At 42.9% G+C, this 57671-nt stretch carries 47 protein-coding genes and 2 pseudogenes (2 of these 49 cut by a window edge); 6 read left to right on the top strand and 43 right to left on the bottom strand.

The features are described 5' to 3' along the window. The 4 genes from I2D69_RS05440 to I2D69_RS20815 all read right to left on the bottom strand — a co-directional run. On the bottom strand, positions 1–237 hold the beginning of the coding sequence (locus tag I2D69_RS05440) for a glycosyltransferase family 2 protein (protein ID WP_173769626.1). It extends 684 nt beyond the left edge of the window; 237 of the gene's 921 nt are visible here — the first part of the coding sequence; it begins with the start codon at positions 235–237; its stop codon lies beyond the left edge, outside the window. A 153-nt stretch (positions 238–390) separates the two neighbouring features. Then, entirely contained in the window at positions 391–1779 is a 1389-nt protein-coding gene (locus I2D69_RS05435; RefSeq protein WP_173769625.1) for an LCP family protein, read from the bottom strand. Positions 1780–1793: 14 nt separating this feature from the next. Continuing rightward, on the bottom strand, positions 1794–3197 hold the full coding sequence (locus tag I2D69_RS05430; protein WP_173769624.1) for an undecaprenyl-phosphate glucose phosphotransferase: 1404 nt from the start codon (positions 3195–3197) through the stop codon (positions 1794–1796). A gap of 94 nt (positions 3198–3291) precedes the next feature. Next, entirely contained in the window at positions 3292–3411 is a 120-nt protein-coding gene (locus tag I2D69_RS20815; RefSeq protein ID WP_308768472.1) for a DUF6783 domain-containing protein, read from the bottom strand. Between I2D69_RS20815 and I2D69_RS20810 the strand changes: the two are divergent. Beyond that, positions 3370–3534: pseudogene (locus I2D69_RS20810) on the top strand (DUF6783 domain-containing protein); the annotation flags it as partial. The gene I2D69_RS20815 and the pseudogene I2D69_RS20810 sit on opposite strands and share 42 nt — an antisense overlap. A gap of 65 nt (positions 3535–3599) precedes the next feature. Here the strand turns inward: I2D69_RS20810 and I2D69_RS05425 are convergent. Beyond that, a complete protein-coding gene (locus I2D69_RS05425) occupies positions 3600–4556 on the bottom strand; it encodes a glycosyltransferase family 2 protein (RefSeq protein ID WP_148461724.1) in 957 nt (318 codons plus the stop codon). Positions 4557–4565: 9 nt separating this feature from the next. Then, positions 4566–6434 carry a glycosyltransferase family 2 protein gene (locus I2D69_RS05420; protein ID WP_173734902.1) on the bottom strand — a complete coding sequence of 623 codons (1869 nt, stop codon included), beginning with the start codon at positions 6432–6434 and terminating at the stop codon, positions 4566–4568. Between the two features lie 262 nt (positions 6435–6696). Between I2D69_RS05420 and I2D69_RS05415 the strand changes: the two genes are divergently transcribed. After that, positions 6697–7950 (top strand): D-alanyl-D-alanine carboxypeptidase family protein, encoded by a 1254-nt coding sequence (locus I2D69_RS05415; RefSeq protein WP_148461726.1) that lies wholly within the window; start codon positions 6697–6699, stop codon positions 7948–7950. Positions 7951–8013: 63 nt separating this feature from the next. Here the strand turns inward: I2D69_RS05415 and I2D69_RS05410 are convergent, their stop codons facing one another. The 23 genes and pseudogenes from I2D69_RS05410 to gpr form a co-directional block, all read right to left on the bottom strand. Continuing rightward, positions 8014–10488, bottom strand: coding sequence for a glycosyltransferase family 2 protein (locus I2D69_RS05410; protein ID WP_243243764.1), 2475 nt, complete (start codon positions 10486–10488; stop codon positions 8014–8016). Between the two features lies 1 nt (position 10489). Then, positions 10490–11725, bottom strand: coding sequence for a hypothetical protein (locus tag I2D69_RS05405; protein WP_173734903.1), 1236 nt, complete (start codon positions 11723–11725; stop codon positions 10490–10492). Then, positions 11722–12651, bottom strand: coding sequence for a class I SAM-dependent methyltransferase (locus I2D69_RS05400; RefSeq protein WP_148461728.1), 930 nt, complete (start codon positions 12649–12651; stop codon positions 11722–11724). Before I2D69_RS05400 ends, I2D69_RS05405 begins: the two co-directional genes overlap by 4 nt. Before the next feature lie 6 nt (positions 12652–12657). Next, on the bottom strand, positions 12658–13911 hold the full coding sequence (locus tag I2D69_RS05395; RefSeq protein WP_347708380.1) for an ABC transporter ATP-binding protein: 1254 nt from the start codon (positions 13909–13911) through the stop codon (positions 12658–12660). 137 nt (positions 13912–14048) lie between these two features. Beyond that, positions 14049–14864 (bottom strand): ABC transporter permease, encoded by an 816-nt coding sequence (locus tag I2D69_RS05390; protein ID WP_148461729.1) that lies wholly within the window; start codon positions 14862–14864, stop codon positions 14049–14051. A 10-nt stretch (positions 14865–14874) separates the two neighbouring features. Next, positions 14875–15429 carry a dTDP-4-dehydrorhamnose 3,5-epimerase gene (gene rfbC, locus I2D69_RS05385; RefSeq protein ID WP_118579668.1) on the bottom strand — a complete coding sequence of 185 codons (555 nt, stop codon included), beginning with the start codon at positions 15427–15429 and terminating at the stop codon, positions 14875–14877. 191 nt (positions 15430–15620) lie between these two features. Next, positions 15621–17186 (bottom strand): GH25 family lysozyme, encoded by a 1566-nt coding sequence (locus I2D69_RS05380; protein WP_173734904.1) that lies wholly within the window; start codon positions 17184–17186, stop codon positions 15621–15623. Positions 17187–17446: 260 nt separating this feature from the next. Next, the gene (locus I2D69_RS05375; RefSeq protein ID WP_227198880.1) at positions 17447–20032 is read right to left on the bottom strand and encodes a L,D-transpeptidase family protein; all 2586 of its coding nucleotides are present in this window, start codon (positions 20030–20032) and stop codon (positions 17447–17449) included. Positions 20033–20064: 32 nt separating this feature from the next. Beyond that, on the bottom strand, positions 20065–20328 hold the full coding sequence (locus tag I2D69_RS05370) for an HPr family phosphocarrier protein (protein ID WP_118579680.1): 264 nt from the start codon (positions 20326–20328) through the stop codon (positions 20065–20067). Between the two features lie 77 nt (positions 20329–20405). Beyond that, positions 20406–21701: a CdaR family protein gene (locus I2D69_RS05365; RefSeq protein WP_148461731.1), complete on the bottom strand. Its 1296-nt coding sequence runs from the start codon at positions 21699–21701 to the stop codon at positions 20406–20408. Next, complete coding sequence (gene cdaA, locus I2D69_RS05360) at positions 21679–22566, bottom strand: diadenylate cyclase CdaA (protein ID WP_118579686.1); 888 nt, start codon at positions 22564–22566, stop codon at positions 21679–21681. The genes I2D69_RS05365 and cdaA overlap by 23 nt, the downstream gene beginning before the upstream one ends. 44 nt (positions 22567–22610) lie before the next feature. Continuing rightward, positions 22611–23729, bottom strand: coding sequence for a hypothetical protein (locus I2D69_RS05355; protein WP_118579689.1), 1119 nt, complete (start codon positions 23727–23729; stop codon positions 22611–22613). Continuing rightward, on the bottom strand, positions 23726–24160 hold the full coding sequence (locus I2D69_RS05350) for a hypothetical protein (RefSeq protein ID WP_118579692.1): 435 nt from the start codon (positions 24158–24160) through the stop codon (positions 23726–23728). Before I2D69_RS05350 ends, I2D69_RS05355 begins: the two co-directional genes overlap by 4 nt. Positions 24161–24252: 92 nt before the next feature. Further along, positions 24253–24993, bottom strand: a complete 741-nt coding sequence (locus I2D69_RS05345; RefSeq protein ID WP_118579695.1) for a ComF family protein — start codon at positions 24991–24993, stop codon at positions 24253–24255. After that, positions 24890–27166 carry an ATP-dependent RecD-like DNA helicase gene (locus tag I2D69_RS05340; protein ID WP_173769623.1) on the bottom strand — a complete coding sequence of 759 codons (2277 nt, stop codon included), beginning with the start codon at positions 27164–27166 and terminating at the stop codon, positions 24890–24892. The genes I2D69_RS05345 and I2D69_RS05340 overlap by 104 nt, the downstream gene beginning before the upstream one ends. Positions 27167–27385: 219 nt before the next feature. Then, entirely contained in the window at positions 27386–28375 is a 990-nt protein-coding gene (locus I2D69_RS05335) for a rod shape-determining protein (protein ID WP_148461733.1), read from the bottom strand. Between the two features lie 210 nt (positions 28376–28585). Then, positions 28586–31423, bottom strand: coding sequence for an excinuclease ABC subunit UvrA (gene uvrA / locus I2D69_RS05330; RefSeq protein ID WP_118579701.1), 2838 nt, complete (start codon positions 31421–31423; stop codon positions 28586–28588). Between the two features lie 159 nt (positions 31424–31582). After that, positions 31583–32719 (bottom strand): radical SAM family heme chaperone HemW, encoded by a 1137-nt coding sequence (gene hemW / locus I2D69_RS05325; protein ID WP_195379519.1) that lies wholly within the window; start codon positions 32717–32719, stop codon positions 31583–31585. Between the two features lie 56 nt (positions 32720–32775). Then, positions 32776–33207 carry a hypothetical protein gene (locus tag I2D69_RS05320; RefSeq protein ID WP_173718896.1) on the bottom strand — a complete coding sequence of 144 codons (432 nt, stop codon included), beginning with the start codon at positions 33205–33207 and terminating at the stop codon, positions 32776–32778. A 101-nt stretch (positions 33208–33308) separates the two neighbouring features. Then, positions 33309–35117 carry a translation elongation factor 4 gene (gene lepA, locus I2D69_RS05315; protein ID WP_330382770.1) on the bottom strand — a complete coding sequence of 603 codons (1809 nt, stop codon included), beginning with the start codon at positions 35115–35117 and terminating at the stop codon, positions 33309–33311. Positions 35118–35264: 147 nt separating this feature from the next. Next, positions 35265–36512 (bottom strand): stage II sporulation protein P, encoded by a 1248-nt coding sequence (locus I2D69_RS05310; protein ID WP_226815251.1) that lies wholly within the window; start codon positions 36510–36512, stop codon positions 35265–35267. Positions 36513–36628: 116 nt separating this feature from the next. Continuing rightward, a pseudogene (locus I2D69_RS20805) lies at positions 36629–36789 on the bottom strand (DUF6783 domain-containing protein). A gap of 7 nt (positions 36790–36796) precedes the next feature. Next, the gene (gpr, locus tag I2D69_RS05305; protein ID WP_118579888.1) at positions 36797–37708 is read right to left on the bottom strand and encodes a GPR endopeptidase; all 912 of its coding nucleotides are present in this window, start codon (positions 37706–37708) and stop codon (positions 36797–36799) included. A 296-nt stretch (positions 37709–38004) separates the two neighbouring features. Between gpr and rpsT the strand changes: the two genes are divergently transcribed. Beyond that, the gene (gene rpsT / locus I2D69_RS05300) at positions 38005–38268 is read left to right on the top strand and encodes a 30S ribosomal protein S20 (protein WP_330382769.1); all 264 of its coding nucleotides are present in this window, start codon (positions 38005–38007) and stop codon (positions 38266–38268) included. 144 nt (positions 38269–38412) lie between these two features. Here the strand turns inward: rpsT and holA are convergent, their stop codons facing one another. From holA to I2D69_RS05255, 9 genes are all read right to left on the bottom strand, one after another. Beyond that, positions 38413–39399, bottom strand: a complete 987-nt coding sequence (holA, locus tag I2D69_RS05295) for a DNA polymerase III subunit delta (protein WP_148461738.1) — start codon at positions 39397–39399, stop codon at positions 38413–38415. Between the two features lie 169 nt (positions 39400–39568). Continuing rightward, positions 39569–41947: a ComEC/Rec2 family competence protein gene (locus tag I2D69_RS05290; protein WP_173769621.1), complete on the bottom strand. Its 2379-nt coding sequence runs from the start codon at positions 41945–41947 to the stop codon at positions 39569–39571. A 61-nt stretch (positions 41948–42008) separates the two neighbouring features. Then, positions 42009–42947, bottom strand: a complete 939-nt coding sequence (locus I2D69_RS05285; protein WP_173716154.1) for a GerMN domain-containing protein — start codon at positions 42945–42947, stop codon at positions 42009–42011. Positions 42948–42957: 10 nt separating this feature from the next. After that, positions 42958–44385, bottom strand: a complete 1428-nt coding sequence (locus I2D69_RS05280) for a HAMP domain-containing sensor histidine kinase (RefSeq protein WP_148461740.1) — start codon at positions 44383–44385, stop codon at positions 42958–42960. Positions 44386–44388: 3 nt separating this feature from the next. Beyond that, positions 44389–45078: a response regulator transcription factor gene (locus I2D69_RS05275; RefSeq protein ID WP_173734913.1), complete on the bottom strand. Its 690-nt coding sequence runs from the start codon at positions 45076–45078 to the stop codon at positions 44389–44391. Between the two features lie 13 nt (positions 45079–45091). Further along, a complete protein-coding gene (locus tag I2D69_RS05270; protein ID WP_226837378.1) occupies positions 45092–45928 on the bottom strand; it encodes a helix-hairpin-helix domain-containing protein in 837 nt (278 codons plus the stop codon). A 126-nt stretch (positions 45929–46054) separates the two neighbouring features. Continuing rightward, the gene (locus tag I2D69_RS05265; protein ID WP_173769620.1) at positions 46055–46489 is read right to left on the bottom strand and encodes a DMT family transporter; all 435 of its coding nucleotides are present in this window, start codon (positions 46487–46489) and stop codon (positions 46055–46057) included. Positions 46490–46651: 162 nt separating this feature from the next. Beyond that, entirely contained in the window at positions 46652–47455 is an 804-nt protein-coding gene (locus I2D69_RS05260; RefSeq protein WP_173718893.1) for a DUF3169 family protein, read from the bottom strand. After that, positions 47448–47663, bottom strand: coding sequence for a helix-turn-helix transcriptional regulator (locus I2D69_RS05255; RefSeq protein WP_118579737.1), 216 nt, complete (start codon positions 47661–47663; stop codon positions 47448–47450). The genes I2D69_RS05260 and I2D69_RS05255 overlap by 8 nt, the downstream gene beginning before the upstream one ends. Positions 47664–48003: 340 nt before the next feature. Here I2D69_RS05255 and I2D69_RS05250 point away from each other — a divergent pair, with 340 nt between their 5' ends. Further along, the gene (locus I2D69_RS05250) at positions 48004–48333 is read left to right on the top strand and encodes a DUF1292 domain-containing protein (protein ID WP_173718892.1); all 330 of its coding nucleotides are present in this window, start codon (positions 48004–48006) and stop codon (positions 48331–48333) included. Positions 48334–48612: 279 nt separating this feature from the next. Here the strand turns inward: I2D69_RS05250 and I2D69_RS05245 are convergent, their stop codons facing one another. The 4 genes from I2D69_RS05245 to argC all read right to left on the bottom strand — a co-directional run bounded on the left by I2D69_RS05245 (position 48613) and on the right by argC (position 53160). Continuing rightward, the gene (locus tag I2D69_RS05245) at positions 48613–49803 is read right to left on the bottom strand and encodes an aspartate aminotransferase family protein (RefSeq protein ID WP_173769619.1); all 1191 of its coding nucleotides are present in this window, start codon (positions 49801–49803) and stop codon (positions 48613–48615) included. After that, positions 49790–50686 carry an acetylglutamate kinase gene (argB, locus tag I2D69_RS05240; RefSeq protein ID WP_173769618.1) on the bottom strand — a complete coding sequence of 299 codons (897 nt, stop codon included), beginning with the start codon at positions 50684–50686 and terminating at the stop codon, positions 49790–49792. Before argB ends, I2D69_RS05245 begins: the two co-directional genes overlap by 14 nt. Positions 50687–50795: 109 nt before the next feature. Beyond that, positions 50796–52019 (bottom strand): bifunctional glutamate N-acetyltransferase/amino-acid acetyltransferase ArgJ, encoded by a 1224-nt coding sequence (gene argJ, locus I2D69_RS05235; RefSeq protein WP_173769617.1) that lies wholly within the window; start codon positions 52017–52019, stop codon positions 50796–50798. A 100-nt stretch (positions 52020–52119) separates the two neighbouring features. After that, entirely contained in the window at positions 52120–53160 is a 1041-nt protein-coding gene (gene argC, locus I2D69_RS05230; RefSeq protein ID WP_148461744.1) for an N-acetyl-gamma-glutamyl-phosphate reductase, read from the bottom strand. Between the two features lie 446 nt (positions 53161–53606). Here argC and I2D69_RS05225 point away from each other — a divergent pair, with 446 nt between their 5' ends. Then, positions 53607–54842 carry an argininosuccinate synthase gene (locus I2D69_RS05225; RefSeq protein ID WP_118579752.1) on the top strand — a complete coding sequence of 412 codons (1236 nt, stop codon included), beginning with the start codon at positions 53607–53609 and terminating at the stop codon, positions 54840–54842. A gap of 148 nt (positions 54843–54990) precedes the next feature. On the opposite strand, the gene I2D69_RS05220 is transcribed toward I2D69_RS05225, so the two are convergent. Continuing rightward, positions 54991–56130, bottom strand: coding sequence for an AI-2E family transporter (locus tag I2D69_RS05220; protein WP_180006276.1), 1140 nt, complete (start codon positions 56128–56130; stop codon positions 54991–54993). 400 nt (positions 56131–56530) lie between these two features. Here I2D69_RS05220 and ilvB point away from each other — a divergent pair, with 400 nt between their 5' ends. Then, on the top strand, positions 56531–57671 hold the 5' portion of the coding sequence (ilvB, locus tag I2D69_RS05215; protein WP_195379518.1) for a biosynthetic-type acetolactate synthase large subunit. 578 nt of this gene lie beyond the right edge of the window; only the first 1141 of its 1719 coding nucleotides appear in the window; the start codon lies at positions 56531–56533; its stop codon lies beyond the right edge, outside the window.

The raw sequence follows: 57671 nt of genomic DNA, 5'->3' as shown, positions 1-57671 counted from the left end.
ATCAGACAGTCTTGCTCCCTGGCATCTGGTTCCACCGTGGTCAAAATCTGCCTTTTTCAAATGTACCACGTTCACTTTTGGAAATTTTTTCTCCCAGGCCGTGTTCCAGAATTTTTCTTCTGTATTCATAACAAGAATTTTTTCCACTGGATAATTCTGTGTGGAAAGAGAATCCAACAACTTCTCAAATTCATTTCCCGGACGGTATGCGGGAATAATTATGTCAACTGTTTCCATAGTATCTCTCCTCTTTCAGGCTCAGCACGAATAAATATACTTTCGTAATATAGTAACAATGCTGGCAGAGCGCACGTCTTTTTCGCGAAAAAGGGACCACTTCCTTTCGGATGGTCCCTTTAAATTTTCAATCAAGGAATATTTATCTACTGATCAATATCCGCTTCCATCTTCGAAGCCTCCATCGCCGGAGCTGTCTCCACTATAATCTCCGCCGCTGTAGTCTCCTCCATTATCGTAACTGCTGCCAGAATCACTTCCACTGTCATAACTGCCATCACTATAATCGCCGCTATAGTCTCCACTATAGTCGTTTCCGCTGTCATAACTATTGTCGTAGCTGTTATCATAGCTATTGTCGTAATCGCTTCCACCATAATCGTTGTAATCATAGTTTCCGCTTCCGTCACCTTGCCATACAATATCAGAAGAATTTCCAGCTTCATTACTTGCAATCGGAGACTGGTCAACCAAGGTATCTGCACCGCCTACAAGCTCAATGATCCGGGCATTCGCCTCCACAATGTTCTGTGACGGCTGGTAATTCTCATCAGCACCATACAGAAACTTATGAAGTTCCTTTACATTATCCTCCAGCGTGTCTGCAACAACCATGCTGGCCTTCTTCACATCCGCAAATTTGTACTTGGCTGGGAAGCCGGTAGTATCTGCAATGTTATATCCCATCAGAGTCGGAATCAGATTCAGAATCTCAGTTTTCGTGATGGATGTGGAAATCATAGGAAATACCTCGTCCATAATATTGAAAATAGTGGTAATTCCTGCTGACTTTGCTTTGTCAACCATCATTCCGATCACACGGCGCTGACGCTCAGTACGTCCCATATCCATGCTTGCAGTGTAACGGATACGGCAGTAAGAAACTGACTGCACACCATTCAGATGGTATGTTCCAAGGATTTCTTCCTCATTCTCCGGCTTGGGATCTGGCAGTTCTACTGGTGTGTAGCTTTTGCCGGTCTCCTGGGAAGTTTCTACACAATAGTCATTCATAAACACCATTTCCGCATAAGAAAGAGGAATATCAAGACCGCCAAGTGCATCTATTGCAGCTACCATTGCATTAAAATTAACAGTTACGTAATCCGTAATTTTCAAGTCAAGCATGGTATTCAGCATGGAAATGGCCTGTTCCGGACCGCCATATGCGTAAGCTGCATTTGCCTTGGTATAAGTATCATTTCCAATATCCAGAAGAGTATCACGATATACGGAAGCAAGCTTCACCTCTTTGGTATCATTATTGATACTTGCAATGATAATGGTATCACTGTTCTGTGCATCAAGCGCAGCATTCTTGGAACGCTGGTCGATTCCGAAAAGTGCATAAGTTGTATAGCCAGACATCTGTGGTGCTGTCACATTCGTAACAATCTTGCTCTCATCCAGCTGAGGTGTCTCAATCTTGTTCAATCTGGAATCAATCTGTCCATATACATACAATCCGCCAATAAACAGCAAAAGACAGATAATTTCCACAATAAACAAAGCAGTCCTCTTTTTTCTACCAGGTCTTGCCATTTTTCTTTCCTTTCTCAATACGCATTCTTATTAATGAATCCTTTAAAGATCGTCATAAACATTATCTTGATATCAAGCCCTACAGTCCAGTTCTCGATATAGTAAAGATCACACTCAATCCTCTTGCGGATGGAAGTGTCACCTCTGTATCCGTTTACCTGTGCCCATCCGGTCAGCCCGGGTCTTACCTGGTGCTTCACCATATATCTCGGAATCTCTTCACGGAACTTTTCCACAAAAAATGGTCTCTCAGGTCTTGGCCCTACCAGACTCATATCTCCCTTTAAAATATTAAAAAGCTGGGGAAGTTCATCCAGGCTGGTTCTTCGCATAAATCTGCCAATTGCCGTAACCCTGGGATCGTTTTTTACTGTCCAGGCTTTCTTCTCCTCTGCCTCCGGCTGAATCTCCATAGAACGGAATTTATACATCCAGAACGTCTGATTATGGAGGCCCACACGTTCCTGACGATAGATCAATGGTCCAGGAGAAGTGAGTTTTATCAGCGCACACAATACCAGCATGACCGGCGACGCCACAATGATTCCAATAATGGAGCCACAAATGTCCATTATTCTTTTTATCATGGCATTAAAAGTATTACTAAGGGGAACATACCGGATATTGATCACCGGAAGTCCCAGAATATCCTCTGTATATGGTTTCGTAGGAATAATCTTATTATAATCCGGAATAAATTTTGTATGCACTCCTGATTTCTCGCAAAGTGCTACAATCTCCTCCAGTCGGTAATACTCACTTAATCCCAGTGTAATCGCAATCTCGTCAAGCCTGCTCTCCGGCAGGATCACATTCAGATTGGCAATTCTTCCGATCACCTTGACGCCTTTATACATGGTACCTGCAGTAATATTGTCATCCAGAATGCCTCTTACCACATATCCCCACTGAGGGTTCTGCTGAATGCGATCAATATACTCTTCTGCTGCCCGGCTGTACCCAACCAGCACTACCTGTTTCTGGTTCAGTCCTTTCTTTCGCATTTTGCGCAGGCTGTAGAAAATGAACATTCTTGCTCCCCAGCTTGCCACAATGCAGATTCCGTAAAACATATACAGTACAGAACGGGAAATATCGCCTTCTTCAATGGTATACAAAATAAATGTAGTGATCAGAATACCAAGAGAATTGGCTTTCACAATATTAGACAGCACAAGACGTCTTCCCTGCATCCGCATTGGTTCATACAGCGAAAACGCATGATACAGCAGAATATACGCCGGCAGGATAAATACCAGTGCAGACATATACTGCTGGAAACTTCTGGCCCGGACAGCATTTGCTGCAAAAGGTCCGATAAATCTCAGCGCCCAGGCAAACATATAAGATAACGTAATTACACAGGCATCTATAACGACATGGAGCCGACTGAAGTTCTTCTGATTATCTTTAATCAATCTCTGCCACCTCTGCCCTTCTTCACATGTTGCCGGGTTTGTCACTCACAGCAACCTTCACAAACCTGTTCCTGCTGCGCGTTTCATCCACATCTTACGCTTTAGAGCGTGTTTGAAAAAGGCTTTCTGCAAGATGTGCGTCACAATTTGTGGGAGATTTTGTCCGGATGAGGGCGCCGTAGCGGGCTACGGCAACCGAATTCGGGCAAAATATACCGCAAAGTGGGGCGTGCAGATTGCGGGAATGCTTTTTCAAACAGGCTCTAAAGCCTTTTTCCAACACTCTCCGGTCTGTGACTTCCTCTATCTTATAATAGATAAAACAGAATTGCAATAAATTCTTCATACATTAACACGAAAAATAGTTACGAAATAATAACGAATCACTTCTGCACAAACTTTTTATACCATAAATCTGTAAATTATATTCCACCACAGTTCCAGCTGGATTCTGGCGTATCTTCCAAGATTTCTCATGTGGAACTTCACTTTTTTATTTCTATGACTGATCTGGAACCCATTTTTGATTCCTGCCACATACTCCCTGCCCATTCCCTTCTGGGAAAAAAACAGGATCTTCATGCCAAAGCCCGGCACCAGAAAAGGAAGATTCAAAATAATCTGAAGAACCGGCATATTTTTGTAGATCAGATAAATATTATTTCTTGAAGAATATCTGGTCTTAAACTGATTGTATCTGGATCCGCTTGTTCCGCTGCCTACATGATAGACCAGTGCAGCTGGCACATACCAGTTCTCATATCCAAAGATCCTGGCACGATAGCCCACATCAATATCTTCCAGATATGCAAAATGCTCTTCATCAAAATATCCGATTTTCTCAAAAACCTTCTTACGGTAAATAGCTGCGCCAGCGCATGAAGCAAATATCCGCCCTTCCTTCTCAAAGGAATGAATATCCTTTCCTTTGCCCCGGGCATATGCCCAGCCAAGAGCAGAATAATAATTTCCTGCATCATCCAGTTTATTCCGGTCATGATAACAGATCATCCTTGCACTGCAGGAGAAGGCCTTCTTATGACGCTTTATAGCTGCCAGCATTTCCCCCACAAAATTCTTATCTACTTCTGTATCGTTATTCAAAAGGAGCACATAAGGTGTCCGTGATGCATAAATCCCCTCATTTACAGCTCTTGAAAAGCCGAAATTATCTGGCAGCTCCACAATGTGTACCCAGGGAAAGTTCCCCATTACAAAGGCAACGCTTCCATCTGAGGATCCATTGTCCACCAGAATGGTCTCAAAATTCTGAAACGCCTGCTGCTCCAGGCTTGAAAGCACACCCTCCAGATATGCCATCCCATTATAATTGGGAATAATGACTGATACTTCCTGCATAATGTCTTCTTAGTCTTCCTCCTTTTTGCCGGTCATGCCCGGAAGTGGTCTTAAAGAATAATTCCACTTGGTCAGGGAAAGATTCTTATTATAATTGGGATCACCGTTCTTCAGAATATCGATCCAGTTACATCTCATATATTCGATTTCCCGCTGGAAACGTCTGACTTTCACCTCATTGTTCTCTGCTCCGCGGGTCTTGGATTCCATATGGTAAAGCCTTGCATAAGGATCATAAACCACCAGATAACCTGCTTTCGTAGTCTTCAGGCACAGATCCACATCGTTAAAGGCGACTGCAAGTTCTTCTGTGAAGCCGCCCACTTTGTCAAAAGCACTGCGCTTCATCATCATACAGGCTGCAGTTACAGCGCTCATATCCTGTAAAATAGACGCCTTGTGGAGATATCCGGTACGATCCGCAGGCATATCCACAAACATATGACCTGCAATTCCACCAATTCCGATCACACAGCCTGCGTGCTGGATGGTATTGTCCGGATAGATCAGTTTCACACCTACTGCTCCCACTTCTCTTCGCTGACACACCCCCAGCATTTCTCCCATCCAGTCCTCTGTAATGACCGTTACATCATTATTCAGAAAAAGGAGATATTCACCTCTGGCATTTTTAACCCCAAAGTTGTTGATCGCGGAATAGTTGAATTCCTTTTTCCAGCAGATCAGATGGATCCTGGGATCCTCTGAAATCTTCCTGTAATAATCAAAAATCTCATCTGTAGTGCTGTTATTCTCCACGATAATGATCTCATAATTGTCGTAGAGTGTGTTCTTCTTAATAGATTCCAGGCATTTCTCCAGAGTTTCCTTCTCGTCTTTATTGGGAATGATAATGGAAACAAGCGGATGTCCCTGTACCGGGTATTTCACTCTGTAAAATCCAAGATCCGGAGTATGGCTTACAGTGCCTTTTACTCCAGTCCTCTCAAGATGCGCCTCGATAGCACGTTTGCCTGCTTCAAAAGCGTACATCTTACTTGCAGGATTATCAGCAGTAGATGCCTTGTGGGTACGCCAATGGTACAAAATCTCCGGTACATGCACCACTTCCCTGGCTTTTTCCACACAACGGAAAATAAAATCATAGTCCTGTGCACCGTCAAATTCCCTGCGGAATCCGCCCACTTCTTCTACCAGCTGCCGCCGCACAACAAAAAAGTGACAAATATAGTTATTGGAACGAAGCAGATCAATATTAAAATCTGGCTTCAGATGCGGCTGAAAATGCTCGTCCAGTTCAGCAGTCACTTTATCCTCATCTGTGTATACTGCATCCCCGTGCTCATGCTGGTTCAGTGCATTCACAACCTCGTAAAGAGCATTTGGCGCAAGAAGATCATCATGATCCAGAAGCCCTACAAATTCTCCCTTTGCCATGGCAAATGCAGCATTGGTGTTCTCTGCAATCCCTTTATTCTCAGTGAGCTCCTGCCAGCGTACTCTCCTGTCCCTGCTGCTGTATTCTTCCAGCACTTTTCTCATAGACTGATCTTCCGGACTTCCATTGGCAATGCAAAGCTCCCAGCTCTCATAGGTCTGTGCTTCCAATGAATCAATCATCTGCCGCAAGAATAATTCCGGAGTACGATAAGCCGGAACTACCACGCTGATAAGAGGTGCGTAAGCAAATTTTTTCTTTCTTTGTTTGTCAAGGACCGTCTGGTCCGGCACATATGCCGCGTACCAGGGACCATAAGGGATCTCCTCCGGCTCAAAGCGCTCGTGCAGCCGTATCCAGAACTCCCTGGGACCATAATGCTTCAGATACAAAAGTCCCTTCTGGATCATGTAAGGAGATAATTTTTTGAAGAAACGAGACCACTGGATCCGTCCCTCTGATCCGTTTTTATCGCTCATATTAAAATCCTTTGCTTTTATAATGACCCTATTTTAACATTGAAGAAACAATTTTGCAAGGAAGCTGTAAAAGAAAGGTTGAATTGAACCACATTTTAGGATATGATTATATTTGTATTATATTTTTTTATTTTACAGGAAAAATATACTATATGTTATACTTGCAGCAGAATTGTATCTGCACTGTCAGAAAGAGTGTTACGATGCTGTTCACAGACATCACTGCAGATACCATTATTTTAATACAGGAGTTCATTATACTATGAAAAAGCGAAAGATAACCTCAGTTTTTCTGGCTCTTGGTCTTTTCGCATCTCTTCTTTTCCAGGTTCCCATATCTGCAGAAGAGGCAGACCAGAGTGCAGCAGTTGAAGCATCAAGTACCATATCTACCAATTCCATTTCCGGATGGCCCCAGGCTTCCGATATTTCTTCTGAAGCGGCTGTAGTCATGGAGAATACCACCAATACCATTCTCTATTCCAAGAATGCAGACGAAGTACTTTTCCCCGGAAGTACAGTCAAGATCATGACTTGTCTTCTGGCTCTTGAAAATACACAGCTCACAGATGAGGTTACCATGACCGCCACCGGAGTTTCCGGTGTCACAGACGGTGGTGCCAGTATTTCCTCACAGGTTGACGAAGTCTTCACTGTAGAGCAGTGCCTGTATGCCATTATGGTTGCCTCTGCCAATGATATTGCACTGCAGATTGCAGAGCATGTAGGCGGTTCTGTAGACGGCTTTGTCCAGCAGATGAATACCCGGGCACAGGAGCTTGGATGTACCAATACCGTATTCACGAATCCCACCGGACTTCCGGATGACAACCAGCACACTACAGCCCACGACATGGCGCTGATCATGCAAGCCGCCATCCAGAATGAGTCTTTCAGAACCATCGCAGCAGCCACCAGCTACACGATCCCTGCCACCAATAAAGCGGCAGCCCGTAACCTGACCAGCAAATTCACCATGACAGATACTGGCAGCACTGGATTTTACGAAGGATGTATCGGCGGTAAGGAAGGTTATACGGAAGCCTCCGGAAGTACACTGGTATGTGCAGCCCAACGAAATGGCATGACTCTGATCAGCGTAGTCCTGAAAGGTGCTTCCGGTCAGACAGCTCCTGATGCAGCCTCTATTCTCAATTATGGATTCGATCAGTTTGTAACTTTATCCCTTGGAGACAGCGATTTCAGCATTATCTCCGGCGGTGACGTAGTAGTTCCAGCCGGCACCGGTGCCGATAGCCTTACCACAGAAGATTCCCAGAACGGCGACCAGATTGACCGCACCTACCTTTTTAACGGCACTTCTGTGGGATCTGCAGTCCTTGAAGTTGTTCAGTCTGATGATACTGCTTCCGTCCAGGAAGGTCAGCAGCACATGCAGGCGGCCAAGGACTACTCCGATAATCACACTGAAATTCCGTATTTTGTAATTGCCGGTGTATTCTTACTTCTTCTGATTCTTTTGATCTGGAGGATCGTGAAAATTGTAAAATCCTAATAAAAAGCCCAGTCAGGACAGGGTATCTTCCTCTCCCGACTGGGTTTTTATATTAGTTCTGCATCAAACTATTTCATCCTTCTTCTCATACGCCATCCTGAATGCACAATCCCCTCTCACAATACTCAGATTCGGATTGTAATACGGATCACCCTTTTTCAGAAAATCTCCGTAACGTTCCCGGAAATGATCCACCTCTTTCTGAAGACGCGCCTTCTTCTCCGGCGTATTCTCCAGTCCGCGTGACTTAGATTCATAATGGTACAGGCAGGCCTCCGGAGTAAATACAACCAATTTACCAAGTGCCCTTGCCCTAAGACAGAAGTCAATATCATTCAGTCCCACTGCAAAGCTTTCATCCAGCCCATGAAGTTCCTCAAAAACGCTTCGCTTCACCATCAGACAGGCGCCTGTTACTGCACTCTCATCCTGTGTAGTTGCCAGTCTCCACAAATATCCTGTGGCATATCTGTCATATCCGGTAAGAATATGTCCTGCAAAACCTGCGATTCCTACCACGACACCAGCATGCTGAACCGTATTATCCGGGTAAAGGAGCTTGGCACCTACAATGCCCACATCCTCTCTCTGGCAATAGCCCATCATGTTCTCCAGCCACTCTGGAGTAATAACCTCTGTATCATTATTGAGCAGAAGGAAATAATCTCCATCCGCATATTTTGCACCAAAATTGTTGATTGCTGAATAGTTGAAGGGACCATCCCATGTAACCACTTTTACCTGAGGATACCGCTTCTCAAGTTTCTCATAATAGTGGAAGGTCTCTTCCCTCTCACTGTTATTCTCAATTACGATAATCTGGATATTTTTCCAGGTGCTCTTCTCCAGAATGGAAGTCACACATTTATTCAGATCCTCTGTATGATCCTTATTCGGAATCAGAATGGATACCTTCGGGTCACCCTCTATAACAAAACGGGTTCTGAAAACGACCGGGCATCCAGTGTATTCCACCTCTGCCTTAATTCCCATGCGCTCATAATGCCCTGCAAGTGCCTTTTCTCCTGCGATCACTGCATATGGCTTGTCATCCGGATTTCCCGCTGTGGAACCCTCATGGCTTCTCCAGTGATACAGAATTTTGGGAATATGGCGGATTTTCTCACTGTCTGTATGCTCCGTGCAGCGAAGCAGAAAATCAAAGTCCTGAGAACCGTCATATTCTGGCCGCAGAAGCCCTGTTCGGTCGAGAAGCGTTCTCTTTACAACCACCAGATGGCAGATATAATTTACGCAGCACAGATAATCAGGGTTAAAATCCGGCTTAAAATGAGGGAAAAGCCGATTTCCTCTTATATCAATAATATCCTCATCAGAATAAATAAGATCCGCCTCCGGATGCTGTGAAATCTCCTTTGCCATCTGATAAAAAGCTTCCTCTGCCAGGGTATCATCATGATCTGCAAATGCAATATAATTTCCAGTGGCAATTCCAATAGCAGCATTTGTATTGTCTGAAATCTGCAGCTGTTTGTCATTGAAAACAACTTTGATCCTTGGATCCTTTTTCTGATACTCTTCCAGAATACTGCGGATTGGAGAATCTGCTCCGCTTCCATCTGAAAGACAAAGTTCCCAGTTACTGTATGTCTGCGCCAGCACAGAATCCACAAGAGCCTTCAAAAGATACTTATCCGTCTTATAGAGAGGAACCACAAGGCTAAACTTAATGTTCTCCTGAAAAACAGTCTTTCTCTGCTGATTCAGTTCTTTCTTAGTAACCCTGTTCTCCTTCAGCCAGGTCTGGTAAAGACCGTCTCCCTTGCTCAACGCTTCCAGCTTGATCAGAGACTTCCGGATCACAGTATGAATACCATTGGAACGATAATTCTCCATTGCCTTTTTCGAATAAAGGCTGGCTTTTGCCTTAAAGCGTTCGCCCTTTGAAATACCAATCTGGTAGACTGCCTTTTTTCCGTTCTCATCCTTTGCAACAAGATAAGCCTTCTTTCCAGATACATTTTCTGCCTGGATATGGAATCCGCAATCCTTATTCACTTCGCATTCCCGAAACATTTCAGCCACGTCCATTCGGGTATTCCGCTTCAGGGTTATTTTCACAGGCTTTTTATTTTCATCATATACCTGCAGGGAAACCGGTGTGGTTCCTACTGCCCAGCCGGCAAGGATAACCTTCTTCTGTTCTCTGACTATAGATTCCCCATCTACAAAAAGCTGAGGTTTTCCCTGTTTTCTCATAAGATCCGGGGTTTTCATCTTATACCAGAGGAAACGCTCCTTTCCATTAACAGCGTACACCTCAAGTTTTTTGTAACTCTGCAGATTTTCAGGCAGGGTAACTAATACCTCCACCCATTTGCCTCCTGGATTTTTCGTCTCCACAGCCCTCATAAATCCGGTCATCACAGTAATCAGGTTTGCCTCAGAAAGAAGGCGGATACCATCCAGATAACACTCTATATCTGCTTCCTTTGAAACCCTTCCTGTGATCATATATTTGCAATTATCATTCAAAAGAAACCGTTCTTTTTCAACCAGCATTACCTTTTGATTCATTCTACTTTCCTTTCTTTGCAGAAGATTCCCGACCATTTTTCAGACGGTCCACTGCTTCTCTCGCCCGCTCTCCAAGCACTCCTTTAAGACTATGGCTTCTCACCTCAAGGGCACGGATCTCATTCAGCATATCTTCTTTTGCCTCATCAATCTCCAGGTTCAGTGTAAGATTCTTAGCACCTTCCGGAACCTCTATATCTACAATGCAGGGATCAAACCGTGAAAGGAAGGCCCAGCTGCCGCAGATTGTTCCATCGGGTGTCAGAACCCCATCCATGGAAGCAGGCATCCTGTCAAAGCGGATTGCTGCAAGATGTACCGTACACGGATGATCACCTGGATCAATTCTTATAAACCTGCAGCTTTTCGGCAGATTCAAGGTGCATTTTACCTTTCCGGCCATAATAGGCCTTTTTACAGAACTTGCTTCGGAATACATACCTCTTTGTTCCGCGAAATATACCTGCAGCGGTCCCAGATTACTCAGGGACAAATATTCCACCCCTGGAGTCATTGTGGCATACATCTCCCTCATAGGAACATGCGTGCCTGTGATATATACCTGAAAACCGCTTTCCATTCTGGAAAAACTGGTTCTCATCACTTCTGAAATACCAAATTTCTCATAAAATCCGGCTGCATTCAGCACTTCACGCACTTTATGCGTCTGTATATAGTAATGGATGATCCGATACAGTACAAATTCACAGGGAACAGGAAACTCAAATGTCCATTCATAGTCCAGAAGTGTATATGGACGGGTCATTACAACATTGTCACAGATCATATCAATATTCGTAACATCTGTACATGTCAGTCCGCCAGGCATAGGCACATCACCGAAAACATTTTTGAATTCCTCAGTTATTGTGAACGGCTTTTTGCTGTGAAGCTTCTGTACGTTTTCCAGATATTCCGTAAAAATTTTCTCAGCTTTTTCCTTTTCTCCCTTTCCCAGCAGATCATCCAGATATTCTGCAAGATTCTCCTGTTCCAGATACTCAAAATAAGCACAGTCTTCGCCTATCTCGCACTTGTTGCTCAGAAACGGAACTTCCCCATACATCTGATCAAGCTTCTGATTCCATTTTTTCATGCGAAGAACATGTTCTTTTCCTTCCGGATACAGCCATTTTTTCTCCAGCCATCTTTTCCCATCTTCTTCCACAATGTCAGTGCGAATTGCGAAGGAACGGCTTCTTTCATTGGAATATTTACTGAAAATAATCTCTTTCATTTGTTTTCCTTCCTTTCCACAATCACCAGGAATGAATTGGAAAATTCCTGAAAAAGTCCTGCATCAGTGAGGGAATCGTATACTTTTCCCTCATTGAACAATTGTATTCTGTTACGGTCAAAATTGCAGAAATTATCCCGAAGCTCGCCTTTCTTCGGCAGACGCTTGTCTGAATAAATAGTCATCGGGAATTTATAATCCGGATATGGATAATAGAAAGTGGTCTTAAATTCACCAGCCTGGTCAATAATATCAGACAGTTCCTTTCTGGAAAAAGTCCGCACACTTCTGGTATCCGGATAGTTCTCCAGTCCTTCAAAATATTTTCCCACATGATCTTCGGTGCAGCCGGCCCAGTATTTCAGGCCAAGCCGGTTCTCAATCGCGATCACGATTCTGCCTCCCAGTGCCAGATGGCGGGCAATGCGTCGGAGCATTTCCACATAAGGCTGTGCTGTCCCGATATAGCCCTGGGAATATTCAAACACACCGATCAGGGTAATGTAATCATATTTCTCAGTAAGGCTACTCTCCACATCCTGAAAATTTCCTACCATAATTTTCACATTATCACATTCGCGATTTCGATATGCATTGATGGTGCTGCGCATTTTTGACAGATCGATACAGGTGACACTTTTGGCTTTTCGCGCGAGAACTCCTGTGATCGGTCCACATCCGGACCCGATTTCCAGAACCTTCTGTTCTTTTGTGATAGGAAGCCACTCCAGAATATTCTGGCGAATATGTGAAAAATGATAAAGGACCGGCCAGCTGTTTCGCTCATAGATCAACTGGTTTAGTTCCTTCTCCTGATAATTTTTCGCAATTTCCAGAAGTTCTTCTTCCACAGGACCATCACTGTACAGATCCTCGCCTGGGTAATATTCATAATCTAATGTTACGTTTCCGATTTTTTCCTGCATATTTTATTATTCCTCTATCCACACTTTGGAATTCATATCGTAGAATCCAACTGTATTTTTGGAAGAAACCACAGTTATGTTGCATGCATCATATAAACGATGGAATACGGTAAAATCTCCATTCCGATAGCCGGTACAGCCAAAGGAGAGAAGATATTCCCCACCCTGCATATCCATTTTCTGCTCAAAAACCACTACACACTCATCCCCTGCGTCTGTGTGTTCCACATTCACACCTTCATACATAGTGTTGGTTCCTGTGATCTCAGTTCCCTGAATATTCTTGAATGTGAAAGCCATAATAGGCTGCTGAATGCTTTCATGAAAATGAATGCGCATTTTAATCTGAAATTTAGACCCCTTCTCGATCGTGTTGGTCTGAAGGCTCTTGGAATCCATTACAACGAAGTCTGTGATCTCAGCCTGTTTTTCCCCATACTCCAATGTGTTCGGGTTCACAAGGAATCCCTGTTTCCAGTCTTCTTTCTTTGTCTCTGAGCCTTCTGCCTGTTTCACCGGATCCTGATGTACCAAAAGCTGCTTATACATGTCTACCATAGCTTTAGGCGTACCCTCGTCCAGCATGACACCCTGATTCAAAAGAATAACACGATCGCAGTATTTGGAAATGCTTCCCAGGTCGTGACTTACAAACAAAATAGTTTTGCCCTGTTTCTTAAATTCCTCAAACTTATGATAGCATTTCGCCTGAAAAAATACATCACCTACAGAAAGTGCTTCATCCACTACCAGGATCTCCGGATCTATGTTGATAGCCACAGCAAAGGCCAGGCGTACAAACATACCACTGGAGTAGGTCTTTACCGGCTGATGGATAAAGTCACCAATATCTGCAAAACTGAGGATTTCATCCAGCCTTGCGTTGATTTCTTCTTCGGAAAAGCCTAACATGGTACCATTCAGGAAAATATTTTCCATACCAGAATATTCCGGATTAAATCCGGCTCCCAGTTCCAGAAGAGCCGAAATTCTTCCATTTACGGTTACGGTTCCGGTTGTAGGAGCCAGTACACCGGTAATAATTTTCAGAATAGTGGATTTTCCGGAGCCGTTTGTTCCAATAATACCAACGCATTCTCCTTCTCCAATATCAAAACTAACATCCTTAAGTGCATAATGCTCTTTATACAGCTTCTTACGACTAAGCCCCAGAGAATCCTTCAGGCGATCCAGTGGTCTGTTATAGAGCTTATACATCTTGGACAAATTTCTTATTTCAATGGCGTTTTTACTTTCCACGTTGTTTCCTTTCTTTTCTATCCGCATCATAACTGCTCAGTTCTTCTACAGTTCTGTACTTCATCGAACATGTCTCATGAGCCGTTACCTTTCCTCTTCGCTGAATACATTTCGATTCATAACTGCTTTTCTTCTTTTTACAGAACATCTGCAAAATGAACCCGAAGCCGCTTAAAAATCCAGTTTCCAAACAGGAAGCAGCAGATGGCAAATACCCAGAAATATAATGTCCAGACTGGTCTTTCGAAGAACCAGCGCTTGATAATAAATGCGTCACGATATCCTGATACAATATAAAATACAGGATTCAGCTGAAGAATTTTGTATAGAAGGCTGTTGGTACCGATCATGCTCTCTGACACCCACATAATAGGAGTCAACCATACTCCAACCTGTAATCCGATACCAATAATCTGGTTCAGATCGCGGAAAAGGACTGCAATTGCGCTGGTAGCATAGCAAAGTCCCAACACAAGAAAAAAGACGCATGCACTATAATACAATATCTGAAGGTAGTACCAGTCAGGAAATCTTCCGTTACATATATAAAGAATAATTGCCAGAAGTACAAAAAAGCCATGTACAAATAAAGCGGAAATTATTTTTACCACTGGAAGGACGCTAATGTTGAACACTACCTTTTTTACAAGGTAATTGTATTCCAGAAGCGAATTGGTACCTCCGGAAAGCGCATCAGAAAAGAAAAACCAGGGCACAATACCAGCTACCAGATAAAGCACAAAAGGGACTCCCAGTTCATCTGTGTTGGACCGGAACCCCACTGAAAATACAAACCAGTATACCAGAATTGTTACCACTGGCTGAACGAAAGCCCAGAAGGTTCCAAAATAAGAACCTGCATATCGGGTCTTGAAATCATTTTTTGCCAGTTTCATAACCAGCCGGCGGTTTTTATATAAATCCGCCGGCAGGGAAAAAATAGACTTAAGCATTTACAGTCTCCTATCTGTTAAGTTCCTTAAAGCTGCCCCATTTCTGATCCTTGTCAGAGAAGATCAGCTCCATACCTTCCGGAATCGGCCACTGTACATTGATGTCCGGATCATTCCAGATCAGACCGCCCTCATCGTTTGGATGATAAAAATCGGAGCATTTATAAGTAAACTCCGCATTCTCAGAAAGAACCAGGAAGCCATGTGCAAATCCTTTCGGAATAAAAAACTGTTTCTTATTCTCTGCTGAAAGAACAACTCCGTACCATTTTCCATAAGTTTTGGAGCCCTCTCTTAAATCTACAGCCACATCAAACACTTCTCCGTTTACTACGCGGACAAGTTTGTCCTGTGGATAATGAAGCTGGAAATGGAGACCGCGAAGAACACCATAACGTGAGCTGGACTGATTATCCTGTACGAATTCTACGTCAATTCCTGCCTCTTTGAAGTCATTGTAATTGTAAGTCTCCATAAAATAACCTCTGGAATCTCCAAATACGGTTGGCTCGATTACTTTTAATCCTTCAATATCATCACAATTTGTTACTTTAATTTTTCCCATTTTCTTTTCTCCTTATTTATCTTTCATTTTATATTCAGTCAAATTTACAGTCTTATCGACTTCTTGGAACGTGTTTAAAAAGGTTTTCTGCAAGATGTGCGTCACAATTTGTGGGAGATCTTTCAAACACGCTCTAATATACATGATTCCGTCTGATAAATCAAGATTATTGGTTACTGTTACTGGTCATCCTATCTGTATTGTTTGGTACATACACCATTTTTGTTAAATACGGAAACGAGTCCATCTGCACTGGTCAGGCTCAAGTTCTGCGCACGTACTCCTGCGCCAGCACCCGTTCCGCGGTAGAAATAATATTTTTTTCCTTTGATAGTGTACCAGCCCTTATAAGCCTTTCCATTTTTTCCAAAATAATAAGTATTCTTCCTGCCATTCTCTGTGAGGGTGATAAACTTGTTCTTTGCACGGTAACCTTTACTTCCAAAATAGTAAATGCTGCCGTTGGCTGCTACATATTTGTAATTCTTTTCCATGGCAAAGGATGTAGTGCTGAAATAATAATATTTCCTGCCCACCTTGCGCATACCTGTCAGGGCTTTGCCATCTGCTCCGAAATAGTAGGTCTTGCCTTTCTTTGTCACAACTTTATTTTCTACACGTACGCCGTTTTTGTCCACGTAATAAGCAGTGCCGTCTTTCTTGATCAGCTTGCTTTTATATAAGTGTCCGTCTACGGAACTAAAGCAGTAATACTTGCCATCAATTTCCAGCCAGCCTTTGGCCTTTTTATCATTTGTGTAGTAATATTTTCTGCCTTTAACAGTGGTCCAGCCATTCTTGTGAAGCTTGGGATCTGAATATAAAGGCTGTTTTGCAGGGGTATAGCCTTCCTGAGAATTCCATCTGGGAACAACCTTGGTTGTATAATCTACATAGCCAAAGTTCAGATCCACATTGTTCTCTTTTGGAACACCGCTGATCAGCTTCTTGGTACTGATCATACCTGGAACTTCATCACCAGCTGTGCACTGCCAGATGGTGTATTTGTATTTGCTGGCGCTCGGTGCAAGAATTGTATCTCCGTAGCTTGCAATCCAGACATCCAGACCGGAGCCTTCCAGAACGTTCCAGTCTACAAAATTATTATACCAATTCAGATTCATGTAGAGAATTGGTGTATATCCTGCCTTGCGGATCTCATCACAGAATGTGAGAGCAATCTGGGAAATTTCCTTTCTGGTCAAGGTTCCCAATGTAGCTTCATCTTCCAGGTCAAAAGCTACCGGATAGGAAACCTTATGTCCCTGCATCTGACGAATAGCCAGCTGCGCTTCAGCAAGTGCTTCTTTGTTTGTCTTGGCAAGACTGTATACATAAGTTCCCACCGGCACATCTGCTGCTTCTGCCTCAGTCATATTATAGTCATAATAATCATCCAGATGTCTGGTTCCATAGGAAATACGCACAAAGGCAAAATCCAGATCTTTCTTGGCTTCCTTCCAATTGATCTTTCCCTGCCATTCTGAGACATCCATGCCTCTGGTAATGGCTCCTTCTACTTTCTTTCCGCTTCCATTGTAGCAGACTCCGTCAATTTTGTGCCATGCCTTTGAGCTTGTCTTGGAAGAGGAATCTCCTACACTTGGTGCCAGATGCGCATCTGGTGAAACATTTTCAATATTATATGGCTTATTTCCTGCATTGGCACTTACATCTGCAGTTGGTCCTGCAATTATTGCAGTTCCAAGCATAGCTGTAAATAAACCGGCAGACAGCCATTTTTTCCATTTTCCCATATCTCCTCCTGATAAACAGTTTCAGGTTACGTTCCTTACCGGACCAGTAGTGTTTACCGTTTACCCTTATTCGCTTGTTTCTTACAAGATGTTAAAAATGTGTTACTTTGTTATTATACAGTTTCCATTTTCAAATTTCAATGTTATTCTCCAAAACAGTAAAAAGGTGCCTTAAAATCATCAAATCTGATAATTTTAAGACACTCTTTTTGGCTTTTTATGTCGTTTTTTTATCAACAACTATCTTTCAGAGTAAGCTATTAAGCTGCCGGATCGGTCGGATCGTAGTATCCGCCATTCTTAATTCCCCTCAGCGGTGTAATTGCGCGACGTCCCAGCGGTCCTTTGAATACCTCATCAGATTTATAGGTTCCATCGAAAATATAAATAGTGGAACCATTGCAGTTCTCATATACCCATTTTGCATCGGCAACACAGGTACGGATACAGCCATGGGAAGCTGGGCTTCCAAGCTTAAGATATGCACTAACCGGCAAATTATAGCTGTTTGCTGAGCCGCATGCAATAGAATGGACGAAAATTCCGCCCTGACCAGCACCATCTACATGAGTACCATACTGTCCCCAGGACGGTCCCATAAGCGCCTGCCATCTGCTGTATCTTGTCAGTTTATATCTACCTGTCGGAGTATCTGTTCCAGGATTGCCTACTGAAACACGAATGGTCTTAACCGGAATTGTACGGTTCGCATCTGCATAAATTGTCATAACACCATTTACACGATCCACTTCAACTGTATATCCGGATTTGTAAATATTTGTCACGTCATTGATTCTGTAACCATTCTTATCAAAGTAATACAGCTTGCCATCAATCCACTTGGATTCATTTTGTACAAAGCCCTTCTTATCCGGGTTAATGTAACGAACCAGATTCTGGGAATTGTCTACAACCACCCAGCCTGTAGTGAACTTACCAGTGGCATCTACATATCCGTATTTTTTGCCTTTCTTCACGAATGCATTCTTCACAAGACTCATATTCTTGAAGTAATACCAGTTTCCATCAATCTTCTGCCATCCGCTCTTGCGAAGTACACCCTTAGAGTCTGCAAAATATGTTTTTTTCTTGTAAACAAACATTTCATTCTTAACCATCTGGCCATTTCTTGTATTAGATGTAGATGGTTTAAAGAAATAACTCTTGCCATTGATTACGGTAACTCCGCTGGCAAGTCTTCCGTCAGCTTTGAAATAATATCCGTTTCTCAGTGTATTGGCGTAATGATTTCCTTTTTTATTGAACAGGAACCAGCCATAGAATTTCCCCTTAGAGGTGGTTACTTTCTGCCATCCGGTTTTCTTCACAATCCGGCCAGCAGTAGAACCAAAATAGTACATTCTGTTTCCAGCCCCAGGACAGCGGTGCCATACCTTTTTCCATGTTGCTCTTGCACCGGTTTCTGTTACATAATATTGTTTCTTTTTATAAGTGACAATACGATTCTTATAAATGCAACCATTCTTATCTGTCAGATAATATTTGCCATCTGTGGCTTTCTTCATAGTCTTCTTAAGAAGATAGCCATTCTTATCGATCAGATAGGAATTTTCCGCATCTTTATGTCCGTCAAGATCTGTTACAATAACGCCATGAACCATAAGCTGTCCAATCTTACTGCTGTCCAGCTCACCGGAATCATAATATTTCCACTGCTCACCGGCTGTTCCTGCAAAACTCTTCCATCCATCACGGTACATCTTTCCTGGAATTTCCTGATCTGTTTCTGCTGGCTGGAAGTAGTACTGTGCAGCTACTCCGTTTACTGTCAGAGTAACATCCCCTGTACGTGGTGTTCCATTCTCATCCAGACAATAATACTCATCATTGATCTTATAATATCCTGTATATGTATTATTTGCCTTGGCGGCTTCATCCAGCTGTGCGGTGGTTAATGCCTTACCATCTGCGCCATAATAATGGAAGTTTCTGCTTTCTTTGTTCCACAACCAGTAATCCTTCTTCATCTGACCAAGTGTGGTCTTCCACGGTACCAGTGCAGCACCCTGTCCATTATATTCTGTATATGCCTGTGCACTATCGGAAGCTGTAAAATAGAATTCACCAACAGCCCCATTTGCACTCTCCGTTCCAGCTAAAGTCTTAATGCCAGTAACCAGAAATCCATTGGCATCAAACAGATAACTTCCTGTATGAACTGCTCCAGCCTCGTTTCTTGTAGTAATCTCTACAATTCCATCTGCCGCAGTATAATATTCAGCCTGAGCAGTTGTTCCTTCAGCCTCTACACTTTCCGTACCTGCTGCTTCGCCATTCTCCTGGACTTCATCAAAAGCCTGAATCTCATCAGAACCAGCCACATTCTGAGCCTCAGCAGCTGCACTTACAGCTGATTTCTTCTTGCGAAGCTTAAAACCATCAGCTGTCTGCTCCCATTCTTTCCAGTCAAATACTCCGTCTGAATTATCTGCCTGTACTTCCTGAGTCCCATCCAATGTGCCTTCAGGAACAGCTTCAAATCCATCTACCGGAGCAGTACTTCCATTCTCCTCCACTGTTTCACCTGAAGTAAAGCCATCGAAAAAACCATCTGTACTTTCTCCTGAATTTTCGCTGTCTGTATGTTCTTCCTTGTCCTGGCTTTCCTGTACCTGCTGCTCCTCAGCTGCTGCCGTATCTGCAGGCACCTCTGTATCCTCAGACGGCTGTACTGCTTCGGCTCCGTCTTCTGTTTGCACATCTGCTGCCTGTTCAGATGTAAATCCGGATTCAAATCCGCTATCCAAAGCTGCGGCTGGAACTTCCAGACCCATGGACACACTTAACATAATCCCTAAAACTGCGGCTGCTACTCTCTTTTTCACTTTTATGCCTCCCTATTGTAACGTTGTAAATCTTATTCTCCTAAACCATTGTTGATAACAGTTACAAGATTTCTTAAAGCCTCTGTTTCGTCCTCGCCTTCGCAAAATATAGTAATCTCATCACCACATTTCACACACGCGCCCAGAACACTGAGCACGCTTTTGGCATTGGCAGACCCCTGACCATACTGAAATGTTATAAGAGATTTATATTTCATAGCTTCCTTACAAAGAATGCCTGCCGGTCGTAAATGAAGGCCGGAAGGATTGTTCACCCTTACTTTCTCACTTACCATAGTTTCTCTCCCTTATTGCTGCTGTTCTCTGGATCCATGGCAATATATTTTGCCAAACGTTATCCGTAAACAACAGCTCATTCATTATTAGTATCTGAATTGGAAACTTCTGATATAGTCACATCTGCAACCACATCATCCAGAAGTTCAAATCCCTTAGGCAGCTTCACAGTCACAGGGATCTGATAGCTTCCTACTTCCATATCCTTCAGATCAACAGAAGCTTTCACTTCGTCAAGATTAAAGTCATCAAGCTCTCCAGCTGTTGCTTTCACGCGGATTTCAATCTTATCTGTTCCAAATGTTACCAGAAGATTATCAGCAAGGTTATCTACCGTAACCTGATTGGAGGGAAGACCATATGAATGACTTCCAATAGGTAAAATACTTACCTTCACCCAAACGTCCTCACTGGTTCCGCTTGTCAGCTTCACATCCTCAGGAAGCACATCTTTCAGGCTGACTTTCTTCTCAATATCAGTTGTCTCTCCTGTAATATCAATATCAGTACCGCCTATCCAGATCGTGTTGTCATTCTGCTTCAGAGTCTCCAATGCCTCATCTGTTCCCGCAATACTTACAGTATCCGGAACAGTAGTCACACTCTCCACCTGATAGCCATCTGCCGGCACACCTACATAGTCCGCACCAATATTAACGCCTGTGCGAATCTTCCAAAATTTAGTTGTAACAACAACTTTGGTATTATCTATGGTGAGATAAGCCATTCTTCCGGCAAGACTGTCCTGATTCTTATCAATAATATTCAGTTCTGCCTCTTCGGAAAAATCCTTTGTTCGGCCATCAACATCAACGGTCGCATTTACTTTATCAATTTTATTCACAAGAGATTTCGGACCTGTAATTTTAACTTTCTCCGGACTTGCAGTCTGAGAACCAACCTCGTAGCCCTTGCCCGGCTGGCTGGAACCGTAATTTACATTAACCAGAAACTCCTGTGTTACTTTTTCTTCCAGTCTGACACTGAGATACTGTGGTGTCACTTTAATATTCTCGGGGCTGATTCCCGGACAGGAGGCAGTGATCGGAACCATAACCGGATCTGTATCAAGGCTTCCTGCCTGCTGCAGATCTGCCGTCAAGGTTATATTGGTCTGAGTAATCCTGGAAAGAAGTCTTCTCTCTCCTGTGATTGTAACCCTTATAGGATCCGGATCATCATCCTGCATACACATCATGTTTGCACTATCCACATAAGCCGTATTCTGGAGTTCTACATTTTCTCCGGCAATGGTGATACTTTTACTGGATACCGGATTGTCCACATTTACCACAATAAACCAGATCAGAAATCCGATGAAAACAGACATGATCTTCAAGGTAAAATTCCTAGTCAGCTTTGTCTTCTTCATGTCTCATTCTTCCTTTCAACAGATGACGCAGTTTACTGTTAGTTACAACCTTTTTATTCTGAGCCTTGATCAATGCAGATCTCAGTTCAGCACTGGTAAGACCTCTGCTGAGCTGTCCGTTCTGGGCCATAGACACCTGCCCGGTTTCTTCTGAAACAATAATTGTCAGGGAATCACTTACTTCACTAATTCCCACACCAGCTCTGTGTCTGGTTCCAAGCTGTTTGCTCAGCTCCATATTGTCGGAAAGAGGCAGATAACAGGTAGCTGCTACAATTCGATTGCCACGCACCAGGACAGCGCCATCATGGAGTGGTGTATTATGTTCAAAAATATTGATCAGGAGCTGACTTGTAAGAACTGCATCCACATTGATTCCTGTGCGCTCATATTCACTTAAGCGGATATTCTGCTCAATGACGATCAATGCGCCAGTTCTTACTTCTCCCATGTCAAAACATGCCTTCACAAGCTCATTGATTGTTTTATCTGTAAACCTTTCCTGTACCTCTTTGCCGGCATCCAAAGGGAAAATAGAAGCCATAAACTTCTTCTGTCCCAGCTGCTCCAGCATTTTCCGAAGTTCTGGCTGGAAAATAACAACAACACTGGTAAGAAGTATAGTAGAAAGATTCTTAATGATCCAGAGGATCGTATTCATTTTCAACACATATGCAAATAAAATAAAAAGGAGTACTATCAGAATTCCCTTCAACAGAGTATAAGCGCGGGTAAACTTGATCCACACCATAAACTGATAGATAAAGAAGGAAATCAGGGCAATCTCCAGTATGTCTGTTACTCCCAGACTGGGCAGGGAGAGTTTTGACAAATATCCTGATAATCTGACTGCCATATCCTGCATAGTGTACTCCTTTCTTTGTTACCATTCACTGCCAAGCAGTAACCTTAAAGATCTTTAAGAGATTCTTCAAGCTTTTTTTCAAAATCAATATCCTTAGCAGCAGGTTTCTCTGCCTGTCTTGGCTTTCTGTCTGCTGCTGGAGAAGCTTTCTTTCTTTTAGGCTTCTCATCCTGTCGGAAGATTGGATTGGCATAAGTACCAGAGTTGTCCTCTGCCTTGCGCTCTTCACGAACAGGTTCTGCATTTATTTTCTTAATACTTCTCTCGGAAGTTGCAACAGAAGCCTTGGGAACTGCTTTTACATAATAGAAGTACTCATCATCCTCATACTCCAGACGCTCTGCACGGCTGTAATCTCCTCCAAATGCAAAGAACTCAAGCACAAGTGCCAGGAGAACAGCTGCAATCGTACAGATCAAAAGCGGAACCATTGCAACAGTTGCATTCAGGTTCATTCCAAAACTTCCAACAAGCATTATAAACACATAGGCAACACCGCCTGTAATAATAGATATCCTCCATGCATGATCAAAAGAGCGGGTACGGATCAGATGTACCAGAAGGATAACTGCTACAAAAGCAACAACTGCAATCCACATTCCCCAGTTCTGTACCAGACCGTCAGCCATGATCTGCAGCTTATCTGTCATCTCCAGATCCGGATTCACAAGAATTGTTGACTGTGATCTTAAAAAACGGATAAAATAATACATAACCACACCGCAGCCAGCCGGAATTGCAGATAAACTGCTCTCCATAAGTCCGCTTCCAATAGGAAGTAATGCCGGAAGGCTGAATGCAAAGGAAAGCGGTGTAAATACAAATGTTACATTCTGTTCACCACTGAACCTCAGGAAAAAGATCATCATCAGAAGGATCAGAACAAGCATAAATGCCGCAATTTCAATTCCAAGTGCATAACTGTGAACAAGGATCAGCACAAAACCAATATACATCATAGCGGAAGACGGCAAAATGGAACAGATCAATGCCAGGATCAGTACTAAAAATACATTATTCAGGCGAGACATATATCCCATATTCGCATTGATCCACAGGAAATAAACCAGTGCAAGAACAAACTTCATTACAGGCAGGATATACATTTCATACTGTCCGTATATTTCTTTTATTTTCTGCTTTAACTCAAGTAATGCTGTCATTTTCTATATCCTCCTGACATTTCACGTCCTGCGAATTTCTTTTCTTCACGAGTATAGATTTTCTCTAATTTCGTCAGCTGAGTGTAATACTGTTTTACACTCTTCTTCGCCTTATGGTACTTCACAGTGTACTGGATATATGTCAGCACAGAATATAATACCAATATCCCTATATATCCCCCCAGGACTACAACTCCAAGAGAGATCAGATCCATCTTGTGCACATTATCCAGCAGATATTCCAAATTATACGCTGCAATCACAGCCAGTATCAATCCATATCCAATTGTTACAAGAAAGAAATTCTTAATCAGCGCCAGACCAATATAGTCACTCCTGTAGTACTTGCTTACTGGAAGATACTTTCTGCCTTCCTGTTTCTCATATACAGCAAGCCGGTCCATTATCTTTACTTTTTCTTCGTTTATCATAAATGGCTCCTTATGCGTTTCTTTTAAAGCTGAAAAGCTATACTCATACAGGATGATTGTATCATATATCCCATGCCATGAAAAGCATTTTTTTACCTGTTGTTTCCAATACACAGCGTGAGAAAATATACATGGGATGCTCCCTTTTCCAGCAGAAGCTTTGCCAGCACATCCATGGTACTTCCAGTAGTATATACATCATCAATAAGCAAGATACGCATTCCTGCAGGATTTCCTACAACCTGAAAAGCTTTTTGAAGATTCTTCTTTCTTTCAGCCGCATCCAGTTTTTTCTGTGATCGGGTAGCATGGCACTTTTTTAGAATAGCAGTATCTACAGGAATCCCAGCATAACGGGACAGTTCTTTCGCCAGAAGTTCAGCTTGATTAAACCCTCTTATGCGCTGCTTTCTTCTATGAAGCGGAACCGGAATGATTATCTGCGGCTTCCATAATGCAAGCATATCTTTTCCGTAGATATACAATGCTTTTCCATAAAAGCGGCTGTATTCCTGACAACCAAAATATTTATATTTCATTATAGAGTATCTCATCCGGTCATCATAGAGAAAAATCCCGCGTCCCTGGTCAAAAGCGCCTGGATGGGCGCCGCAGTCCCTGCAGTATTCTTCATCTCCATTTACCGGTTTTCCGCATTTGTAACACCGTGGCCCCGATACAGGTCTTAAATCTCCGGCACAGTCCAGACAGATCAACTGATGGCTGTTCCTAAGAATCCTGTGACACAGAGGACACCGTCTTGGATACAACAGATCCAGAAAGTTCCTGTATCCTTGCCCAAAGAGAGCTGTAACGTTTCTGCTGCTTCTCATTGCGGATCATCTCCCCGAAAGTCTCCTCACTTCCAACTACAGTAACACATTTCCTGGCTCTTGTAACACCTGTATACAAAAGATTGCGGTTCATCAGCATCTTGGGGCCGGAAAGGAGCGGCAGAATAACTGCCGGATATTCTGAGCCCTGGGATTTATGTATGGTTATAGCATAGGCAAGTTCCAATTCTTCCAGCTGCTTAAAAGAATAGTCAGCGAAACGTCCATCCTCAAATTCCACAGTGGCAGTCTCTGCAAATTCATTGATTTCCTTCAGAATGCCAGTATCTCCATTAAATACGCCCACCCCTTCTTCTACAGGAATTCCGTATTTCCCCCGGACTTCCCATTCCAGCTGATAGTTGTTCCGAATCTGCATAACCTTGTCTCCCTCACGGAAAAGCCGTTCTCCAATTTCTTTCTCTTTTTTACCTGATTCTGGTGGATTCAGGTATCTCTGTAAGATCTGGTTCATCCTCTCTACGCCCAGAAGCCCCTTTCGCATTGGAGTCAGAACCTGTATTTCAAAAGGTCTTGCATCCACATACTTCGGCAGTTTCTCCTGAATCAGTGCGATGACCACGCGGATAATAATATCGGCATCATATCTCTTCAGGAAAAAGAAATCGCGGCTTTTGTTATCAAGGGAAACCTGCTCTCCGTTATGGATCTTGTGTGCATTTACTACAATATCACTGTGAGAGGCCTGCCTGAAAATTTTCTTCAGTTCTACTACTGGAAAAACGCCGCTTTGAATAATATCCCGCAGCACATTTCCAGGACCTACACTTGGCAGCTGGTTCTCATCTCCTACCAGAATGATCCTGGTTCCCGCAGTCACCGCAAGAAGCAGTGAATGCATAAGAAAAATATCCACCATAGACATCTCATCAATAATGATTACATCTGTATCCAGCGGATTCTCTGCATTCCGTTCAAAATGAACACCCTGAGACTCTCTGCCATCCTCATCCGGCACACCGTTCAATTCCAGAAGCCGATGTATTGTCTGTGCTTCATAACCTGTAGCTTCTGTCATTCGCTTGGCTGCGCGTCCTGTAGGTGCTGCCAGACGAAGAGTTGCGCCTTCGCCCTCGAAAAAACGAATAATTGCATTGATCGTGGTAGTTTTACCGGTACCTGGTCCTCCTGTAAGTACAAAAAGGCCATTTCCAGCAGCCTCTACAACAGCCTTCTTCTGCATTTCCTCCAAAACAGTACCTGTTTCTTTCTCAATCTGGGCAATTCTTCGCTCCATCATCTGCTCATTCTGTGGATAACGGATATTTAATTCAGTGAGCATTCTTGCTGTATTCAGTTCCAAGCGGTAATACTGGCTTGGATAAACCAGTACCTCTCTGTCATTCTCTTTTAAAACAACATTCCGGTCAATTGCCATATCCATCAGATGTTTCTCCATATAAGAAACATCTACCTGAAGCAGCTGGGAAGCTCTGTCAAACAGTTCGTCCTTCGGAAGATATACATGTCCTTCCCCTGAAGCTTGGAGAAGAGTATACATCATACCGCTGCGGATCCTGTAATCTGAATCTGCATGTATACCAATACGTGACGCAATGGTGTCTGCAATTTTAAAGCCAACTCCCGAGATATCATCTGCCAGACGATAGGGATTCTCCTGAAGCACACTGTATACGGACTGACCATATTTCTGATATATCTTTGCTCCAAGATTCAGGGAAATGCCATATTTCTGCAGAAACATCATGGCTTTTCGCATATCTGCCTTCTCAGTCACCTGTACTGCAATCTCTCTGGCTTTCTTCTCACTGATTCCCTTGACTTCCGCCAGCCTTTCCGGTTCTTCTTCCACTATTCTAAGGGTATCCTCGCCAAAACACCGCACAATTCTGGCAGCAAGTGCTGCACCTACCCCTTTAATCGCTCCGGAACCCAGATAACGTTCCATAGCCTGGGTGTCCTCTGGTGCCTTTTCCGCATAAGACTGGATATTAAATTGTCTGCCGTATATATGATGCTGGGAAAACTGTCCCTCAGCTTCAATGGTCACACCCTGTGTAACGTCAGGAAATGTTCCTACACAAGTCAGCTCTTCCTCTGAATCCGCGGTCTTAAGAACCATAACTGTATATCCATTTTCATCATTACGGAATATGACATGATCTATATAGCCTATAACTTTCTCACTCATTTGTTCTTCTCCTGCCGCCAGCACTAACCAAAGGGCACTGCTAGAATGTGTTTGAAGAAGTATTCCCGCAATCTGCACGCCCCACTTTGCAGAAAGCCTTTTTCAAACACGCTCTAGAACGCAGTACCCTTTTCATTATAGTTTACATAATATTTTATCTTTTGCAAAACAGAATAGCCAAATTATATGTTACTGTTTACGCTTTTCAAAGCAATCAGATTATTCTTCCATCCTGGTAATTACTTCCGCATATTTACCGGTTCCCACCACAACCGCAGACATAGCATCCTGCACAGTCAGAGTGCTTACGCCGGTCTTCTGCTCAATGAGGGTGTCCATTCCATGGAGCAATGCTCCGCCACCTGTGAGAACAATTCCTCTGTCTACAATATCTGCAGCCAGTTCCGGCGGAGTTTTCTCAAGCACTCCGTGCACAGTCTCCACAATCTGATTGGTAGCATCCCTCAATGCAATACGGATTTCTTCTGAAGTCAGAGTTACAACCTTGGGAAGTCCGGTGATCACATTTCTGCCTTTTACCTCCAGCATCCGCGGAGATGCTTCCTGGCAGGCAGTTCCGATTTTTATTTTTATGTTCTCAGCGGCCTCTTCCCCAATAAAAAGGCTGTGATTTTTTCTCACATAGCTCATGATTGCCTGGTCGAAATTATCTCCGGCAACCTTTACGGAAGCAGACACAACAGAGCCAGCCATGGAAATCACGGCAACATCAGTGGTTCCGCCTCCTATATCCACGATCAGATTACCAAAAGGCTTCGTCACATCTACTCCGGCACCAATTGCAGCTGCAATCGGCTCTTCCACAAGAAACACTTCCCTTGCTCCAGCCTGATAAGTAGCTTCCTCTACTGCCTTTCTTTCAATCTCTGTGGTTCCGCTGGGGATACAGATACTGATTCTAGGCTTTCGAAAGGCATGGCGTCCCATTGCCTTGGAAATGAAATACTTCAGCATCTTCTCCATAACCGTATAATCTACAATCACTCCCTGGCGGATTGGCCGGATTACTTCCATATTGGATGAAACATGTCCGGTCATCTGTCTGGCTTCCTCACCGATTGCTTTTATTTTCTCTGAGTTCTTATCATAAACCACTACAGACGGCTCACTGACTACCAGTCCCCGTCCAGTAGAATATACCTGACTGTTTCTGGTTCCCAGGTCAATTCCAATATCACTGGCAGGCATTAAATTCCCCTTTCTCTCAAAACACATTGTCACACTTTCTCTGCAAGAATTGTGCAATAAATGATTACCATTCACAACCCGAACCGTAATCATAAATACCACATTCTGCAGATGTGACTTTATAATTGTCTCATAGATTTTTCATAATTAATAGTCTTCGTACCATTATAAACAAAAATGCTTCAATTGGAAAGAGGTTTATTATCAGAATCACTTCAAATATTTCGCAACATAACGTCCTGTATAAGAAGCTGGATTCTTCGCCACTTCTTCAGGTGTTCCCTTGGCAACAACTGTTCCCCCGCCATCTCCGCCTTCCGGTCCGATATCAATTATATAATCAGCGGTCTTGATCACGTCCAGATTGTGTTCAATTACAACAACCGTATTTCCACCATCCGAAAGTCGACGCAAAATCTCCACCAGTTTCTGAACATCTGCAAAATGCAATCCAGTGGTAGGCTCATCCAGAATATAAATAGTCTTACCTGTACTGCGCTTACTCAGCTCTGCAGCCAGCTTAATACGCTGTGCTTCTCCGCCGGAAAGAGTGGTGGAAGGCTGTCCGAGACGAATATAGGAAAGACCGACATCATATAAGGTCTCTATCTTCCTTCTGATGGATGGAACGTTCTCAAAGAACGTCATTGCCTCCTCAACTGTCATATTCAGTACATCGTAGATGCTCTTATCCTTATACTTCACTTCCAGAGTTTCCCGATTATAGCGCTTCCCCTTGCAAACTTCACAAGGGACATAAACATCTGGCAGGAAGTGCATTTCAATTTTAATAATACCATCACCACTGCAGGCTTCACAGCGTCCGCCTTTTACATTAAAGCTGAAGCGCCCTTTCTTATACCCCTTTGCCTTGGCATCTGCTGTAGCAGCAAAAAGATCTCTGATCTGGTCAAATACGCCTGTATAAGTAGCAGGATTAGATCTTGGTGTACGGCCAATTGGAGACTGGTCAATGGCAATTACCTTATCCAACTGGTCTATTCCAATAATATCATCATGCTTTCCCGGGATCACGCGGGCCCTGTTCAGATCCCTTGCAAGATGTTTATAAAGGATTTCATTGATCAGAGAACTCTTTCCTGACCCGGAAACACCTGTAATGCAGGTCATAATTCCAAGAGGAATATCCACGTCTATATGTTTGAGATTATTCTCTGCCGCCCCCTTAATAGTCAGATAACCGGTAGGTTCCTTTCGTACTTCCGGAACCGGGATTTTCAGTTTTCCGCTGAGATATGCTCCTGTAATGGACTTCGGATTCTGCATAAGTTCCTCAGCAGTGCCCATTCCAACAAGCTGTCCACCATGTTCTCCTGCGCCGGGTCCGATATCTACAATACAGTCCGCTGCGCGCATGGTATCCTCATCATGTTCAACCACTATAAGACTGTTTCCCAGGTCTCTTAAGTGCATCAAAGCACCAAGAAGTTTATCATTATCCCTCTGATGCAGACCAATACTTGGCTCATCCAGAATATAGGCAACCCCGACAAGGCCGGAACCGATCTGGGTAGCAAGACGGATTCTCTGTGCCTCTCCGCCAGACAGAGTACCAGTGGCACGTGCCAGGGAAAGGTACTCCAGACCTACATCTGCCAGGAACCCCACTCTGGCTCTGATCTCCTTTAGTATCTGCTTTCCAATAAGCTGCTGCTGCGGAGACAGCTGCATTTCTGCCAGAAATCTCTTCAGCTTATCAATGGACATATTGGTAATTTCATAAATATTCTTATCCGCTACCGTGACCGCAAGTGACTCCTTCTTCAGTCGCTGTCCCCTACATGCTTTACACGGAGTGATCTGCATAAAGCTCTCGTATTCCTGTTTCATAGATTCAGAGCCAGTCTCTTTATAGCGCTGTTCCACATTCCTTATAAGGCCTGGAAAAGCCACATCATAAACACCCTCTCCGCGCTGTCCCTTATAATAAACCTTCACAGAATGTCCGCCTGTACCATACAGAATAATATCCTGTATCTTCTTGGGATAATCTTTAAAAGGTGTATCCAGATCAAAACCATATTCCCTGCAAAGGGCATTCAGAATAGCATTGGTAAAACTGCTCTTATCTGTGCAAGACTGCCAGCCCATTACTACAATAGCCCCTTCAGAAATGCTGAGAGACTTATCCGGGATCATAAGATCCGGGTCAAATTCCATCTTATAACCAAGGCCAAGGCACTCCGGGCAGGCCCCAAATGGGTTATTAAACGAAAAACTTCTTGGCTCGATCTCATCAATACTGACTCCACAATCCGGACAGGAAAAGCTCTGGCTGAAATTCATATAATTTCCGTCCATGGTATCCACCACAGCCAATCCGTCAGCCAGATTCAATACTGTCTCAAGAGAATCTGTAAGTCTTTTCTCAATTCCAGGCTTCACGATCAGACGGTCTACAATAATGGCAATCGTGTGTTTAATATTCTTATCCAGGGTAATCTCCTCTGAAAGTTCATACACATTTCCATCGATTTCCGCACGTACATAACCGCTGCGTCTGGCCTGATCCAGTAATTTCGCATGGGTACCCTTGCGTCCTCGTACTACCGGTGCAAGAAGCTGGATCCTGGTGCGCTCCGGCAATTCCATAATCTGATCCACCATCTGGTCTACTGTCTGCTTGGCGATCACCTTGCCGCATTTCGGACAATGTGGAATACCAACACGGGCGTATAAAAGACGGAAATAATCATAAATTTCTGTCACCGTTCCTACTGTGGATCTGGGATTGCGGTTAGTAGACTTCTGGTCAATAGAAATAGCCGGTGGAAGTCCCTCTATGCTCTCCACATCTGGCTTTTCCATCTGGCCAAGGAACTGTCTGGCATAGGAAGACAGAGATTCCATATATCTTCTCTGCCCTTCTGCATAGATCGTATCAAATGCCAGTGAAGACTTTCCTGATCCGCTTAAGCCGGTAAGAACTACAAACTTATCTCTGGGAATATCCACACTGAGATTCTTCAGGTTATTCTCATTGGCTCCTCTGATTCTGATAAACTGTTTCTTATTCTCTGCTGCCATCTGTTCCTCCATTTCTTAACCGGAAAGCACCGGCTGTAACTCCCTGTATCCTGATCTGATCCGGAATCCTCCGGCTCAGATATTTCTTAATGTGTTCTTCAAGAATATCACAAGAACATTTGTTCGTCAACCATTTCTAAATTCTTTTTCCACCAAAACTTACAGCAAAAAATCTGCCATCACTGCATTACTCACATGAATGCCTTCTCTTGATAAAAATATCCTGCCGCTTTCTTCCAACAGCAGTCCCTGTTTCTTATATTTTTTCAGAACTTCTCCATATATATTCTCTATTGCAGTGCCAAAATACTCCTGAAATTCCTTTTTGGACACGCCCCGTGTCATACGAAGTCCAAGAAACATAAACTCTGCCATCTCATCTTCTCTTGTAAGAAGTTCCCAGTTTTTTCGAATTTTTTCTGGTGCACTGCTGTTTTTCAAATATTCCTGCATATCGGAAGTATTGGAAAAACGTTCCTTTCCCAATAAGGAAGCCGCTCCAAGCCCAAGCCCCAGATAATCCTTTCTCTGCCAGTATCCTTCATTATGTCTGCATTCACACCCTGCTTTTGCATAGTTGGAAATCTCATACTGATGATAGCCATACTCTTTCAGAACTACAGCAACATCTTCATACATGCGGTACTCCGTATCTTCATCAGGCAAATCCAGCTTTTTTCTGGAAAAAGGGGTGCCCTCTTCAATAATAAGACTGTATGCCGAAATGTGCTCCGGGCCAAGTGCCGCCACCGTCCGAAGGTTCTCTATCCAACCTTCATAACACTGTCCCGGAATGGCAAACATCAGATCCACATTTATATTGGAAAAGCCAGCCGCTCTTGCCATCTGAAAGCTTTCCAGAAACTGTGCATAATTATGAATTCTTCCAAGCATAGCCAGTTCCTTATTGTTTGGCGACTGTAAGCCAATGCTGATCCGGTTAATTCCGTATTTTCTGTAAATAGAAAGTTTCTCAGGCGTCAATGTTCCAGGATTTGCTTCAATCGTTACCTCCGCATCCGCCGAAAACAAAAAATAATCTCTCAGCCCCTGTAAAAGCTTTTCCATTACATCACATTCCGGCACAGAAGGTGTTCCCCCGCCAATGAAAACTGTATCTACCGGACGTTTTTTCAGATTCTTTGAAACCGTCTCCATTTCCCGTAAAAGTGCATAAATATAAGCTTCCTGCCCGGCCCTGGTAGAGGGACCTGACAGGAAGTCACAATAATCACATTTCTTTATGCAAAACGGGATGTGAAGGTACAATTCCAAACCATTCTTCTTTGTTCCCATTCTGATTTTCTCCACATTGTTTATTTTCTTCTGTTTACAATGCTGTTTCTGTAAAATTAATCTCCACTACCGGTCTCAGTTTCTTCATCTGTTGAATTTCCAGTAGCATCACTGCCGCTGTCAGACGAATCTGCAGCAGTCTGCTCTTCTGAAGAGCCGCTCTTACTGCTGCCTGCAGCCTTTCCCTCTTCTTTTTGAACCAGATACTCATTCACCATAGTCACGCTTCCGCTTTGCGCTACCGCATCTTTATTTACCTGGCGAGGTACCGGCGTAGGTGTTGCTGTAGGAATCGGCGTGATCTTCATTACGCCCTGCGACTCTGCGTCTGGTGCTTTCACCGTTTTCTTCCCACATGCACAGCTGCCTGCAAAAATTACGATCACCAGCAGGATCACTGTCAAAATCCCGCCCTTGATCCACTGTTCCCTGTCTTTTTTATAACTTCTCTTTATTCTTCTTGTCAGAATACGTATCTTAGCTTTCATCGGATACCTCCGCGTCTGATGCCAGCTGGCATATATCTTATGTCAATCAGTCACACTCAGACACCTTTATTTATTGCTTTTCACCACAGGATTGACAACAATTAATTTTCATCCAGTTTCAGTACGCTCATAAATGCTTTCTGCGGAATCTCTACGTTTCCAACCTGGCGCATTCTCTTCTTACCTTCCTTCTGTTTTTCCAGAAGTTTCTTCTTACGAGAAATATCACCGCCGTAGCACTTGGCAAGAACATCTTTACGCATAGCCTTAACCGTCTCTCTGGCAATGATTTTGCTTCCGATTGCGGCCTGGATCGGAATTTCAAAGAGCTGACGCGGAATCTCATCTTTCAGCTTCTCGCACATCTTGCGGCCTCTTTCATAAGAAGTATCTGCATGCACAATAAAAGAAAGGGCATCCACTTCTTCTTTATTTACCAGAATATCCAGTTTCACAAGCTCACTTCTCTCATAACCACAAAGTTCGTAATCCAGAGACGCATATCCTCTGGAACGAGATTTCAAGGCATCAAAGAAATCGTAAATAATCTCATTCAATGGAAGCTTATATTTCAGAAGAGCTCGTGTCTCTTCCATATATTCCATGCCAAGATACTGACCACGGCGCTCCTGGCAAAGATCCATAATGGCACCGATAAATTCTGTAGTTACCATAATCTCAGCATTCACGATTGGCTCTTCCATATATTCGATCTCAGATGGATCTGGAAGATTGGTCGGATTTGTCAGATCAATCACTTCGCCGTTTGTCTTGTGTACTTTGTAAATAACGCTTGGAGCTGTAGTAACAAGATCCAGGTCATATTCACGTTCCAGACGTTCCTGAATGATTTCCAGATGAAGCAATCCAAGAAATCCGCAGCGGAAACCAAATCCAAGAGCAACAGATGTCTCCGGCTCATAGAATAAAGAGGCGTCATTTAACTGCAGTTTCTCCAAAGCATCACGAAGATCCCCGTATTTCGCTCCGTCAGCCGGATAAAGGCCGCAGTAAACCATTGGATTTACTTTCTTATATCCAGGCAAAGCCTCCTCACATGGACGGTTATTGTCCGTAATAGTATCACCAACACGAGTGTCTCTTACGTTCTTAATGCTGGCGGTAATATAACCTACCATTCCAGCTGTCAGTTCCTCACATGGAATAAACTGCCCAGCTCCAAAATACCCAACTTCCACAACTTCTGCCACAAATCCAGTGGCCATCATACGGATGGTTGTGCCTTTGCGGACTTTTCCATCTACCATTCGGCAGAAAACAATGGCACCCTTATAAGAATCATAAATGGAGTCAAAAATAAGCGCCTTCAGCGGTGCATCCGGATTTCCTGCAGGTGCCGGGATCTTAGCCACTACCTGCTCCAGAACCTGATCTACATTCAGACCTGTTTTTGCAGAAATCTGCGGTGCGTCCTGGGCTTCAAGTCCAATCACATCCTCAATTTCATTGATAACACGCTCTGGCTCTGCACTTGGAAGATCAACCTTATTGATTACTGGAATAACCTCAAGATCATGATCCAGTGCCATATAAACATTTGCCAGCGTCTGCGCTTCAATTCCCTGTGCAGCGTCAACTACAAGGATGGCACCGTCGCAGGCTGCAAGGCTTCGTGAAACTTCATAGTTAAAATCCACATGTCCAGGTGTATCGATCAGATTGAAAATATACTCTTCTCCATCTTTTCCATGATATACCGTGCGGACAGCCTGGGATTTGATGGTAATTCCACGTTCTCTCTCCAGTTCCATATTATCCAGAACCTGGGCCTGCATTTCCCTCTCAGTCAAAAGTCCTGTCATCTCTATAATTCTGTCGGCCAGTGTAGATTTACCGTGGTCAATATGTGCAATAATACAAAAATTTCGAATTTTACTCTGGTCTGTCATTCCAGACATTCCTCCTCTGGTTATGCTATACTGTTTATTCTATCAAGAGATTATAGCACAGATTAAATCTGTTTGTCACTTCCTTTTATATGGTTCCTGTTCACTCCGTTCACAGTAACGTTCTTGACGGGATAAATTATATTATTTTTATCCTGTTCCGCAGCCCTTTAACACTCTGTTCAAAATGTCTGCAAAGGGTTCCATGGCGTTTTTTACTTCCTGCACCGTATTTGTCTGGGCACCGGCTTCCAGAAGCAGGGCTCTTTTTCGTAAATGAAGATTGTAGCGCAAGCCCGCCAGGTAAATCCCTCTGTAAAAATCAGGATAATACAACGCCGCCTGATATTCCAGCTGAAAAGAAAAAGCAAGATTGTCCTGTATGTAAGGATTGGGCAAATAAGAAACCTTCCCCTGGGCATTCGTGTAGCTAAGGCCATTATAAAAAAGAATCTGCGCAGTATCTTTTCCGTTTATTTCAGTTACCAGCCGTCTGTCTTCATCGATGCCATCTCTGTGCAGATCAATAACCACCTCCACAGACGGATTTTCTTCCAAAACCTTTTCTACGTAATCACAAGCATAATTATAGGCCTTATTCCGATCCAGTTCTCCGCTCATCATATCAAAAGCTTCTTTTATATGGATCACCTGATAACCATATTTTTCTGACAGCAAACTGGTCAGATAATTTCCAACACCCACAATCGTATCTTCCTCTTCTCCTTCCCTGGAATCGGAAAACGTTTCCTGGGAGTGACTGTGATAAATTAGAATCTGCGGCTCCAACGGTCCATGACTCAAGGAAAAATCCTCTGCCAGAAATTCAGCAGCATTTATTTTTACGGCAGATGCATCTGTGTTCTCATCTACAATGTAAAAATTGTTCATTAGATAATCGTAATCCGACAGCTTGTCTCTGGACAGATCCAGAATTGGATGCGGGAGAACGATGTTAGACTGAGGAAGGGTATTTGCAGGCTGAGTTTCTGAATTTAAGTGATTTTCACTATTTTCTATGATTTCTGACATCTCAGAGTTATCTTTATTTTCTATTTTATCTGTATTATTTATTTTTTTACTTTCCTCAGAAACACTGCTGTTTTTTTCCAGATTGGCTTCCTTGGATTTCTTTGCATTTTCCTCTCGCAAATTACGCTCATTCTCTGCAACTTCTTCTAAATATGCTCCATTTCTCTTCTCAATCTCAGCCAGAGTTTCCCCATCCATTTCCATCCAGGTTTCCTGTGCTTTTTCCTCTGTAAAATAATAGAACGGAAACTGCCTGTACACATTATGCACAATTTCCCGCATGGAAAAAGGTCCTGGCAGCATAGCCAGAACCGCAAAAAAACACAGACAAAGAAACACGCAGAAAACCTTCTGGACTTTTGTCACGAAATCACCTCTTTAAGGTTATCCTATGACAGATTTTTCCTCCGTATGTTTCTTTTTTTAGGCTAACTTTCCATATTTTCAGTATTTTTCCACAGCTCACCACCTTTACATCAGCTTCATGCGCCAGAGCGTGTTTGAAAAATCATTCCCGCAATCTGCACGCCCACTTTGCTGAAGATTTCACCCGAATTCGGTTGCCGTAGCCCGCTACGATGCCCTCATCTAGGCAAAATCTCCCACAAATTGTGACGCACATCTTGCAGAAAGCCTTTTTCAAACACGCTCTAATAGATCTCTGCAAAAGTCATATTTAATCCTTCTGAAATCGTAAAACTCAGATATTTTATGGTCTCGTCCACATCTTTCGGCGTCACAAACATTCCATGAAGATGTGGGGAAATCATTTCTTCCAAAAATTCTTTCTGTTCGGCCTCGTCCAGTGTCTCAAGCAAATGAGCCATAGAATCATGAACAATAGTCGCCGCATCCACCACCGTAGGCACTCCGATCCCAATCACTTTTACATTCAGATTTTCTTCTGTAAGACCATTTCTGTGGTTTCCCACCCCTGATCCCGGAGTAATTCCTGTATCCGTGATTTGAATGGTCCGATTAAGGCGCCTGGTATTTCTTGCGGCAAGAGCATCCACAGCGATCACTACATCTGGCCGTGTTATTTCCACCACGCCCTCCACGATTTCCGAAGTTTCCATTCCAGTCTGCCCCATTACTCCTGGAACAATTCCGCTGATTGCATGAAGAATCTGCTTTTCTGTACTTTTCAGTCCATACTCGCGGATCAGATGGCGTGTCATATGAAGATTCCCAATTACTTCCGGTCCCAATGAATCCGCCGTAATACCCGGATTTCCAAGCCCAACAATAAGCACGGACTTTTCCTTTTCCAGACCGATCAGCTGGCGTAAATGTCTGGAAAGTTCTTCAGACACTTCCCTGTGATAGTCCTCATCTGGCGCTGAAAGCCCTTCCGATTCAATTGTAATATATGTCCCCTGAGGTCTCCCCATCGCCCTGGCACCATTTTCCGTGGTTATTTTCACCACAGTGGTTCGAATGTCTTTTTCCTCATTATAATCTTCCTGAACCTCCACCCCGCGCACTTCTACATTGTCCTCTGTAAAGCGTTCTCTTGCCTCTACCGCCAAATCGGTTCTGATCTTATAAGTTCCCAGCATATCAGTTCCTCCATACTTTCCCAAATTCTCCCATATCACCGGCTCCGCCCTGCTGTTTTCTATGTGCAAAATGTATTTCTCATTGCAATTCATACCTTTCACAGCCACACCTTTCGATTTTTATATAATCTCCCCACTTTTTTGCAAAAATATGTATGTCAAGCATTTTTGTAAAAATATGTATTGACAATCCAAGGTAATTATTATAAACTATATAAGCATGTTCATAGGAACGCCCGTGTCTGTTCTTATGATGCAAAAAATTAATCATCATTCACGAATTGGAGGTGTACGAATTGGCTAACATCAAATCTGCAAAAAAGAGAATTTTAGTTAACAGAACAAAAGCTGCGAGAAACAAATCCATCCGTTCTGCTGTTAAGACTTCCATCAGAAAAGTTGACGCGGCAGTAGCAAACAACGATAAGGCAGCAGCAGAGGTTGCATTAAAAGAGGCTATCTCTACAATCAGCAAAGCAACTTCCAAAGGTGTTTATCACAAAAACAACTGCGCAAGAAAAGTTTCCCGTTTATCCAAAGCCGTTAACAGCATTGGCTAATAGATATCTGAATTTTTAGTTATAAGCTTATAAGTGAAAATTAAGGCAGTCGAACCGTCATCGACTGCCTTTTTTCTGTATTTTTTTGCATTCCTGTTCAGCCCACTGCCTATTTTTGCAAACATCATAGCCTGCACCAAAACGTCATCTTCTGGCTGAACTATACTTCACGATCAGTAATTCCACACTAAGCACATCCTGCAATCTGCCTGTCTTCACAGCTTCCTCTGCATCCACAAAATCCGTCACTGCCTGACGAAGTTCACTGATTCTATAGGATCTTGCACAGACTGCAATATTTTTCACCACAAAAGACGGCACTCCCAGTCTTGATGCCATCACCGGCTGAGGGATTCCTTCTTCTGCATATTCTTTTACCAGAAGCAACTGGCGAAACTGTTTCGCCAAAAGAAAAAGGATTCTCATCGGGGGCTCCTTCAGCGTGAGAAGATCATAATACAGATCCAGTGCTCTCTTCTGATTTTTCTCCGTTACTGCCCGGACCATATCAAAAATCTTATTCTGGGTCTGAGTGGTACAAACCTGCTGAATATCCTCTCCCGTTACCACATCCCGGTCACCGGTATAGGAAATTATCTTTTCCAGTTCCATCCGCAGGTTTCCCATGTCCACGCCAGTCATGGTAAGAAGGAGTTCCATATCCCGCTGGGTGATCATCTTGCCTTCTTTTTTCAGAAGCCCGGCAGCCCAGCGCATTAGCGTTTTCTCATCCTGCTGCACAAATTCTCCGATTCTACCTGCTGCCTTTACGGCTTTATACATACGGTTTCTTTTATCCACCTCATTTTCTACAAAAATAAGGCAAAGATAGTCTGGCAGTTCTTTCATATAATCAGCCAGTTCATCACATTTATTCTTAAAAAAGCCGGTATCTTCCAACAAAACCACCCTACGGTCTGCAAAAAAAGGCATGGTCTCACAAAGGTCGATCAGTTCCTTCACATCAATGTTCCGACCCTCATAATGATTAAAATTCATGGTGTCATCTTCTGGATTCAGCGCCTGCACCAGTTTATGTTTATACTGCTGTTTCAGGTAAGCTTCCTCACCATACAGCAAATACGCCTGTTTAAAATTGCCCGTCTTTATATCTTCCTGGATATTCTTCAAAATATACGCTCCTGTCATCTTCTTGTCGGTCAGGACATTCCCCAAAGGTTACTATTCACGATCTGACCAGTAGCCCCCCAGACTCTTTCAGCCAGGGTGATAGAGCTGTACTCGACATTCTACTAAACCATACCACAAATTGTGTCTTTATAAAAGTGCCTTTTTCGCTCTACATACTATTTCCCTTTTCCAAAAATTTCTTAATCCTTATCCCCTCTTTCTCCCAGCAAACTTTCACAGCACCGCTCTCCATAGTAAAACTGGTCTGGCACCCGGTTTCTTCCAGGCGTTTCGTAATTTCCGGTGACGGGTGGCCATAGGTATTGGTAGAAGAGCAGGAAATCACAGCATATTCCGGGCGCACTGTATCAAGAAACTGTTGACAGGTAGAGTAATGGGAGCCATGGTGTCCCACCTTCAAAAAGTCCACATCTTCCAACATTCCCAATTCCAGCAATTTCTTTTCCGTTTCTTCCCCGATATCACCTGTCAAAAGGCCAAGAAATTCCTCATATTTTACTTTAATCACCATACCATCTTCATTTACGTCTGCGCCAGAAGCGCTGACAGCAGGAGCAATTATCTGCAATTGCAATTTACCTGCATTCAGGCAGTCTCCTTCCTTCAGGGTTCTCACTGGAATTCCGGCCGCTTTTGCTGTCTGTTTCAGTTTTTCCCATGCAGCAGGAGGATTTTCCCACTCAGGCAGATACAAGCATCCCAATTTTACTGAATTCAGTTTTTTTACAGCCATCTCCAATATTTCCTGTACACCACTGATATGATCCTGATCTGTATGAGATATAAAAATTCCATCAATCTGAGAAATCCCCTGATTTTTCAGATACGGTAAAACCTGATATTGTCCCACACCTGATTTGTTTGTGCTTCCACCATCCACCAGAAAGCAATTCCCTTCCGGCGTCCGCAGCACAAGCCCGTCGCCCTGTCCCACATCCAGACAGCTGACAGAAAATGGTTCCGGCTCACGCCATATAAGAATAGACATGGCCAGGCATACAACTACGAAAGCAATTATTTTTCTCTCCCTCTTCCCTTTCTGTGTAAGTATCCAGACTGCTCCTGCAAACAAAATATAATATACAGCCACCTGCCACAGCTTTGGTTGTCCTGTGATCCAGATGCCAAAAGGCAGATTCCCAGATAGTTTACATAACTCTTCATAAATTCCAGCAAGAACCTTTCCAGGCAAAATCACAACACGCCCAACGGAAAAGCTTACACACCCAGCAAGCAATCCAATAACTCCGCTTCCCAGAACAACTCCTACTGTAGGAAGCACCAGCAAATTTAAAAAAATTCCAACCAGTGAAACTTCTCCGAAAAAATATAAGGAAACAGGAAGCATGGTCAGCTGTATTCCTATAGATGCGCCTAAAGCCAGATTTGCTTTGCAAAAACCTCCGGCAAATTTTTCATATATTTGCCCTGTATGTTTTCCTAAAATCATACAGCAAATATTTTTAAACTTTTTTCCAGCATGTCTTTTCCATACACTCTTTTTTCTCCGCACATTTTCCCCTTTTTCAATACGGGATAAATCCATACTCTTTGTTAATGCAGGAACCACTACGCCAGCTCCTGCTACCGCGCTAAATGACAAAAGGAACCCACTGTTATATAAATATGCTCCTGAATCTCCAAGAATTAACATAGCCGAAACAGCCAGCGCCGTTGGCAGATCATAAATCCTTCCGGTTATTTTCGCCCCTACAGATATCAAAAACATACAGACTGCACGCATAGTAGACACACTTCCACCAGTCATCACGCCGTATTGAAGCAAAATCAGCAGGGCAATTATCCCAGACGGCCAGATTCCCATTCCAGTCTTCATCAGAAGATTATAAATTCCCATCCCAATCACACTGATATGCAGCCCCGAAATTGCCAGAACATGCACAATACCAGCCATCTGGTAGCGAAGCTTTACTTCCTCATCCAGACTGCTTTTATCCCCGAGAACAATTGCCTGAAAAACCCCGGCTTCTTTTCCACCAATTCCATTCAGAACTTTACTGAGATATTTCCTTAGATCATTCATACCTTGTCGATAAGCAGAATAATTTTCCGATTTTTTTAACAATTCCGCCTTTTTCATAAAATAGAAAATATGCTGGCTGGCATAATACTGTCTGGCATCAAATTCTCCTGGATTTCGCATCTCACCTACTCTCTCCAGATTTCCAGACACCAAAACAACAGTTCCTGCCGGAACATCTTCTTTTTTCTTTAAAAATACTTTTACATTTTCAATAGATATTTTCTTCGGTTGATTTTCCTTTGATTGATTCTTCTTTGGTTGATAAATCAGATATGTATTGCTAAGATAAACAGATTGTGAAAATTCATTTTCTGTGGTCTGTGTCACTTCTCCGCAGATTGTGACCTTGGGATGTTCCCGGATCCAGGAGTCCACATTTTCCGGAACAGGATTTCCTCTGATCAGTGGAAATCCTGCCCGGTCGGCCACACACATAAGGAGCATCAAGACCAGACACACCATGCAAAGCGGTCTTTTCGTCATTTATAAACTCCTTTAGTATTTCATTTTATAAGCGTTATTGATTGATTTTTTCAAACACGCTCTAATTCTCTTTCAGGATCAGATCTGTATTTTTACTGAAAAGACTGTACAAAGATGTTCCATCACTTAACTTAGCCTCTGTATCACCTTCGATTGAAATCTGCACTTTATCAGCAGATGTCGTATCCAGAAGAGAATTTACCACGGAATAGATCATGGTGTTCACCGGGATATCAATTCCTGAATCTGAAAAAGCGGAACTAAAATCCACATAGCACACATTATCAGACACCTCTATTCCCAGAATATCCGTATTCTGCGGAATTGTTGGATAATGCCCTTTCACCATCGGTCCTTTGGCAAGCTGTTCCAGTATTACTCTCTCTCTTGGCAGAATTCTCTTATAATATACATTTCTCTGTTCTGCCACAAGATGCTCTCCTGTCTTGTCTGTAAAATACAGAGTAAAAGTATCATACCGATACGCATCTTTATCAGAGCCCCACATTTCTACAAAAGTGTTGCCGTCAAGCAAGCCTACAGCCTGTCCCTTGGAATCGGTAAGCTCCTGATTTCCTATAAAAATCTTTATGCCGGTAATTCCTGGAATCTGAAGAAAAGTTCTTGCCACACCTGCGCGCACCAGAATCTCCCTGGTTCGGGAAATATTACTGTAATCAGCATTAAACTCCAATTCCAGAAGGGATTCATTTAAGCGGTAAGTCACCAGCTGAACTCCTGCTGGAAGCAAAGGCAGGTTCTCTCCGCTGCTCTCCTGTCCATTCAGGATTCCCATTAAATCCTGGAGCATAAATTCTGCACTTTCCTGCTCCGGATAATATCTTGTCTTTGTTACTTTCGTTTCATCTTTGTTCAAGTAATATAGATAGTACTGATTGCTGACACTTTCAGTCTTCTCTCCCTGGCTTTCCACCGAGCATCCGGTAAGAAGGCCAATGATCAGAACCAGAGCCATCGCTGTACTCAACAATTTCTTCATCTGGCACCTCCTACGGAATATATGATAAAGGAATGCGGACAGTAAAGGTAGTTCCCTCGCCTTCCTTACTTGCCACCTGAATAGTTCCATGATGCATGGTCACAGCACTTCTGGTAATCGCAAGTCCAAGACCTGTGCCGCCAATTTCTTTGGAATGGGATTTGTCCACACGGTAAAAACGTTCAAAAATTCTTCCGATGGACTCCTCCGGAATGCCCATTCCGGAATCTGCAACCTTCACATAGAAATATTTATGGTCAGCGTCAAGGGTTACACGAACCCAGCCATCATCCACATTGTATTTAATACCATTCTCAACCAGATTGCTCACGGCAAGAGTAAACTTTACCTCATCCACATCTGCTTCAACAGGGCGGAAACTGTCCAGGATCAGATCAATGTGCCTCTTATCTGCAATTGGACGGAGTCTCTTCAGGATATCCTCCAGAAGCTGATTGATATTCAGGTGCTCCACATTCAGATCAGCTGCTTTCTTATCCATTTTTACAAGAGAAAGCAGGTCTGTGATGATCTTATTCTCCCGATCAATCTCTGCAGTGATATCGCCCATAAACTCCTGATACAGCTCCTCCGGCACCCCTTCCTGGCCCACCAGTGAATCGGCAAGTACCTTCATGGAGGTAAGCGGTGTCTTCAGCTCATGGGACACATTGGAAACAAACTCATTTCTGGACTCATCCAGAATCTTCATTCTGGAAAGCATTTTGTTGAACGCATCCGTAATAAGTGCTGTCTCTGTATAATCCGGGACAGAAATCTCCTCATTCTGGTATCCATCCGTCAAATCCTCAATGGACTTGGTAACTCTGGCAAACGGCTTTACAAGAACCGTAGAAAGCACATATCCAAGAAGGACCGCCAGCACAATAATGATTCCTGTGATCAGAAGACTCTTCTGTTCCAGCTCCAGAATATTCTCTGCAATTTCATTGGAGGAAAAGCTGATCAGCATAGCACCCTGAAGCTGCTTCACCTCCGGGCTTTTCACAGGGAGAGCCATCTCAATCTTCTGTGTCTTACTATTATAGCGGCTGGCTTCCTCACCTTTGAAGCATTTGATCACCATAGTGGAGATCAAAGTTTTTCCCTCATCTACGCCATAGGTATCCTTGATAATCCTGTAATCCCTGTCAACTAACAGAATTCTGCCGTCATACACATTAGACAACAACTCCAGCTTGCTGTTTACATCCTGCGAGCTGGAGTCATTCATATAATTCTCTTTAATTAACAGGTTACACAGAATGTCACACTGCTTCTCAACAGTCTGCTTACGGACAGCCACAGCCTTGCTCTCATAGGCCGCCACCATCACATGAGCAACAATGACACTTGGTACGATTCCCAGAATGACCAGAATGATCAGAATACGAAAACGCAGACTTTTTAAAAAGCTTGGTTTCTTTTTCTCTGGCATGGCTTATGCCTGGAAATAATATCCCACACCCCATTTGGTGTGTACATATTTGGGCTCACTGGGATTCGCCTCAATTTTTTCACGTAAACGACGGATATGTACATCCACTGTACGAACATCACCAGGATATTCATATCCCCATACAATATTCAGCAGGTTCTCACGGCTGTACACTTTATTGGGATTAAACACCAGAAGTTCCAGCACATCAAATTCTTTGGCAGTCAGATTGATTTCCTTACCAGAAATAAACACGCGACGGCTCTCACAATCCATCTTCAGGTCACCAGCCTCTATTGTCTTCGCCTTGTCTTTTTCTTCCTGATTGCTGCCTGCACGGCGCATAATGGCCTTGATTCTTGCCTTTACTTCAAGAATATTAAATGGTTTGGTGATATAGTCGTCCGCGCCATACTCAAGACCGAGGATCTTATCCATATCCTCACCTTTCGCTGTAAGCATTACAATAGGAACATTTGAAAATTCCCTGATCTGCTGGCATACTTCAAAGCCATCCATCTTGGGAAGCATAAGATCCAGGAGAATAATGTCATATTTCTTCTCTTTGGCCATCTCCAGGGCTTCTTCTCCATCGTAGGCACAATCCACATCCATTCCATCCTGTTCCAGACTGAAACGGATACCCTTTACTATCAGTTTCTCATCATCTACTACCAAAACTTTCCTGCTCATTTAAGAATCTCCCTTATCCAGTTGATATCTTGTCTTTTATCTTTGAAAAGGTACCTTCCTTGATACCTTCTACATTCATAATCTCTTCTATAGAAGCAAAGTCTCCATGCTCCTCTCTGTATGCAATAATGGCTTCTGCCTTTGACTGCCCGATTCCGCTTAATGTGGAAAGCTGCCCGGCATCTGCAGTATTCAGATTAATTCGCGGATCATCGCCTGCGCCATCTCCGAAACTTCCTGTATCTCTTTCAACAGTTCCCGATGGATTTTCCACTGAGCTGCCTTGAATTTCTTCCAATCCTGAACTTCCAGACTTGTCACCATCGTTCAATGCCTCTGGCACTTTCGCCATAGCGAGTTCCAGCTCCTCAGACACTTCTTTCTCAGTAGGCACATAAATCTGCTGCCCATCTCCAATGCTTCTGGCTCTGTTCAGATAATTTATGGCTGCCTCTGGCAAATATCCTCCAGCTGCATCAACAGCCTGGAAAATACGCGCTCCTTCATCCAGCTCATAAACGCCTGGATTTACAACGGCTCCACATACATCAACGAATATTTTCTGTGGAATTGGCGTTTCTGGTGGCGAATCCAAAGCTGAATTTTCTGTATTTCCCTCTGATCCAGCATCTGAAACAGCAGACTGTTTTTCGGGATTTTCCCCTGCCGCCACGTTACTCTCATACGCAGTGCTCTCTTCTCCGGCTTTTCTATTCGAGTTCTCTTCATCTGAATCCAACTCTTCCAGAAAAACCTCTTCCCGACGTGCGCAGCCTGTCATTGCAGACGCCGTCCAGAGAAAGAACAAAACTGTCCAGATTCCACATCTGTATTTCATTTTTCTTCCCATGCAGGTTCCCCTTTCGCTTTATGCGCAGGTTCCCCTCCACTCATGCTTTACCTAATCTATTTTAACGAAACTTTACATTTTTTACAATACCATTTCTAAATTTTATCAGTCTTTTATCTATTTACCTTATTTCTCCCATTTAAATATGACAATTCCTACAATAGCCACAGCCATACCGATCAGTTTCCGCCATTGAAAATCCACTTTTTCTACACCAAACAGACCAAATAATTCAATTACATAGGCAACTGCAAGCTGGGAAATTACAATCAGCATAGCAGCCTTTGCAGGACCTAAACTTCCCATGCTTTGAATGACAGTTATGGTAATAAATGCTCCGATAATACCGCCAAGTAAAGTATATTTATTCTCCACCTGCCACAACGCGCCAATACTATCCCTCCCGGTAAAAATCCACGCCAACACACAGACCAAAAACGCAGAAAACTGTACCCAGCCGGTGGATACCCACAAGCTGGTCTGCTTAGTCATCTCTGTGTTAAAAACGCCCTGAATACTCATCAATGCACCAGATATCAACGCTACAAGAAATCCCCACATACAATACCTCCATAAACTATCCTATACTTCCAGATTCTTTCTCTAATCCAATCGATGTTCTGACAGCCTCCAAAAGGATACTCCCTTTCCCGGGAAGAAAAGGAGGTGCACTTGCAGCAGGCACCTCCATAATAGTATTATATGTATTTTTCAAAGATTCATTCACTTCGCAAGTTTTTCGCTTTTTTTCGTAACACAGCACCGGCAGAAATTAAACGCCGATAAGATCCAGAGAAAAGCAGGAATGATAATAGCAAGAACGCCCGTATTCCATACCATATGAAGCAGCATGGCTACCAATGTGCAAAAAGGAAGTACCTTTCCAGTCAACAGGTAAGTCTTATAACTTGCTTCGTAGATTTCTTCCTTCTCTGCTTCGTCACAGCTTGCAAGCCACTGCTCCTGGAATTTCATAGAAGCAGGATCGCCTTTCTTCTCAGGATAAATTCTTTGGACCATCTTTACATAACGAACCTGCCACATACCAAAATATACAACCATTCCCATAAACACAACTAGTCCTGCTAAGAACCTCCCGGTCTCACCGTCACTCTGGCTCTCAATATATTTCATAGAATATCCTGGTGAAATGATCAGCATCATAAGAACAGTTCCCACTGTACTTGCGATCATCCCCCAGCTGGAGGACACTTCAATATGATATTGCAATTCATGATATTCTTCATCCTCTGCATCCTGTATCTGGCTTCCCATTCTCTTCATCTTTCCAAAATGGATCTCACAGATCATAATACAGATTGCACCGCAGATACATTCCAACAGCACTGTATGATCACGTACAGCCAAAAGAAATGCATTCATCCCATGCCCAATAACTGCTATAGAATTCTCCCCGCTGTATGATGTAACAAAACCAAAAATTCCTCCAACAACACCACCAGCCAGCATAATCAGTACCATTTTTAAATAGGAATTCATTTTCTTCTTAGATTTTCCCTTATTCATCTTCTCCATCCTCCGTATAAGTAAAAATATCTTCCACTGTCACCTGACAGATCTTCGCCAGCTTCAAAGCCAGCGTCACTGAAGGTGAATAGTCTCCCCTCTCAATCAGGCTGATCGTCTGTCTGGACACACCAGCCAGTTTCCCCATGTCCGCCTGATTGATTCCAAGCCTGGCACGATATTCCTTCAATCGATTCTCCAGCGCCATTTCAAAGGCTCCTTTCTCATTCGTAGTGTATTCAATTATTTTTTCTGAAATGACTTATTTCATTGTCATTATGACAAGTTTGTTTGTCATTTCCTGTATTTGAATAGTATCATTGACAACTTTATTTGTCAACATGTTTTTTATATTTTCCCAAAACAACCTTGCAATCCTGTTACATCTCTACTGAAAACCGCTTTTCCAGTCTTTCTTCTGACATTATGCAAAAACATTTTCGAAATTTTCTATATTTTCCATCTATTCAACAGCTCTCACAATTGATATAATATTTTCAACAAATATGACAGCCGGGCTGGCATGTCAACTTGAAAGGAGAATCACAATGGCAAACGAAAAGAACATTGGTACCCCAGCAGAAGAGGAAATCGAGATCATCACTCTCACAGACGAAAACGGCGAAGACATGGATTTTGAGTTCCTGGACCTTGTTGAATATGAAGGAAAGCGTTACGCAGTTCTTCTCCCACCTGTAGAGGACGTGGAAGGTGAGGACGAGAACGAAGATGAAGAAGTACTGATTCTTCAGGTTGAGGACGACGGAAATGAAGAAAACGAGAGCTATGTTTTCGTTGATGACGATGACATTCTCACCGCTGTTTTTGACATTTTCAAAGAGAAATTTAAAGACGAATTCGACTTCTCAGAAGAGTAAATTTACAAAAAGCTTTTAAGCAGCTGTACTCCATACAGTGTAAAAAGTTCCATCCCCCAACTTTTGACAAGATGTATGTCAGGATTTATGGGAGATTTCCGGAATAATTTTTTAAAACAGAATCTTGAGCGATAGAAAAAAGGTACCTGAAAACCATTTCAAAGTACCTTTTTTTCTGTCGTTTTATTCTCATTTATGGCTTAAACTCAACCTACGCTGCTTTTTTAGCGAATCTTTTTTAATTTTCACCTGTTTTTTCACAAAAACTCCAGTCCTGATTTACGCCAGGCATTCATCCAAAATCTCCGCCATTTCATCGATATCCGCCTTGGTAATCACAAGCGGAGGCACAATACGAAGCACGTCGCTTCCTGCAGAAATAACCAGCAGTTTCTTCTCCAGAGCCTTCTTAACAATCTCTCCTACAGGTCGTCCCGCAATGACGATTCCCTGCATGAATCCCATACCTCTTCTTACTGCAGCACACTCATGTTTTTCCACAAGTTCATCCAGTTTTTTCTCAAGATATGGAGTTAATTCCTGTACGTGAGTAAGAATCATATCCTTCTCATAAATATCAAAAACCTTGCTTACAGCAGCACATACAAACGGATTTCCTCCGTAGGTTGTACCATGATCTCCCGGCTTCAGGGAAGCCTGTGCAACCTTCTTACTCAGTACAAATGCACCTACAGGAACACCGCATCCAAGCGCTTTTGCACAGGTCATAATATCCGGCTGTACACCATATGCCTGCCATGCAAAATAATATCCGGAACGTCCCATTCCGCACTGAATTTCATCCAGAATAAGGAGAATATCTTTCTCATTACACAGTGTGCGAACACCCTCCAGAAACTCTCTTTCCGCTGGATAAATACCGCCTTCTCCCTGTACAGTCTCCATAATAATTGCACATGTTTTATCTGTAATCTGGGCCTTTACACTCTCAAGATCATTGAAATCAGCAAATTTCACACCACCCATGAGAGGCTCAAAAGGCTCACGATAATGGGCATTTCCAGTGACAGAAAGTGCTCCGATAGATCTTCCATGGAAAGAATGATTCATAGCAATGATCTCATGATTTGCATGTCCGTCACGCTCATAAGCGTACTTTTTCGCAGCTTTTAATGCACCCTCAATTGCTTCTGTACCGCTGTTTGTAAAGAAAGCCTTATCCATGCGGCTTGCATTTACCAGCTTTGCACCAGCTTCAATAATCGGCTCATTGTAATACAAATTGGAAATATGAGTCAGCTTATTAATCTGTTCTTTCAGCGCTTCATCATATCCAGGATAATGATATCCAAGCGAATTTACAGCAATTCCTGCTGCGAAATCCAGATATTTGGAGCCTTCAGAATCAAAAAGATGCACACCCTCTCCACGTTCAAAAACAACTGGAAAACGATTATATGTATGAAGAATACTGGACTCCGCTTCTTCCATCTGATTATTCATGTTCATGGTAATATTTCTCTCCATCCTCTCTTAAAATAGCAGTTCCGATACCCTTGTTTGTAAAGATTTCCAACAGTAAACTATGAGGAATTCTTCCATCAAGAATATGAACCCGGTTAACACCATGCTCAATTGCTTCAATGCAGTTATTCAGCTTCGGAATCATTCCGCCGCCAACATATCCATCCTCGATCAGCTTTCTGGCATCCTGAATATGAAGCTCCGAAATCAGGGATGACGGATCATCTTTATCTTTATAAACGCCCTCAATGTCAGAAAGAAATGCAAGCTTCTCGGCATGTACAGCCTCTGCAATTGCGCAGGCTGCATCATCTGCATTGATGTTATAGCTGTCATAATTATCATCAAATCCGATTGGAAAAACAATCGGAAGAAAATCCTTTTCTAACAGGTCATAAAGGATTTTCGGGTTTACTTCTGTAATATCCCCTACAAATCCAATATCCTCTCCATTGGAATATTTCTTCTTACATTTCAGCAATCCACCGTCTTTTCCACTGATACCAACAGCCTGTACGCCAAGAGATTCCACATAGGAAACAAGTTCTTTGTTTACTTTGGCAAGGACCATTTCTGCTATTTCCATTGTCTGGGAATCTGTTACCCGAAGACCATTGATAAACTTAGCCTCCATACCTACTTTTCCAACCCATTTGCTGATTTCCTTGCCGCCACCGTGTACGATAATTGGCTTAAATCCAACCAGTTTCAGGAGAACTGCATCCTTAATTACATTCGCCTTCAATTTTTCATCCAGCATAGCACTTCCGCCATACTTTATTACAACAATTTTACGGTTAAAACGCTGTATGTAAGGAAGCGCCTCAATCAGTACCTCTGCCTTATCAAGATATTTCTGATTTACCATTTTTTCTCTTAACCTTTCTTTCCTATATCTTTATGTTACAAAAGTCCTACAACTGCATGCCTTTCAGTCTTCCTCTGGCATCTAATTTACACACTCTCAGGCTTTAATATCAAGAACGATAATCTGCATTAATTTTCACATAATCATAAGTAAGATCACAGCCCCATGCAGTTGCTTTCGCGTCACCCATCTTCACATCTGCAATAGCCGTCACCTCGTCCTCAGACAGGATTCTGGTTGCTTCTGCTTCATCATATCCTGTTGAAACACCGTTCTCAATAATCTTTAATTTTCCCGCACGGCTCTCAAAATAAAGGTCAACTTTTTCCGGATCAAACTGCACTCCTGAATATCCCATAGCACACAAAATCCTTCCCCAGTTTGCATCGTGGCCATAAATTGCAGCCTTTGTAAGAGAAGAAGTTACTACGGATTTGCTAAGCGTAACTGCATCTTCTTTTGTCTTAGCGCCCACAATTTTCACTTCAAAAAGTGCAGTCGCGCCCTCTCCGTCACCTGCAATTTTCTTTGACAAACAGGTATTAATATAATTCAAAGCCTCCATAAATTTATCAAAATCAGCACCCTCTTCTGTGATCTCAAAATTGCCTGCCATGCCATTTGCAAGGAGAAGAACAGTGTCATTTGTGGAAGTATCACCATCTACAGAAACCATATTAAAAGTATCTTTAATATTAGCACTTAGTGCTTTTTGAAGCATTTCTTTGGAAATTGCAGCATCTGTTGTGACAAATCCAAGCATGGTACACATATTAGGATGGATCATTCCGGATCCCTTGCACATACCGCCAACTGTTACTGTTTTTCCACCAATTTCGATCTGTACAGCAACCTCTTTTTTTACGGTATCTGTAGTCATAATAGCCTTGGCTGCCTCTGTTCCGGCCTCTAAAGAACCGTCAAGCTTCGGAGCCATAGCCTTTACACCATTTACAATTCTGTCAATCGGAATCTGCATTCCAATCACGCCTGTAGATGCAACCAGCACGCTATCTGCCGGGATTCCAAGTATCTCAGACGCTGCATCAGCAGTCGCCTTACAATAGCCATATCCTTCTGCTCCGGTACATGCATTTGCAATACCGCTGTTGCAGATCACAGCCTGTGCAGATGGGTGATTATAGATCACATTCTGATCCCATTTTACCGGAGCTGCCTTCACCACATTTGTTGTAAAAGTACCAGCCGCAACACATGGAACTTCACTGTAAACCATGGCCATATCTGTACGGCCTTTGTATTTAATTTCTGCTGCTGCCGCTGCTGCTTTAAACCCCTTTGCTGCGGTAACACCACCTGTAATTATTTCCATATTGATACTCCTCCTTTGCCCGATCAGGCAAATTATATGTTTATTTTTTGATGTAACTCAGTCCTGAAACCATGCCCGGAGCCTGTCTCCAATTTCACTTTTACGGATACATCGGAACCTGTAATAATCCTTCCGCTTCATCAAACCCAAACATCAGATTCATATTCTGAACTGCCTGTCCGGCAGCACCTTTTACCAGGTTGTCAATAGCTCCCATCATGATGATTCTGTGGGTTCTCGGATCGATCTTGAAGTTCACATCCACGTAATTACTGCCCTCTACCCACTTTGTCTGCGGACACACATCCTTATCCAGAACCCTCACAAATGTCTCATTCTCATAACATGCATCATAAGCAGCTTTTACTTCTTCGTAGGTCACATCCTTTGTCAGGGAAGCGTATGCTGTAACCAGAATGCCTCTGTTCATTGGAACAAGATGCGGGGTAAAATTAATGGTCACTTCCTGTCCGCAGGCATATCCTAACTGGTCTTCGATCTCTGGTGTATGTCTGTGTGTAGCAACACCGTAAGCCTTGATATTTTCATTTACTTCACAATAAAGATTATCAACCTTAGCCCCTCTTCCAGCACCCGTTGTTCCGGATTTAGCATCAATAATAATCGTGTTCGGATCAATCATTCCGGCCTTTAACAATGGGTAAATAGAAAGTGTAGAACAAGTTGGATAGCATCCCGGATTCGCGATCAGACGGGCTTTTTTGATGTCCTCGCGGTTAATCTCACATAATCCGTACACAGCTTCATCAATAAACTGAGGGGATTTGTGCTCAATTCCGTACCATTTTTCATATTTCTTCACATCTTTAATACGGAAGTCTGCACTTAAATCAATTACTTTCGCTCTGGAAAGGATTCCCTCATTTACAAGAGAAGCACACAGCCCCTGCGGTGTTGCAGTGAAAATCACATCAACCTCATCTGCCAGAGCTTCCATGTTATCGTCCATACATTTTGCATCTACCAGCTTAAAAAAGTTCTGATAAATTCCTGCATATTTTTTATCAATGTAGCTTCTTGATCCATACCATGCTACTTCCACATTTTTATGTCCCAGAAGGAGACGTACAATTTCATTTCCCGCATAACCGGTTGCTCCAATAATTCCAGCTTTTATCATTTTAGTGTCCTCCATTATTATGGTGTCAAAAGCATGCTTTTTCAAACAGGCTCTAGAACTCATACTTGTTACTCTGTTCACTGGCAACAATGTCCGTTTTGTGAACGGAGTGAACAGTAACATGTGCTTTATAAACAATGATGAATGAATTATACATCTTCTTTGCATATTATGCAATAGTCATTTTTTCCTTATTTTCCATTCAATCTATCTTTTTTTGTGCATTTCAACGCGTATTTACCTATTATATGATGCATTTTTATGCAAAGTTTTTATAAATTTTTTTCAAATTTACTATTGCATATTTATGAGTATTGTTGTATATTATTCTTTGTGAATAACGTACAGAACGTAAGAGCCGTTATCGCGATGAATATTTATTCAAAATTTAATATGCTTTATAACCCTATCTGTTTCAGAGGGATAAAAGAAAAGAGGTAAATATTATGAAAGAAAAAGTTGTACTTGCATATTCAGGCGGACTTGATACCACAGCATTGATTCCGTGGCTGAAAGAAACATTTGATTATGATGTTGTCTGCTGCTGCGTTAACTGCGGACAGGGAAATGAGCTGGACGGACTTGAGGAAAGAGCAAAGCTTTCCGGAGCTTCCAAATTATATATTGAGGATATCGTAGATGACTTCTGCGACAACTATATTATGCCATGTGTTGAGGCAGGTGCTGTATACGAACACAAATATCTTCTTGGTACTTCCATGGCACGTCCTGCTATTGCCAAGAAACTGGTTGAGATCGCAAGAAAAGAGAACGCAGTTGCAATCTGTCACGGCGCAACTGGTAAAGGAAATGACCAGATCCGTTTCGAGCTTGGAATCAAAGCTCTTGCACCAGACATCAAAATCATTGCTCCATGGCGTATGACTGACGTTTGGACCATGCAGTCCCGTGAAGACGAGATCGCGTTCTGCCAGGCTCATGGTATCAACCTTCCATTCGATGCAAAACACAGCTACAGCCGTGACCGTAACCTGTGGCACATCAGCCATGAGGGACTTGAGCTTGAGGATCCGGCGCAGGCTCCAAACTATGATGATATGTTAGTACTCAGCGTAACACCTGAGAAAGCTCCGGATAAAGAGACCGAAATCACCATGACATTTGAGGCAGGTGTTCCAAAGACCTTAAATGGAAAGGCAATGAAAGTTTCCGAGATCATCACAGAGCTGAATAAGCTTGGCGGCGAGAACGGAATCGGCATTATCGATATCGTTGAGAACCGTGTTGTAGGTATGAAATCCCGTGGTGTTTACGAGACTCCTGGTGGAACAATCCTTATGGAAGCACATGAACAGCTTGAGGAACTGATCCTTGATCGTGAAACTCTGGAAACCAAGAAGAAACTTGGCAGCCAGCTGGCTCAGGTTGTTTACGAAGGAAAATGGTTCACACCACTTCGTGAGGCAATCCAGGCATTCGTAGAGTCCACACAGAAATATGTAACCGGTGAAGTAAAATTCAAACTTTATAAAGGCAACATCATCAAGGCCGGAACCACTTCTCCATACAGCCTTTACAATGAATCTCTTGCTTCCTTCACAACAGGTGATATGTACGATCACCATGATGCAGACGGATTCATCACTCTGTTTGGTCTGCCGCTGAAAGTTCGTGCAATGAAGCTTGCAGAAGTAGAAAGTCAGAAACAGACCAACGACTGATCTTCATAAAAAATAAAATAAACCAAAAACATCTCCGGAAGTTCTTAATCCTCCCGGAGATGTTTTTTTGCAACTTTTTCGTTTTATGTAAACCAATTATTTTCCAGCGCTTATTTTATTTATCAACCAGCGCTCATTAAAAATTTTCTCAACTGATTTTTACCTTCTTCTGCTCCAGTCTCTCAGCCACCCATTCCTTAAACAATGTATAAATTACAGAAACCAGTGGAATAAAAATCAGCATTCCCACAATTCCCATAAGATTTCCGCCCAGAGTTACTGCAACCAGTACCCAGATCGCCGGCAGTCCCACAGAGTTTCCAACTACGTGAGGATAGATCAGATTTCCCTCAATCTGCTGCAGGATCAAGAACAATACAAGAAATGCCAAAGCTTTCAGAGGACTTACCATCAAAATCAGGAAAAATCCCACCCAGCATCCAATAATTCCGCCAAACACAGGAATCAGCGCCGTAAAACTGATCAGCACTCCGATCAGCATTGCATATGGAAATCTTCCAATCGTCATGGAAACAAAGAACATGCTTCCCAGGATCACTGCCTCTATGCACTGCCCGGTAATAAAGCTTGAAAACACCTTACTTGCCAGTGTACAAACATGTCCCAGATATTCCACTGTTTTCACAGGTAAGATCGCATAAGCCGCTTTCAGGACCTGCCTGCCCAGCTTCTCTTTCTGAAGGAGCACATAACAGGAAAACACAAAACCAATTGCAAAATTCATAGCCATACTCACCAGTCCCATAGTCACGGTAATAGTGGATGACACCAGATTGTCCGCCCCACTTCTCAAAACACTCACAATAGAATCAATAATTTTCTGCGGATCAATTTCTATGGTAGATGCCCATTTCACAATTTCAGAATCACTCTGGAAGGTATCTGTCAGCCATTTCTGAGCCAACGGAATATCTTCTTCCACTTTTTTCACAACATTTACCAGAGTTCTTCCAAGCTCCGGTGCCACAATCAGTACTACAACGAGAATCGCCAGCACCACCAGAACAATGGAAAAGATCAGGCTCACCGGTCTTGCAAATTTTGCTGCTGCACGTCCCCTCCTGTCTTCTTTTTCCTTTGCTTTTCCAAAAACATGACGCTCAATAAATGCCATAGGTACATTCAGCACAAACGCCATAGCTCCACCCAGCACAAATGGCAGAAGAAGTCCCCACACAATTTTCACATACTTCAGCACCACATCCAGATTCTGCACTCCCAGATACAGAAGCACTGAAAAAGCGATCAGCCACCTTATCTTTTTCATATTTTCCTTATTTAGTTCCACTATTTTCAACCTCTTCCTTTCTTTCTCAGTACACTTTTGTTCTGCATATCTTACCACAAAATCCACTTTTTGACCAGTTATCCCTTTCTTTTTCCCACCTCTTTTAATTCAATGTGTTACTGTTCCCGCCTTGACCAGTAACACTTTTCGCGATGCAAAAGAATCATGCTTTGCATGATTTCGCGCCGCAATTCTCTGGTTTTCTGTGAACTTTATTGACACTTTTCCACGTTAACGCTATAATATTGATTAAATATCGTTTGCTCTAGAGCGTGTTTGAAAAAGGCTTTCTGCAAGATGTGCGTCACAACTTGCGGGAGATTTTTTTATAATTATATTGTGGGGTTTTTCCCCGGCGAAAAGGAGGTATCTTCACTAAATGAAACAGATATCAGGCAATAAGCTGCTGGTAAAAGCACTGAAAGAAGAAGGTGTTGAGTACATTTTCGGTTATCCCGGAGCATGCACCATTGATATCAGCGATGAATTATACAAACAGGATGATGTCACCGTAATCCTTCCACGTCACGAACAGGCACTGGTTCACGCAGCCGATGCGTACGCACGTACTACTGGAAAGGTTGGAGTATGTCTTGTAACAAGCGGACCTGGTGCTACCAATCTTGTTACAGGCCTTGCTACAGCCAATTATGACAGCGTTCCTCTTGTGTGCTTCACAGGTCAGGTAGCACGTCATCTGATTGGAAACGATGCATTCCAGGAAGTTGATATTGTAGGAATTACCCGCAGTATTACCAAGTATGGAGTCACCGTACGCAACCGTGAAGATCTTGGACGTATCATTAAGGAAGCCTTCTATATTGCACGTACCGGACGCCCGGGGCCGGTTCTCATTGACCTGCCCAAGGATGTAATGGCTGAACTGGGCAGTGCAGAATATCCAAAGAGCGTAAATATCCGCGGCTACAAGCCAAACACCAGTGTCCACATCGGACAGCTGAAACGTGCGATCAAAACACTTTCCAAGGCAAAGAAGCCTCTCTTTCTGGCAGGCGGCGGAATCAATATTTCCCATGCCAATAAGATATTCCAGGAAGTAGTGGAAAAGACCGGTGTTCCGGTTGTAACTACTATTATGGGACGAGGTGCAATTCCTACAAACCATCCGCTTTTTATCGGAAACCTTGGCATGCACGGTGCCTATGCAGCCAATATGGCTGTAAGCAACTGTGACGTACTTTTTTCCATTGGAACACGTTTTAATGACCGAATCACAGGAAAGCTTCATGAATTTGCCCCTAACGCCCAGATTATCCATATTGACATTGACACGGCATCTATTTCCAGAAACATCCAGGTAGATATTCCAATCGTTGCAGATGCAAAAGATGCCCTTGCAAAAATGTCCGAATACGTTTCCGACTATGCCAGCAAAAAATGGAACAGTGAGATAAACAGCTGGAAGCAGGAACATCCTCTTGTAATGCGTCCAAATGACAGATTAAGTCCGGTTGACATCATTAACCAGATCAACTGCCAGTTTGAAGAAGCCATCATTG

The sequence above is a fragment of the Ruminococcus sp. D54t1_190329_F1 genome, assembly GCF_015551645.1.
Lineage (GTDB): Bacteria > Bacillota > Clostridia > Lachnospirales > Lachnospiraceae > Blautia_A > Blautia_A faecis.
Note: the sequence above shows the minus strand (reverse complement) of the source record. Positions and strands in the feature narration are given on the sequence as shown.

What these genes read in the sequence shown, in the direction of transcription:
- I2D69_RS05260 (WP_173718893.1), bottom strand. Translation starts at nt 47,455, where the DNA reads ATGAATAAGGGAAAATCTAAGAAGAAAATGAATTCCTATTTAAAAATG.
- I2D69_RS05275 (WP_173734913.1), bottom strand. Translation starts at nt 45,078, where the DNA reads ATGAGCAGGAAAGTTTTGGTAGTAGATGATGAGAAACTGATAGTAAAG.
- I2D69_RS05280 (WP_148461740.1), bottom strand. Translation starts at nt 44,385, where the DNA reads ATGCCAGAGAAAAAGAAACCAAGCTTTTTAAAAAGTCTGCGTTTTCGT.
- I2D69_RS05285 (WP_173716154.1), bottom strand. Translation starts at nt 42,947, where the DNA reads ATGAAGAAATTGTTGAGTACAGCGATGGCTCTGGTTCTGATCATTGGC.
- argJ (WP_173769617.1), bottom strand. Translation starts at nt 52,019, where the DNA reads ATGGAAATAATTACAGGTGGTGTTACCGCAGCAAAGGGGTTTAAAGCA.
- I2D69_RS05265 (WP_173769620.1), bottom strand. Translation starts at nt 46,489, where the DNA reads ATGTGGGGATTTCTTGTAGCGTTGATATCTGGTGCATTGATGAGTATT.
- I2D69_RS05415 (WP_148461726.1), top strand. Translation starts at nt 6,697, where the DNA reads ATGAAAAAGCGAAAGATAACCTCAGTTTTTCTGGCTCTTGGTCTTTTC.
- I2D69_RS05225 (WP_118579752.1), top strand. Translation starts at nt 53,607, where the DNA reads ATGAAAGAAAAAGTTGTACTTGCATATTCAGGCGGACTTGATACCACA.
- I2D69_RS05410 (WP_243243764.1), bottom strand. Translation starts at nt 10,488, where the DNA reads ATGAATCAAAAGGTAATGCTGGTTGAAAAAGAACGGTTTCTTTTGAAT.
- I2D69_RS05435 (WP_173769625.1), bottom strand. Translation starts at nt 1,779, where the DNA reads ATGGCAAGACCTGGTAGAAAAAAGAGGACTGCTTTGTTTATTGTGGAA.
- I2D69_RS05270 (WP_226837378.1), bottom strand. Translation starts at nt 45,928, where the DNA reads ATGGGAAGAAAAATGAAATACAGATGTGGAATCTGGACAGTTTTGTTC.
- cdaA (WP_118579686.1), bottom strand. Translation starts at nt 22,566, where the DNA reads ATGCAGGATATGGCAGTCAGATTATCAGGATATTTGTCAAAACTCTCC.
- I2D69_RS05250 (WP_173718892.1), top strand. Translation starts at nt 48,004, where the DNA reads ATGGCAAACGAAAAGAACATTGGTACCCCAGCAGAAGAGGAAATCGAG.
- I2D69_RS05255 (WP_118579737.1), bottom strand. Translation starts at nt 47,663, where the DNA reads ATGGCGCTGGAGAATCGATTGAAGGAATATCGTGCCAGGCTTGGAATC.
- argC (WP_148461744.1), bottom strand. Translation starts at nt 53,160, where the DNA reads ATGATAAAAGCTGGAATTATTGGAGCAACCGGTTATGCGGGAAATGAA.
- I2D69_RS05335 (WP_148461733.1), bottom strand. Translation starts at nt 28,375, where the DNA reads ATGCCTGCCAGTGATATTGGAATTGACCTGGGAACCAGAAACAGTCAG.
- rfbC (WP_118579668.1), bottom strand. Translation starts at nt 15,429, where the DNA reads ATGGGAAAAATTAAAGTAACAAATTGTGATGATATTGAAGGATTAAAA.
- I2D69_RS05350 (WP_118579692.1), bottom strand. Translation starts at nt 24,160, where the DNA reads ATGATAAACGAAGAAAAAGTAAAGATAATGGACCGGCTTGCTGTATAT.
- gpr (WP_118579888.1), bottom strand. Translation starts at nt 37,708, where the DNA reads ATGCTGGGAACTTATAAGATCAGAACCGATTTGGCGGTAGAGGCAAGA.
- I2D69_RS05365 (WP_148461731.1), bottom strand. Translation starts at nt 21,701, where the DNA reads ATGAAGAAGACAAAGCTGACTAGGAATTTTACCTTGAAGATCATGTCT.
- I2D69_RS05290 (WP_173769621.1), bottom strand. Translation starts at nt 41,947, where the DNA reads ATGACGAAAAGACCGCTTTGCATGGTGTGTCTGGTCTTGATGCTCCTT.
- I2D69_RS05340 (WP_173769623.1), bottom strand. Translation starts at nt 27,166, where the DNA reads ATGAGTGAGAAAGTTATAGGCTATATAGATCATGTCATATTCCGTAAT.
- I2D69_RS05220 (WP_180006276.1), bottom strand. Translation starts at nt 56,130, where the DNA reads ATGAAAAAGATAAGGTGGCTGATCGCTTTTTCAGTGCTTCTGTATCTG.
- I2D69_RS05420 (WP_173734902.1), bottom strand. Translation starts at nt 6,434, where the DNA reads ATGAGCGATAAAAACGGATCAGAGGGACGGATCCAGTGGTCTCGTTTC.
- I2D69_RS05390 (WP_148461729.1), bottom strand. Translation starts at nt 14,864, where the DNA reads ATGCTTAAGTCTATTTTTTCCCTGCCGGCGGATTTATATAAAAACCGC.
- lepA (WP_330382770.1), bottom strand. Translation starts at nt 35,117, where the DNA reads ATGACAGACCAGAGTAAAATTCGAAATTTTTGTATTATTGCACATATT.
- uvrA (WP_118579701.1), bottom strand. Translation starts at nt 31,423, where the DNA reads ATGGCAGCAGAGAATAAGAAACAGTTTATCAGAATCAGAGGAGCCAAT.
- I2D69_RS05380 (WP_173734904.1), bottom strand. Translation starts at nt 17,186, where the DNA reads ATGGGAAAATGGAAAAAATGGCTGTCTGCCGGTTTATTTACAGCTATG.
- I2D69_RS05405 (WP_173734903.1), bottom strand. Translation starts at nt 11,725, where the DNA reads ATGAAAGAGATTATTTTCAGTAAATATTCCAATGAAAGAAGCCGTTCC.
- I2D69_RS05425 (WP_148461724.1), bottom strand. Translation starts at nt 4,556, where the DNA reads ATGCAGGAAGTATCAGTCATTATTCCCAATTATAATGGGATGGCATAT.
- I2D69_RS05245 (WP_173769619.1), bottom strand. Translation starts at nt 49,803, where the DNA reads ATGAACATGAATAATCAGATGGAAGAAGCGGAGTCCAGTATTCTTCAT.
- hemW (WP_195379519.1), bottom strand. Translation starts at nt 32,719, where the DNA reads ATGGGAACAAAGAAGAATGGTTTGGAATTGTACCTTCACATCCCGTTT.
- I2D69_RS05345 (WP_118579695.1), bottom strand. Translation starts at nt 24,993, where the DNA reads ATGAGAAGCAGCAGAAACGTTACAGCTCTCTTTGGGCAAGGATACAGG.
- argB (WP_173769618.1), bottom strand. Translation starts at nt 50,686, where the DNA reads ATGGTAAATCAGAAATATCTTGATAAGGCAGAGGTACTGATTGAGGCG.
- I2D69_RS05370 (WP_118579680.1), bottom strand. Translation starts at nt 20,328, where the DNA reads ATGGTAAGTGAGAAAGTAAGGGTGAACAATCCTTCCGGCCTTCATTTA.
- I2D69_RS05400 (WP_148461728.1), bottom strand. Translation starts at nt 12,651, where the DNA reads ATGCAGGAAAAAATCGGAAACGTAACATTAGATTATGAATATTACCCA.
- I2D69_RS05355 (WP_118579689.1), bottom strand. Translation starts at nt 23,729, where the DNA reads ATGACAGCATTACTTGAGTTAAAGCAGAAAATAAAAGAAATATACGGA.
- I2D69_RS05320 (WP_173718896.1), bottom strand. Translation starts at nt 33,207, where the DNA reads ATGAAAGCTAAGATACGTATTCTGACAAGAAGAATAAAGAGAAGTTAT.